We start from the raw sequence: 53,637 nt of genomic DNA, 5'->3' as shown, positions 1-53,637 counted from the left end.
CCAATACGCTGGCAATTCAACTTAAGCAAGGCACGCCAAAAAATGGCTTGGGTCTATCCGCACGCAGACAACGAATCAGGTTGACTGTCTACTAGATTGTTGCTAACGCACTGCCAACAGAAATGCCAACAGAAAATCCTCTCGCCAATTTGCTGGTTACAAAAATATTTAATTTGTAAATTAAAGTTAGCACGATGGTTTGACTCCCTGTTGAAATCTGGTCCCCTGCAAAATTAGCAATCGGTTTTATTGTCTGTTATCAGTCATTTCCTTTGACTCCAGCGCACCCTGCCAAAGAATTTCTGCGAGCCTTACAGACAGTGAAGTTGTCATTTGCACGGTAGATAAGTGACATTGGCGATGCCATAATCGCGGCTTATTGACTACGGAGACCACCTTGGAAAGCAGTCCCAGTTGGCCGCTTTCAACACCGCAGACTGACGCCAGATAAGGCCGGGAAGCGGGTTGAAAGCAAGGCCTTCATCCCTACAACCTGCACCTGTGCCCAGGCTGAATGACGCCCTGCACAGGCCTATGCCCATCTAAAAGTCGTCTGTCATGCTCAATATTTTTACGCTCGCCAATGGCCGGCTTTTTCAGGAAGAAATCGAATCCCTGGAAGAGCTCTCCAGATTCCAGCCCATCTGGGTGGACCTGGAGTCCCCCACACTTGAAGAAAAACGCTGGATCAAGCAGTATTACGGCCTGTCCATTCCCGAAGATGCAATGGACGAGGACATCGAGGAATCCGCGCGTTTTTACGAGGAAGACAACGGTGAGTTGCACATCCGTTCGGACTTCTTGATTGCCGATGAGGACGAACCGCGCACGGTACGCGTCGCTTTTATCCTGAACCTGGTGAATGACGACCTGAAGAGCAAGGGCGTCCTGTTTTCGATTCATGATGAGGATGTGCCGGTGTTCAGGCTGTTGCGGATGCGTGCACGCCGCGCACCCGGCTTGATTGAAGACGCCAAGGAAGTGCTGCTCAAACTGTTCGATGCCGACGCCGAATATTCGGCGGACACGCTGGAAGGCATTTACATCGATCTTGAAAAAGTCAGCACCAAAGTACTGTCAGGCGATGTCACCGACGTGATGGCCGGCGAAGTGCTGGGCGCGATCGCCCGGCATGAAGACCTGAGCGGTCGCATCCGGCGCAATGTGATGGACACGCGGCGCGCCGTCAGCTTCATGATGCGCAGCAAGATGCTCAATGCCGAGCAGTTCGAGGAAGCGCGCCAGATTCTGCGCGACATCGACTCGCTCGACTCACACACCGCGTTTTTGTTCGACAAGATCAACTTCCTGATGGATGCCACCGTCGGCTTCATCAACATCAACCAGAACAAGATCATCAAGATCTTCTCTGTGGCCAGCGTCGCGCTGCTGCCGCCCACGCTGATTGCCAGCGTCTACGGCATGAACTTCAAGATGATGCCAGAACTGGACTGGGCGATGGGGTATCCGTACGCGCTGGCTTTGATGATTGCCAGCGCCGTGGTGCCGATGTGGTATTTCAGGAAGCGGGGCTGGCTGCAGTGAGCCTTTTTATTGAAATTCAGTATCAAATTAGCCCTTTGCGCAATACGCACGGCTGCGGTCAGCTATGTTTTTTATAGCTTACTCAAAAATCGTTCAATGACGACCCGGGCATACCGGCTGGCAACGGCATCGACGAAAGATGGAAAATCGATATGCGCGCTGTCGTCCGCCCGGTCTGAAATGGTGCGCATCACGGCAAACGGCACGCCGTAGTCCATGCAGACTTGCGCCACTGCGGCCCCTTCCATCTCCACGGCCAGCACATCATGACCCGCTCTGGCCATCAGATCGCGCAAGCGCCTGGATTCGTCAGCCCCTGACACAAAACGGTCGCCGCTGGCAATCAAGCCTTGGTGAACGCAAGCACCGGCAAATCCGTGCGCCATCCGGCTTTCGTGCGCCAACGCATGACAACTCGCTTCGAACAGCAGCGCGCTCAAGACCGCATCACAATGAAACCTGGTTTTGCCATAGAGCGGCACTTGGTAACGGGGAAACAGCGGGGAGGCGTCCAGGTCATGCTGCACAAAATCCGTTGCCACCACCACGTCGCCCACTTTGACGCCATGGCCAAGTCCGCCTGCAACGCCGGTGAACACAATGCGGAGCACGCCAAAACGCTCTATGAGCGCTGTCGTCGTGGTGGCAGCGGCTACCTTGCCAATCTTTGACAAAGCCAGCACCACAGGCTGGCCATGCAGGTCTCCCAGCCAGAAGTCGCGACTGGCGTGAATAACTTTGCGCGGCCGCTGTAGCAACTCCATGAGGCCGCGCTGCTCCTGCGGCAAGGCGCTGAGGATGGCTATCGGGCTTGTAACAAGATCAGAGGCGAGCGGCATGCAGTCGATTTTCCCGGAAAATCGCTGCGGGAATGTTTTCGGACAAGGTCATTTGAACCCGGCAACAGGTTTCAAGGATTCGGGGTTCAGCGCTTGTCGCGCAGTTCACGGCGCAGGATCTTGCCAACCGGCGTCTTGGGCAATTCGGTGCGGAACTCGACAACCTTTGGCTGCTTGTAGCCGGTCAGGTTTATCTTGCAGAAAGCGCGCACGTCGGCTTCGGTCAATTCGGGGTTCTTCTTCACGATCACCAGTTTGACGGCTTCACCTGATTTTTCGTCAATCACACCGACGCAAGCGCATTCCAGCACACCGTCCATGGTGGAAACGATTTCCTCAATCTCGTTTGGATAGACATTGAAGCCGCTGACCAGCACCATGTCCTTCTTGCGGTCGATGATCTTGAAAAAACCGTTTTCGTCAATGATGCCGATGTCGCCGGACTTGAAATAGCCATCAGGCGTCATGACCTTGTCGGTTTCGTCAGGCCGCTGCCAGTAGCCCGCCATGACCTGCGGACCCTTGATGGCAATCTCGCCAGGCTGGCCGGGCGCCACTTCATGGCCGTCGTCGTCCAGCAGCTTGAACCAGGTTCCCGGAATCGGCACGCCGATCGTGCCGGTGAAGGTTTTGCTGTTGGTCGGATTGCAACTGGCCGAGGGCGAGGTTTCCGAGAGGCCATAGCCCTCGCAAATCGGGCAGCCGGTTTTTTGCAGCCACAGCTTGGCCACCGCGCTGGTCACCGCCATGCCGCCGCCCAAGGAGATTTTCAGGTGCGACCAGTCGACAGTGTTGAAGTCCGGATGGTTTGCCAGCCCGTTGAACAGGGTATTGACCGCCGGAAAACTGTTGACCTTGTGCTTGGCAAGCTCCTTGAGCACTGCCGGCAGATCACGGGGGTTGGGGATCAGGATGTTTTTGCCGCCGGTCCGCATGCCCAGCATCATGTTGACCGTGAAAGCGAAGATATGGTAGAGCGGCAGCGCGCAGACATAAATAGGCTGCTCTCCTTCACCCAGGCTTGCCATGGCCGGGCCGTTCCAGGCTTCTGACTGCAGCACGTTGGCAATCACGTTGCGGTGCAACAGCACAGCGCCTTTGGACACCCCGGTCGTGCCGCCGGTGTACTGAAGCACGGCAATGTCGTCAGGCTTGATGTCCGGGCGCTTGAGAACAGCGCGCGTTCCCTGCGCCAGGGCATCGTTAAAGCGCACGGCGCCCGGCAGGTTGAACGGCGGCACTATTTTCTTGACATTGCGCACCACGTAATTGACCAGCGCTCCCTTGAGCAGGCCCAACTGGTCCCCCATGGAACACAGCACGACATGCTTGACCGGCGTGTTGGCCAGGCACTGCTCCAGCGTGGCAGCGAAGTTTTCGACGATCACAATGGCTTTGGCGCCTGAATCCTTGAGCTGGTGCTCCAGTTCACGCGGTGTGTAAAGCGGATTCACATTGACCACAACGTAGCCTGCACGCAGGATGGCCGCCACTGCCACCGGGTACTGCGGCACGTTGGGCATCATGATGGCTACCCGGTCGCCACGGACCAGTCCCAAACCCTGCAGATAGGCGCCAAACGCAAGCGACAGGTTGTTGGTTTGACCAAAAGTGATTTCCTTGCCCATGAAACTATAGGCAACACGGTCCTTGTAGGTCTTGAAGCTTTCCTCCATCAGGACCACCAGCGACGGATATTGCGAGGCATCGATATCGGCAGGAACACCTGCCGGATAAGCCTTGAGCCACGGGCGTTCCGCTTCGCCGGTTTTCATCACTGCACTCATCTTCCTTGCCTCCAGTACTGTTATTTTTTACTTACTCGCTACTTACAGCAATTTTCAGGGAAAGCCGATCCCTTGGCTATTAGGTTTTCCCTAGCAAATTAACGTATTCAAAAGACTTGGCTCACCAATCGCGCCTTTTGGCAATAGTTCACGGCGCGTGGCGCATGTACGTTGCACAGGCGCAGGGGAAGGCTTACTCAATGGCCTTGCCCATGTCCTCGATAATTTTCTTGGCGTCGCCAAACACCATCATGGTCTTGTCCATGTAGAAGAGTTCATTGTCCAGGCCGGCATAACCCGCCGCCATGGACCGCTTGTTAACGATGACCGTCTTGGCCTTGTAGGCCTCCAGGATCGGCATGCCGTAGATGGCGCTGCCCTTGACATGTGCGGCCGGGTTCACCACGTCGTTGGCGCCCAGGATGATGGCAACGTCCGCCTGGCCGAACTCGGCGTTGATGTCCTCCATCTCGAACACCTGGTCATAAGGCACCTCGGCCTCGGCCAGCAACACGTTCATGTGGCCGGGCATGCGTCCGGCCACCGGATGAATCGCATACTTGACGGTGATGCCCTTGTCGGTCAGTTTTTGCGCCAGTTCCTTGACCGAGTGCTGCGCGCGCGCCACCGCCAGGCCATAGCCCGGCACGATGATGACAGTTTCGGCATTGCCCAGAATGAAGGCAGCGTCGTCGGCCGAGCCCGACTTGACCGGACGCTGCTCTTTGGCGCCGGTGGCGGCCGTGGCTGCCTCGCCGCCAAAGCCGCCCAGGATCACATTGAAGAACGAGCGGTTCATCGCCTTGCACATGATGTACGACAGAATCGCGCCGGACGAACCGACCAGCGAGCCGGCAATGATCAGCATGGAATTGTTCAGCGAAAAGCCAATGCCGGCCGCCGCCCAGCCTGAATAGCTGTTGAGCATCGACACCACCACTGGCATGTCGGCGCCGCCGATCGGAATGATGATCAGCACGCCCATGACAAAGGACAGCGCCAGCATGGCAAAGAAAGCCGTCCAGCTGCCGGTCAACATGAACGTGATGCCCAGCGCCACAGTGATCAATCCCAGCACCAGGTTGAGCTTGTGCTGGCCGGGAAAGGACACCGGTGCGCCCTGGAACAGGCGAAACTTGTACTTGCCGCTGAGCTTGCCGAAGGCAATCACCGAGCCGCTGAAGGTGATGGCGCCGATCGCCGCACCGAGGAACAACTCAAGCCGGTTGCCCGCCGGAATCGGCAGGCCCTTGGCGACGATGTTGAAGGCGTGAGGCTCGGCCACTGCCGCCACGGCAATGAACACGGCGGCCAGGCCGATCATGCTGTGCATGAAGGCGACCAGCTCGGGCATCTTGGTCATCTCGACACGCTTGGCCATCACGGTACCGGCAGCGCCGCCCACGACCAGCGCGCCCAGCACATACACCATGCCTTGGGCCTTGCCGCCCGAGATTTCTACAATCAGCGCACCCGTCGTCAAAATGGCAATCCCCATGCCGACCATGCCGAACAGGTTGCCGCGCAACGAAGTGGTAGGGTGCGACAGGCCCTTGAGCGCCTGGATGAAGAAAACCGAAGCCACCAGGTACAGCAGCGTGACAAGGTTCATGCTCATTTGGAAGCTCCCGAATCAACAACGGCTGCGACAGCCTTTTTTTCCTTCTTGCGGAACATCTCCAGCATCCGGCGCGTGACCAGGAAACCGCCAAAGACATTGACCGCTGCCAGCGCCACGGCCAATACGCCCATGGTGCGGCCCAACGTGGTTTCGGTGAGCGCGGCAGCCAGCATCGCGCCGACGATGACGATGGCTGAAATTGCATTGGTCACCGCCATCAGCGGCGTGTGCAGCGCAGGCGTGACGGTCCAGACGACGTGGTAGCCGACGTAGATGGCCAGTACAAAAATAATCAGGTTGATGATGGTGGGGGACACGGCATCCATGGTCTTCTCCTTGGGCTTGAACGGGGTTGCGAAGCGCGTGTAAGCGCGACCTTGACTTGGCGCAGGGGACGATGGCCCCCTGCCCGGCTTATTTGCGCTTGACTTCTCCGCCCTGGGTCATCAGGCAGGCGGCCACGATGTCGTCTTCCAGGTCAATGTTGAGCGCACCTTCCTTGGTGATGATGAGCTTGAGAAAGTCGAGCAGGTTGCGCGCGTACAGCGCGCTGGCATCAGCCGCCACCAGCGAAGCGACGTTGGTTTCGCCAATCAGCGTCACGCCGTGCTTGACGACGGTGCGGCCGGGCTCGGTCAGCGGGCAGTTGCCACCTTGCGGCGCGGCCAGATCAACGATCACGCTGCCGGGTTTCATGGCCATGACCATTTCCTCGGTCACCAGCACCGGGGCGGGGCGGCCCGGAATCAGCGCCGTGGTGATGACCACGTCGGCCTGCGCCACACGTTTGGCGACTTCCAGTTTTTGGCGCGCCAGCCAGCTCGGCGGCATGGGTTTGGCATAGCCGCCGACGCCCACAGCGGCTTCGCGCTCTTCGTCGGTTTCATAAGGCACGTCAATGAATTTTCCGCCCAGGGACTCAACCTGTTCCTTGACGCTGGGGCGCACGTCGCTGGCTTCAATCACGGCGCCCAGCCGCTTGGCCGTGGCAATGGCCTGCAGGCCAGCTACGCCGACACCCAGAATCACCACACGGGCGGCCTTGACGGTGCCGGCAGCGGTCATGAGCATGGGAAAGAATCGCTGGTACTTTTCAGTTGCCATGATCACGGCCTTGTAGCCGGCGATGTTGGCTTGTGATGACAGCACGTCCATGCTTTGCGCCCGGCTGGTGCGCGGCGCGGCTTCAAGGGCGAACGATGTCAACTGCGCTGTGGCCAGGCGCTGCAGGCCGGCGGCGTCAAATGGGTTGAGCATGCCGACCATCACGCTGCCCGGTTGGGTCTGCGCCATCTCACTGTCCAGCGGACAGCGCACCTTGAGCACAATGTCGGCGGCATAAGCACCGGCTGCATCAGTGATCTCGGCGCCTACGGCTGCATAGGCGGCATCAGGAACACTGGCCGCCACGCCTGCACCCGACTGGACGCGGATGGTGTGGCCCTGGGCCTTGAGCTTTTTCGCCGTTTCCGGCGTGATGGCGACGCGTGTCTCTCCGGCCATGATTTCAGCGGGTATCCCAATCAGCATGGGGGTCTCCTCAGTGCTTGGTTTTTTTGGAGGCTCCACAAAGAGCCAGGCGGAATTTTCAGCTGTCGTAAAGCTTACATGAGATTTTTTGTAAATTTCCGTCAAAACATACTAATGTTTGTTGAACAGGTGACCTTGCCGAACACAGCATGCGCCCATGAACAAAGCCCCTTCAGCCGCTAAAAAGCTGAAGGGGCTTTTGAAAAATCCAGCGCGGACAGCGCGCTGTTGCCCGGTTTATTTAGCCGTCGGCATCACAAATTCGGCGCCCTTGCCAATGCTTTCCGGCCAGCGCTGCATGATGGACTTTTGCTTGGTGTAAAAGCGCACGCCCTCTTCGCCATAGGCGTGCATGTCGCCAAACAGGCTCTTTTTCCAGCCGCCAAAGCCGTGCCACGCCATGGGCACCGGAATCGGCACATTGATGCCGACCATGCCGACCTGGATGCGGCGGCTGAATTCACGCGCCACATGGCCGTCGCGGGTGAAGCAACTCACGCCATTGCCAAACTCATGCGCGTTGATCAAATCGACCGCTTCGGCCAGGTCCTTCACGCGCACGCAACCCAGCACCGGGCCAAAGATTTCTTCCTTGTAAATGCGCATGTTCGGCGTGACATGGTCAAACAGCGTGCCGCCCATCCAGAAGCCGTTTTCGCACCCTTCGCCAGCATGGGCGCCGGTGAAGGTGCGGCCATCGACCAGCAGTTCGGCGCCCTCTTCCACGCCCAGGTCGATGTAGCCGGTAATGCGTTTGTGCGCGATGCCGGTGACGATCGGCCCCATTTCCGCGTCCAGGTGTACGCCGTTCTTGATCACCAGTGTTTCGGCTCTGGCCTTGAGCATCGGAATGAGTTTGTCAGCCACATCGCCTACCAGCACGGCCACCGAAATCGCCATGCAGCGCTCGCCAGCCGAACCGTAGCCCGCGCCAACCAGCGCATCGACCGCCTGCTCCAGGTCGGCGTCGGGCATGACAACCATGTGGTTCTTCGCGCCGCCCAGGGCCTGCACGCGTTTGCCGTGGTGCGCGCCGGTTTCATAGATGTAGTTGGCAATCGGCGTTGAACCGACAAACGACACGGCCTTGACATCCGGATGCACCAGCAGCGCATCGACGGCTTCCTTGTCGCCCTGCACCACGTTGAAGACGCCGTCGGGCAAACCGGCCTGCTTGAACAGCTCGGCCATGTACAGGCTGGCGCTCGGGTCAATCGGGCTGGGTTTCAGCACAAAGCAGTTCCCGGCGGCAATAGCCACCGGAAACATCCACATCGGCACCATGACCGGAAAATTAAACGGCGTAATGCCGGCGACCACACCCAAAGGCTGGCGCAGCGTCCAGTTGTCAATGCCGGTGCTGACCTGGTCGGTGAAGTCGCCCTTGAGCAGCTGCGGCATGCCGCAGGCGAATTCGACGATGTCGATGCCGCGCGAGACTTCGCCCTGCGCGTCGGTGAAGACCTTGCCGTGCTCGGCCGTGATCAGGTGGGCCAGATGGTCCTTGTTCTTGTTCAGCAGCTCCAGGAATTTGAACATCACCCGGGCACGGCGAATCGGCGGCGTGTCGGACCAGGCCGGGAAAGCCGCCTGCGCCGACGCCACGGCGGCATCGACCTCGGCAGAACTTGCCAGCGCCACATGGCTGGATACCGCGCCGGTGGCCGGGTTGAAGACTTGCTGGCTGCGGCCGGCGGCGGGCGTGACCGTACTGCCGTTCAGGTAATGGCCAATGGTGATCGGAGAGGCAATGTCAGCGGGCGAATAGGTCATGGGGCAATCCTTGGTAAATCCGGGTGAACAGGTGAATGGCTTGAGTCTAGGCCGCGCATGCCCATTTGATAAGTCCCTGATTACTGATTACATTGTTCAATTTACTGAACAATGGAGCCGCCCCCATGCCCTCTGACCAGTTGGCCCCGCTTGTTGCCGACCTGCACCTGCTGACCGTGCTGGCCGCAACCCGCAGTTTTACTGAAACGGCGCGCCGCCTGGGCGTGTCCAAGGCCTCGGCCAGCATGCGCATCAGCGAGCTGGAACGCACGGCCGGCGTGCTGCTGGTGCGCCGCACCACGCGCTCGGTCGGGCTGACGGAAGCCGGCCAGCAACTGGTCAACGACATGCAGCCGGCGTTTAGGCGCATCAGCGAAAGCTATACCGCTGCCCGCGACCTGGCCGGCACGCCGCGCGGGCTGATCCGGCTGACAGCGCCCGTCGCGCTCGGGCGGCAGCACCTGGCGCCGTGCATCGCCGCGTTTTTGCAGCAGTTTCCCGACATTCACATCGAGCTGGAACTGACCGACCGTTTCATCAACCTGGCCAACGAAGGGTTTGACCTGGCGATCCGGCACACCAACACGCCGCCTGAAACCCATGTGGCCTGGGTGCTGTGCGAAACCCGTTCGCTGCTGGTGGCCAGTCCGCAGTATCTGGCCAGGCGCGGCCTGCCCTTGCATCCTTCCGAGCTGGCACTGCACGACTGCCTGCTTTACCTGCGCGACAGCCATGCCGGCAGCTGGACGTTTGCGCGTCCGGCGGGCATTTCAGGGAAACGCAAACCAGCGGAGGGTGCGGTGGAGCGCGTGGGCGTGCATGTCGCCGGTTCGCTCAAGGCCAACAACAGCGAAGTGCTGCGGGACGCCCTGCTGGCCGGCATGGGCATTGGCCTGCTGCCTGATTTCAGCCTGCCGCCTGCCACCGAAGGCCGCGAGCCGCCGCTGGTCCAGGTGTTGCCTGACTGGCAGGTGCAGGGCTTTTTTGGAAACCGCATTTATGCCTTGCGGCCCTGGTCGGCGCAGGTGCCCAAAGCCGTCGAATGCCTGGTGGCACATTTGCGACAGAGCTTTGCGCAGGGCTTTGCCGGCATTCGATAAAAGCGCTTAACGGCTTGGTGTGATGTCAAGAATGGCACGGATAATCTCGCGCATGAATAAACGATGGAAACCCAACGTCACGGTGGCAGCAGTCATTGAACGGGACTTCGACGGCGTTCGGAAATTCCTGCTGGTCGAGGAAGAAACCCGCGATGGCTTGAAGCTCAACAACCCCGCAGGCCACCTGGACCCCGGCGAAAGCCCGATCCATGCCTGCGCGCGCGAGACACTGGAAGAAACCGCGTTTCACTTCACGCCGACCGCGCTGGTGGGCGTTTATTTTTCGCGTTTCGAGCGAACCCAGGCCGGAGAGGCCGTACCGCAGGACATCACCTACCTGCGTTTTACCTTTAGCGGCGAACTGGGCGAGCATGTCGCCGGTCAGGCGCTGGATGAAGGCATCGTGCGCACCCTGTGGCTGACGGCGGATGAAATCAGGGCCTGCCGCGACATGCACCGCAGCCCCCTGCTGCTGACCAACCTGGAAGACTACCTGGCCGGCAGGCGTTTTCCACTCGACGTGATCAGCACCGATCCTTCTGTTCTGCTACAGAAATAGCAGCGCCTGATGCTTGACGGTATTGCACAAATAGCCTTTTTAAGGCTTGCACCTGTTGCATCTGCGATGTTCGGCACGGCACACCGCACCTCTTCGCGCTGGCACACCTAATTTTTACCTTAATTCAGCATCAAATCGACTTTTTGCGCATTACCCACCTGCATAGTCAGCTATTATTTCAGGAGTAATAAAGGCGACTTCAACCGGTTGAGCTTGTCATGTCATTCCTGCACTTACGGGGAGAGTGGCGCAAGCGCGCTTGCGACTGCAGGTTCATGGATGATGTGGTCCGGCGCTTTTCGCCACTTCCGGAAAAATGACACGATCTGCCACAAAACCAGCGAGCCGATGATGGCCAGCAAGGTTCCGCTGATGGGGCGGGTGACAAACACGTTGAAACTGCCCCGGCTCAGCAGCATGGCGCGACGGAAATTTTCCTCCAGCATGGGCCCCAGGATGAAGCCCAGCATGAGCGGCGCAGCCTCCATGTCCAGGCGCAGGAACATGTAGCCGATCAAGCCAAAAACGGCGGTGGTGTAGATGTCATCGAGACTGTTGTTGATGCTGAAAGTGCCGATGCAGCAGAAAAACATGATCGCCGGAAACAGCACGGTGTAAGGAATCTTGAACACCGACAACCAGTAACGCACCAGGGGTACGTTCAGGATCACCAGAAAGCAGTTGCCCACCCACATGCTGGCCACCAGCCCCCAGAACAAATCGGGGTGGCTGGCGATCATGTTGGGACCGGGCTGGATGCCCTTGACCACAAAAGCCGCCATCATCAGCGCCATGACGGCGTTTTCGGGGATGCCAATGGCCATGAGCGGGATGAAGCTGGTGCGTGCTGCCGCTTCGTCGGCCGCTGCCTGTCCGGCCACGCCCTCGATGCAGCCGGTGCCGATTTCGTGCTTGTATTTGCTGAACCGCTTGTCGGCTGCATAGGCGGCAAACTGGGCGATGGTGGGGCCTCCGCCCGGCAAAATGCCCAAGATCGAGCCGATGACGCTGCCGCGCAAGGCGCTGGGAATGATGCGTTTGAACTCGGTCCAGGTCGGCATCAGCTTGATCTCGCCGTTGAACGGCGTCAGCACGTTCTTGTTGTCCAGATTCTTCACCACTTCGGCAATGCCGAAGCAGCCCAGTGCGATGCTGATCAGGCCAACCCCGTCGGTGAGGAAGGGCAGGTTCATGGTGTAGCGGGCCACGCCACTGTTGACGTCGGTGCCAATCGAGCCGAGCAAAATGCCCACCATGGCCATGGCCATGCCATTGAGCAAGCTGCCACTGCTGACAACGCTGACACAGAAAAACCCCAGCAGCATGAGGGCACAGTAGTCAGCCGGTCCAAACAGGAAACCCACCTCCCCCAATGCCGGCGCCATGGTCGACAAGACAATGATGGCGACGGTGCCACCGATGAAGCTGGAAATGCCCGCAGTGAACAAGGCCAGGCCTGTTTTCCCCTTGAGGGTCATCTGATAGCCATCGATGCAAGCAACAATGCTGCTGGCGTGCGGAATCTTCATGGTGATGGCGCTGACGCTGTCGCCGTATTGCGCCCCGTAGTAGATACCGGCCAGCATGATGATTGCGCCACTGGTGGGAATGGAGTACGTCAATGGCAGCAGCAAGCTGATCGTGGACAGCGGCCCCAGTCCGGGCAGCAGCCCGATGAGCGTGCCCAGGGTGCAGCCAATGGCGCAATAAAGAAGGTTCTGCCAGGTCAGCGCGACTTCAAAACCAAGCGCGAGGTTGTGCAGGATGTCCATCAGTACAAAGGCAGGCTAAGGCCAAGCAGGTTTTTAAAGCCAAAGGCAATCGTGATCAGGCCCAGCGAGATCTTCACGTTGCGCAGCACCGAATACGAGGTGCCGGCAAATGTGGAGCAGAACACCAGAAACACAATTCCGAGGATCATGTTGAGGTGCTCGGAGAGCAACGCAAACCCGACCAGGCTCAGCAAGATGATTGCAATGTTCTTGACGTTATAGCTCAGGGGCACGGCCTCGACGAAGTGCGAACGCACCACCGAGAGCACGCCAATCAGAAACAGCATCAAGCTCACCATCAACGGAAACATGCCCGGCCCGGACCGGCTGAATACGCCGATCGAGTAATTGCCGAGCGCCACCAGGCCAAACAGCAGGGCAATCGCCATGAGGAAAAGCCCCCTGACGAAATTACGGTTGTTCATGTTCATTTGAGGCGGCTCCAGGGTTGCGCCGGTGCGGCGTGGTCATCAACGGGGGGGTGGGTCATCCGGGTCTCCTGGTGGTTTTCCCCGTGCCTTCAGGGCATGCAATGGCGCAGTCGGCAAGGCATTCGGGTTGGAGGGAATGTTAGGGAGCGAGCCTTCCAGTCCGCTTTCGTTTTGCGCGGACGACCTCAAAATACGTGTTATCACTAACAGTGAACACCCTTGCCGCAGGCGGTCGGCAGGCGGTCGGCACGCAGTCCTTGCGAACCCTGCGCGCGTGCTGTTGATGGCTTCGTTCAGCCGGGGTGGCTGGACGCCAGCGGCAGGCGCACGATGGCGCGCAAGCCGGTCGGACTGGGGGCCATGCCTGTGCCCTCATGGCCTTCGGCGAGGCGGGTTCCAGCGTCGGCAAGCTCGATATCGCCGCCGTTGCGCCTGGCGTAGGCACGGGCGATGGCCAGCCCCAGCCCGGCGCCGTGCGCGGCTTTGCCAGGGCCGGACGGATGGAACCGTTCAAAGACCTCAGCGCGCCTTGCCTTGGCAATGCCCGGACCGCTGTCGCACACTTCAGCCAGCGCCATGCTGTTGTGGGTGCTGACCATCACGGTGATGTACCCGCCCGCTGGTGTGTACACGATGGCGTTGTGCACCAGGTTGGAAAGCACCTCGTGCAGTTCGGGGCCCCTGGCCAGCACCGGAACGACAGGCACTGCAGCAGAACGGGGCCAGGTCGGTGCATCGTCGGCCGCCATGGGCACAGCCAGTCCCGCCGCCACGGCATCCAGCCAGCCCAGATCCAGATTTTTCTCATGCGCCAGCGTCAGGTACTGCAGCACCACATCCTTGGCCACGGTGTTGAGGTCGATGACCTCCGGCGCGTCAGCGGGCGGGCTGCTGTCGCTCGCGTGGGCCAGCGAAAGCAGTTGCTCGCACAGGCGCCGGCTGCGCGAAATCTGGATGACGATGGCGCGCAAGGTCTCGCGCAACTGTTCCGGGTCTTTTTCGCGCAAGGCAAAACCGGCCTGGGTCAGCATGATCGCCAGCGGCGTGCGCAACTGGTGCGAGGCGTCGGCCAGGAACTGCGATTGCTGGTCCAGCAAGCCGCGGTAACTGGCGATGTGCTGGTTGATGGCCTGCACCAGCGGTGCCACTTCATGCGGAACCTCGCGGGTGTCCAGCGGCTGGAGATTTTGGCCCTTGCTTTGCAGCACCGACTTGCGCAGGCGCTCCAGTGGCTGCAAAGACCAGCGAACGCCCAGCCAGACCAGCAGCAGCATCACCCCCACCATGCGTGCATCGCGTATCAGCTCCTGCTGCAAAAAGGCGGCCTGTGCCTGATCCCGGGCCCCGGTGCTTTCAGCCGCCTGAATCAAGAGGTCAAAGACCTGGCCCCGGCCGTCAACCACCTGGTGCTGGAGTGCCAGCACACGGACCGGACCGCCCCGGTAGTAGCTTTCATACCAGACCGGGGGGGCGCCGGCAGAGGCGGCCGCAACCGGCGGCGCAGGCAGGTCTGTCTCGCCCAGCAAGCTCACTTCGGGCCGGGAGGCCGCCGCGCCACCCGGCACAGCGCCTCGGGGTGCCAGGCTGACGTGCAGATACTTCTTTTGCAATGGATGGCTGTCGCCGGATGGGGTTGCCACCGAAAACGGCGCATTCAACTGGAACGTGCCGTCCTGCGCCAGTGACAGGCTGCTTTGCAGGGCGTTCACCGACTCGATCAGCGGCTGGTCATAGGCCTGCTCTACCTGACGGCTCAGTGCGTGGTAGTCGTTCCAGCTGTCAAGCGCCAGCAAACCCACCATGCCGGGCAGCAGCAAGGTCAGCAGGCGGGCACGAATTCCGAACAGGTCGGGGTCAGTCCGCAGGATCTTCATGGCTTTCCAGCATGTAGCCCAGGCCGCGCACGGTGACGATGCGCACGTCGCTACCCGTCAGTTTGCGGCGCAGACGGTGGAGCACCAGTTCGATGGCATCCGGGCCGGCGTTGCTGTTGGCGGGAAAGACCTTGCCCGAGAGAAGCGACTTTTCAACCGGCGAGCCGCTGCGCACCAGCAACACCGACAGCGCGGCGCTTTCGCGCGGGGTGAGCTGAAGCAACGCGCCGGCCAGCACAAAGGCGCGGCTGCCGTGGGCGCATGTCAAGGAGCCGCACTGCAAGGGCGTGTGCGCACTGCCCCGGCTGCGCCGCGTCAAGGCCGTGAGCCGCGCTTCCAGCTCCTCGATGGCGAAGGGCTTGGTCAGAAAGTCGTCTGCCCCGACGTTCAGGCCTTTGACCCGGTCTTGCAGCGAGCCCTGGGCGGTCAATACCAGGACCGGTGTGCGGTTGCCGGCCTTGCGCATCTCTGCGAGCAGGGTGAGCCCGTGCTTGTCAGGCAGCCGCAGGTCGAGCACCACGACGTCATAGTCATTGCCCGCCAGCAGCGACTCGGCGGTGTTGGCATCCGGGGCATGGTCTGGCACGAAGCCGCTTTGCCTGAATGCACGCACCAGCCACGACGCCATCTCGGCTTCATCTTCAACCAGCAGCAGACGCATGTCAGGACACGCTTGCAGTCAGGCCCGGCGCCGCATGCGCACGGGTCGCCGGTGCGTCAGTCGAAAGGCGGGCTGGGTTCATGTACATGGTGGACTTTCTATCGGTCGCTTGACAAAATCCGGCGGCTTCACAAGGCACAGTGGCCCTGGGCGTCAGCGCCCATCACGCTGCATGGGCTGGGGAGCCTGTGCGCAGGCCGGTGAACCTGAACGTTGTGGCGACGTTGACGCCATGCGGAGCGCTACAAATTGTAAGCTGCGCTGATGTTCCTTCTGCACCCCGAGGCGCCACCCGGGCCAGGCCGGCGTGCAGGCACGGGCTCGGTGCCGCACGGTTCATACCGGCAAGTTCGACGCCACCCACCGAATACCGGTATTGCCGAAGTTCCATGACAAGCGGTCAACGGAGCCAACAGGTCATCGCGGGATAATCGCTTTCCTATGGACAAGCAACACAGCAAGCAACGGATCGTGGTGGGGTTGAGCGGCGGCGTCGATTCGGCCGTCACGGCCTGGCTGCTCAAGCAGCAGGGCCACGAGGTCATCGGCATCTTCATGAAGAACTGGGAAGACGACGACGACAGCGAATTCTGCTCGTCGAACATCGACTTTGTCGATGCCGCCGCGGTGGCCGACGTGATTGGCATCGAGATTGAGCACGTCAACTTTGCCGCCGACTACAAGGACCGCGTGTTCGCCGAATTCCTGCGCGAATACCAAGCCGGCCGCACGCCCAATCCGGACATTTTGTGCAATGCCGAGATCAAGTTCAAGGCGTTTTTAGACCACGCAATGCGGCTGGGCGCCGAAAAAATCGCCACCGGCCACTATGCCCGGGTGCGCCTGAACGTCGCCACCGGCCTGCACGAACTGCTCAAGGGCCTGGACCCGGCCAAGGACCAGAGCTACTTTTTGCACCGGCTGAACCAGGCGCAACTCTCCAAAACCCTGTTCCCGGTGGGCGAGTTGCACAAAACCGAGGTGCGCCGCATTGCCGACGAGATCGGCCTGCCGAACGCCCGGAAAAAGGACTCGACCGGCATCTGCTTCATTGGCGAGCGGCCATTTCGCGACTTTTTGAACCGCTACATTGCCAAGGCGCCTGGCCCCATCAAGAACGACCAGGGCCGCATGCTGGGCGAGCATGTCGGCCTGAGCTTTTACACGCTGGGCCAGCGCCAGGGCCTGGGCATTGGCGGCGTGAAGGCCCGGGGCGCGGATTTGAAGGCAGCGCAGGCGCGTGGCCAGCGCGGCGTTGGCGAGCACGCGCCGTGGTTCGTGGCGCGCAAGGACATGGAAAGCAACACGCTGTGGGTGGTGCAGGGCCACGACCATCCGTGGCTGCAATCGACGGTGCTGCAGGCGCAGGACTGCAGCTGGGTGGCAGGCCGTGCGCCGGCTTTGGGTGCCATGGCGGCCAAGACGCGCTACCGCCAGCTTGATGCCGCCTGCGAACTGGCCAGCGCCTCGGCCGGCGGCTGCGAACTGGTGTTCCCTGCGCCCCAGTGGGCGGTCACGCCGGGCCAGTCGGCGGTGCTGTACCAGGGCGAGGTCTGTCTGGGCGGCGGCGTGATTGCGTCAAGCAATGTGCAAAATGTGCCCGGCGGCAAGCCCGTCGCCGCACTTTTCAAGTCAAATAAGCCTTTTGCGCAAGCAGGACAAGCTTAAGCAGCTATTAATGCGATAGCAAACCCGCCCGATTACAGCGCCGACTCGACATAGGTGTAAATGTAATTGGAGCCACCGCTGACATTGCCCAGCAGGCGCGACGAGCCAAAGATGCCCGAACGGTGCGACACGCCAAAACCGATGAACGTGTCCTTCAAGGCACGCGAACCGACCAGGTCGCCCAGGCTCACGTCCAGCGTCGGGTCCAGGTAATTGAGCAGGCGCGAAGCCGGCTTGCCGTCCATTGCCTGGCTGCTGGCTTCAATGTACGGCGCCCGCTGGGCCAGCGAAACGCCCACGCCCATGCCCAGACGCGTCTTGACCCGTTCGCTCCATGGAAAGCCGGTGTAAAAAGCCTTCATGAACAGGTCGAGCTGCAAGCCGTTGGCCTGCAGGCCCCGGTCGTTGTGGCTGGTCAAGCCGGCATAGCCGACAAAATCAAGCGGCCAGCCGTTGACGTTCTGCAAAAAAGGCTTGCCGACCTGAAGGCCGGTGATGCTGGTGGGGTTCACGCTGGCCGTTGACAGGCATTGCGCGGTCACGATCTTGAGCAGATGGCAGCCGTCGTCGGTGGCCTTGCCGTAAAGCAGCTTGAACCAGGTCGGCGAGCCGTCCTGCACCCATTCGCGCTTGTGCCCGCCAAAGTCATAGGCCGCGCCCACGTACACGCCGGGCAGCACGCGCTTTTGCACAATGGGGCTGTCCTTGAGCTGGCGGTCCAGCACGGTGGCCGACACGCCGGCCAGCAGGCGCCAGCGCTGGGACAGATCGTAGGAGCCGTACAGGCCGAGCGTGGTGTTGAGGCCCGCTCCTGGCGAATAGGCAGCGCGGCCGGGCGTGGCTTCGCCGGGCTGCACGCCGTAGTAATAGTTGTTCAGACGCGCATCGCGCAGCGCCACGCTCAGGTTGGGGCGCAGGCTCAACCGACCGTAACGCAAGTCGTAGGTATAGCCCAGACGAAACTCGCTGCCCTTTGAAAACCCGCCGATGTCATGCAGCAGTTCGGCCTGCACTGTGCCCCAGGGCTGGCGGTAACGCCAGGAAAGGCCCATATCAATACCCGAATCACGGGTTGCCATTCCCGTCAGGCTGGCGGGCAAGCGGTCGGCCGGAAAACCTTCAAGCCGCTGCTCGATGAACCAATCAAAGCGCTGGTCACCCGCCTCTTTCAGCTTCACACCGCCCCGGTTGGCATGAAGAAAGAAGCGCTCGCCTTCGTACAGGTAAAGCGGAAGGACATCGTATCGGTTGCCAGCCCCACGGTAGGGCGAGCTTTCAAAGTGGGTAACCACGCCCAGTCCAGCGCTCCCAGGAACCGACAGAATGTTGGTCAACGGCTCAAGTTCACCCAGCGCCAGCGCTGGTGTCATGGTCAGCAAGCCGGCGGCGGCCAAACCGGCACCCATCAGCAACAAGCGGGCACTTTTCATCGGAAATTTATCAGAAGGCAATGGGAACTCTCCACTTTCGTAATGGACACGGGGTTGGGTCCACACAGGACCAAGGCCAGCCATGGGCGCAATGCCCAGCCAGCGGCCCTCGCCGGCATTTTGTCACGGCTGCACAGCGGCCATGGGGCACTGCAGCGGGCGATGGTAGTATGGCCTCGAACCATCGCTACGGGCTTGTATCGCCCATCCCTGCGACGGACCTGCCGCAATGTCGGCTTCTCTCCTATCCAGAATCCTATGAGTATCCAACGTCGAAACAACGTGCATGCCTATGGCGACGGTCCTGTCACCATGCTGCTTGCCCATGGATTTGGCTGCGACCAGTTCATGTGGAGATATCTCGTTCCTGCCTTCAGTGAACGGTTCCGGGTCGTTACGTTTGACCTGGTCGGCAGTGGCGGCTCCCTCCTGAGCGCCTACGACCGGCAAAAATACGGCTCGCTGAATGGCTATGCGGCCGACATCCTGGAAATCGTCGACGAGTTTGCCACCGGCCCGGTGATCCTGGTCGGCCACTCGGTCAGCACCATCATCGGCCTGCTGGCCACCATCGAGGCGCCAGAGCGCTTTCTGGCGCAGATCATGGTGGCGCCGTCGCCGTGCTACACCAACCACGGCGACTATGTCGGTGGTTTCACGCGCGCCGACATCGACGACTTGCTCGACACGATGGACAGCAACTACCTGGGCTGGTCCAGCAATATGGCGCCGGCCATCATGGGCATGCCGGACCAGCCGGAACTCGGCATTGAGCTGACCAACAGCTTTTGCCGCAACGACCCGGAGATTGCCAAGCATTTTGCCCGGGTCACATTCCTGTCCGACCATCGCGCCGCCCTGCCCCTTTCATCCACGCCCGCGCTGATCCTGCAATGCAGCGACGACCTGATCGCTCCTCTTACGGTGGGCCAGTACATGCATCAGCAATTGCAGCACAGCGTGCTGGAACTGATCGACAACGTCGGCCACTGCCCGCACGTCAGCACGCCGTCCGCCTGCTCTGCAGCCATCGAGCGATTTCTTGATCCACTACTCAGCTAGGCCATGAGCGAGCGCGTGCCACTGCCCGCAGACAGCGTGCTGTTCGCGCATGCTGCGTGCGGCCTGATGTTGACAGACCCCGATGGCACCATCCTGCGCGTCAACACCACGCTGTGCCGCTGGCTGGGCTACCAAACCGATGAATTGCGCGGCCGCCTTCGACTGCAAGACCTGCTCCCCATGGGAGGCAAGGTGTTCCATCAGACCAACTGCGTGCCGCTGCTGCAGATGCAGGGTTCGGTGGCCGAGGTGCAGTTCGATCTGTTGCACCGTGATGGCAGCCGCCTGCCGATGCTGCTCAACATCGTGCGGCGGCGCCACAGTGGGCAACTGCTGGACGAACTGGCGATCTTCATGGCCACCGACCGGCGCTCTTACGAACGAGAACTGCTGCTGGCACGCAAGGCTGCCGAGGCCGCCCTCGAAGCGCGCCTGGGCGCCGAGGCACAGCTGTTTGAAATCAATCAGAAGCTGCTGATGGCGGACCGTCGCAAGGATGAATTCCTGGCGACTCTGGCGCATGAGCTGCGCAACCCGCTGGCGCCCATGTCCAACGTGGTGGCAGCGCTCAAGCTGCAGGGGCAGAACGCGCCCTGGCAAGACGGGTCGATCCGGGTGCTGGAGCGCCAGTTGCAGCAACTCACCCATCTGGTGGACGACCTGATGGAGGTTTCCCGCATCACCCAGGGCCGCATGGCGCTGCGCCGCGAGCCGGTCGACCTGACGGCCATCGTGCACCTGGCGCTGGAGGATGCGCGCGGCATGCTGCAAAACGCCGGGCACACGCTCAGCGTGGAACTGCCCCCCGGGGAAGTCATCATCGACGCCGACGCGACCCGGCTGACCCAGGTGATTGCCAACCTGCTCAACAATGCGGCCAAGTACACCCCCCGGGGCGGCCACATCTGGTTGGCGCTGCAGTGCTGCGGCCATGAAGCCGTGGTGTCGGTGCGCGACACCGGCATCGGCATACCAAAGGAGTCGCTCGCCGCCATTTTCGAGATGTTCTCCCAGTTGACACCGGCACTGGAACGCTCACAGGGCGGGCTCGGCATCGGACTGGCGCTGGTGCGCGGGCTGGTTGCGTTGCATGGCGGCAGCATCAGCGCGGCCAGTGAAGGCGTCGGCCAGGGCAGCGAATTCACCGTCCGCCTTCCGCTCTCGCAAGCGCTGCGGCAGGCAGCAGCAGACACGCCCTCCGCTGCTGAAGTTGAGGGTTTGCGCATCCTGGTGGTAGATGACAACGTCGATGCTGCCGAGAGCATGAAAATGGTGCTCGAATTGCTGGGACACGAGGCGCGTACGGCCCACAACGGCACCAGCGGCCTGAAACTGGCAGAAGAATTTGTCCCCCACGTGGCGCTGCTGGACATCGGCCTGCCCGACGTGAGCGGCTACGAAATGGCGCGCCGGTTGCGTCAATTGTCCTGGGGCAAGAACATCGTCCTGATCGCCGCGACCGGCTGGGGCCAAGAGTCGGACAAGCAACTGGCACGCGAAGCCGGCTTCGACGACCACCTGACCAAGCCGATTGGTTTCGAGCAACTCGAGGCGTTGCTGCTGCAGATCGAGCGTTGAGCCGTCGACGCGCCAAGGACTTTCAAATTCAAAGCGGAAACAAAAAAGCCCTGATAAATCAGGGCTTTAGCTTAATTCTTTACCGAATTGGTCTCAGGTAGACCTCAGAACGGAATGTCGTCGTCCATGTCGTCAAAGCCGCTGGACGCCTTGGAAGGTGCAGGCGCGGGGGCCTGCCGTGGCGGCGGCGGGCGGCTGGCAGGGGCGGCTGACTGGCGCGGCGCTTCGTAACCGCCGCCCTCGTCATGGCCGCCAGCACCAGGGCCGCCCATGCCCTGGCGGCTGCCCAGCATCTGCATCTGGTCGGCGCGGATTTCGGTGGTGTACTTTTCAACGCCGCTCTGGTCGGTCCACTTGCGGGTGCGCAGGGAGCCTTCGACATACACCTGCGAGCCCTTGCGCAGGTACTGGCCGACGATCTCGGCCAGACGGCCGTTGAACACGATGCGGTGCCATTCGGTGGCTTCCTTCATTTCGCCGGACTGCTTGTCCTTCCACTTGTCGGTGGTGGCGATGGTGACGTTGGCGACCTGGTCGCCGCTGGGAAAACTGCGCATTTCGGGATCTTTGCCCAAATTGCCGACGATGATGACTTTATTGACTGATGCCATGGTGTGCCGCCTCTTGCTCTGGAATGGTATGGGTCAGGGGAAGTGTCTTGACGGGCGGGTGGCGCCCAAAGCGCAATTGTGCCGCATCCGGCAGGCCCTGGCTGGCCGGATTGGCCCGTCACGCAATAATCACCCCATGCATCAACCGCCCCATGAGCCCAATTTCCTGCACAACCTGCGCAGCGAACTGTCCAATGGCCGGCTCTGGTTCGACCGCGCCGTGGTGCTGGTCTATGCAATTGCCGCCGGATTGAGCGTGGTGGCCTTCACCCTGCTGGGCGAATGGGGCTTCGGGCTGTTTGAGCGGCTTCACGGCGCCAACCGCTGGGCCATTTTGCTGTGGACGCCGGCCCTGACAGCGGCCATCGTCTGGGCGACCCGGCGTCATTTTCCCGGCGCTGCGGGCTCGGGCATTCCGCAGGTCATGGCGGCGCTGGATCCCGCATTGCCGCCCGGTGCGCAAAGCCGTTTTGTGTCGCTGCGCCTGACGCTGGCCAAGATCGGGCTGTCCACCGCCGGGCTGATGGCGGGCTTGTCCATTGGCCGCGAAGGCCCGTCAGTTCAGGTGGCGGCGGGCGTGATGCAGCATGCGCGCCGCTGGCTGCGTCCTGAATCCGGCATGAGCAACCATGCCTTGCTGGTGGCGGGCGGCGCAGCCGGCATTGCGGCGGCCTTCAACGCGCCACTGGCGGGGGTGGTGTTTGCCATCGAGGAGCTTTCAAGCAAGCTGGAGTCGCGCAACAGCGGCCTGATCATCACGGCCATCGTGCTGGCCGGCCTGATGGGGGTTTCGACCTTTGGCAACATCACCTATTTCGGCGTCATCAAGGTGCCGATCCTGGGCTGGAATGCGCTCTTTCCCGGTCTGATGGTGGCGCTGGCCTGCGGCCTGCTCGGCGGCGTTTTTGCACGCCTGATGGCGATTTCGCTGACCGGCTCGTCACCCGACCGCTTCAGCCGGTGGCGCAGCCTGCACCCGGTGCGCTTTGCCGCCGCCGGCGGCCTGGCGATTGCGGTGATCGGACTGGTCAGCGACGGCTCGACCTTTGGCGCGGGCTCGCACGCTGTCACGCAGATGCTGGCAGGCCAGGCCGATATACCGTCGCTGTATGTATTGCTCAAGTTCATTGCCACCTGGCTGGCCGCCTGGTGCGGCGTACCCGGCGGCATTTTTGCGCCCGCCTTGTCGATAGGCGCCGGCGTGGGCAGCAACATTGCCCTGCTCACGGCGCCCGACATCAGCGCCGCGTTGATCGCCATCGGCATGGCCGCCTTCTTGGCGGCTGTCACGCAGGCGCCGCTGACGGCGTTCATCATCGTGATGGAAATGGTCGATGGCCGCGCCATGGTGCTCAGCCTGATGATGGCGGCCATGCTGGCCAGCCTGCTGTCGCGCATGATCAGCCGGCCGCTGTACGCCACGCTGGCCGAACACATGATTGCCGGCCTGCAGCCGCCGCCGCCGGCTGCCGTTCCAGCCGAAGCGCCGCAGGCGCGCTGAAACTCAGGCCGGAATGGGTCGGGCCCTGGCGGGCTGGACCGGCATCATCCGCCAGGCCACCGCCAGCCAGAGCAACGACAGCGCGGTGGTCGAGACAAACAGGCCTGGCGCCCCACCCCACTTGAGCATCGCCCCACCCAGTGCGCCACCGGCAAACAGCCCCAGCGACTGCGAGGTGTTGTACAACCCCAGCGCTGCGCCCCGGCTGGAGGCATGGGCCAGGCGTGACACCAGACTCGGCTGGCTGGCCTCCAGCACATTGAAACTGCAAAAAAACAGCAGCAGCAAGCCGCCCAGCATCCACAGCGATGGCGCCGCGCCGCCGGCCGCCATGGCCATGCAAAGAAAACCCAGTTGCACCAGCGCCAGCAGGGCAATCGCGGCCAGCAGCACGGCACGCAGGTGGCCGCGCCGCTCCAGCGGAAACAGCGTGCCGCCCATCACCACGAACGACGCCAGCACCGCCGGCAGATACACCTGCCAGTGCAGCGCCTTGAGCAGCCCGGCCTGCACCAGCAGCGCCGGCACCGCCACCCACATGGACAGCTGCACCGCATGCAGCACGAACACGCCAAAGTTCAGGCCCAGCATGTCGCCGCGCCGCAGCACATCGGCAACGCCGCCGCGCGCCATGTCCTGGTGCAGCAACGGCTCGGGCGGCACCAGCCACAGCACCATGACGATGCCGGCCAGCGCCAGCACGCCTGTCAGCACGAACAGGCCACTCAACCCGATGCGGGCATTGAGCGCCGGCGCCAGCACCAGCGACACGGCAAACATCAGTCCGATGCTGCCGCCGACCAGCGCCATGGCCTTGGTGCGGACCTCGTCGCGCGTCTGGTCGGCCAGCAGCGCGGTGACGGCGGCAGAGATCGCGCCCGCGCCCTGCAATGCCCGGCCCGCCAGCAGCCAGTTCAGGTCGGGTGCGGCAGCTGCGACAAAGCTGCCCAGCGCAAACACCATCAGCCCGGCCACGATCACCCGTTTGCGGCCCAGCCGGTCCGACGCCAGGCCAAAAGGAATCTGCAGTAGCGCCTGCGTCAGCCCGTAAATGCCCATCGCCAAGCCAACTTTGGCCGGGTCGTCACCGCCCGGATAGCGTGCCGCTTCCAGCGCAAACACCGGCAACACCAAAAACAGGCCCAGCATGCGCAGCGCAAAAATCGACGCCAGCGAGAAGCTGGCGCGCCGCTCCAGGGCGGTCATGGGAAAAGAAGGGGCTGCAGAAGACACGGTGAAGGAGTCTCAAAAGTGGAAAATTACCGCAAACAGCCGTGGCCTTAACGCATGGCAGCCGTGCCTGAAAAGCGTCTTCACACAAGCACAGAAAGCTCGATGAATGGCCTGGACAAGGCCCCGTATTGTGCTTGATACCCGGCGGCGGCACTGCCCGCAAGCCGGCTCAGGTCTATGATCGAAAGTTTTTCTGGCGCTGCAACCCTGTGAACTTTCCCAACGACAGCAAACCCCTGACTTCCCTGCCCGCGCTTGACCCCGCCATCATGCCTTCAGACGCACATGCAGCCGCCGAAGACCAGGCAATCCAGGCTTTTGAGCGGGCAGCCCGGCCCACAGGCCATGGCGCGCAGGCCATCAGCATTCGGGGGGCGCGCACGCACAACCTGAAAAACATCGACCTCGACATTCCGCGCAACCAGCTGGTCGTCATCACCGGCCTTTCCGGCTCAGGCAAGTCGAGCCTGGCGTTTGACACGCTGTATGCCGAGGGCCAGCGCCGCTATGTCGAAAGCCTGTCGACCTATGCGCGGCAGTTTTTGCAGCTGATGGACAAGCCCGACGTGGACATGATCGAAGGCCTGTCGCCGGCGATTTCCATCGAGCAAAAAGCCACCAGCCACAACCCGCGCTCCACCGTCGGCACCGTGACCGAGATCCATGACTACCTGCGCTTGCTGTATGCCCGCGCCGGCACGCCGTTTTGCCCGGTGCATGACCTGCCGCTGCAGGCGCAAAGCGTCAGCGAAATGGTCGACACCGTGCTGGCCCTGCCCGAGGACACGCGGCTGATGATCCTGGCGCCCGTGGCACGCGAGCGCAAGGGCGAGTTTGTCGACCTGTTCGAGGCCATGCAGGCGCAGGGCTATGTGCGTTTCCGGGTCGATGGCGCAACCTACGAATTCGACGCGCTGCCCAAGCTCAAGAAAACCGAAAAACACACGATTGACGTGGTGATCGACCGCGTCAAGGTGCGCCTGGACAAAGAAACCGCGCCTGACGTCCCAACCGAAGCCGGCGCGGTGCCGCCACCCGCACTACGGCAGCGACTGGCCGAGAGCTTTGAAGCGGCGTTAAGGCTGGCCGATGGCCGGGCGCTGGCGCTGGAAATGGATTCGGGCCAGGAACACCTGTTCAGCGCCAAGTTTTCCTGCCCGGTCTGCAGCTATTCGCTCAGCGAGATGGAGCCGCGCCTGTTTTCCTTCAACTCGCCGGTCGGCGCCTGCCCGTGCTGCGACGGCCTGGGACACAGCGACTTTTTCGATCCGGCGCGGATCGTGGCCTTTCCATCGCTGAGCCTGGCCAGCGGCGCGGTCAAGGGCTGGGACCGGCGCAATGCCTATTATTTTTCGATGCTGGAGAGCCTGGCGGCGCATTACCGGTTCGACATCGACACGGCGTTTGAAGACCTGCCCGAGAACGTGCAACAGGTGGTGCTGCACGGCTCGGGCGAAGAAGAGATCAAGTTCAGCTACCTGATGGATACGGGCGAAAAAGCCGGAAAAAAGGTCAGCAAGAAGCATCCGTTCGAAGGCATCATCACCAACTTCGAGCGCCGCTACAGCGAAACCGACTCCGCCGTGGTGCGCGACGACCTGGCCCGCTACCGCAGCGTGCAGCCCTGCCCCGACTGCGGCGGCACGCGGCTGCGGCGCGAAGCGCGCCATGTCTACCTGGTCGGCACATCAAAAGGTGACGCGCAACCCAGCCGCAAGGCGATTTACGAAGTCAGCCACAGCACCCTGCGCGAAAGCTTCCACTACTTCAGCACCTTGACGATGCAGGGCGCGAAGGCCGAGATTGCCGCCAAGGTGGTGCGCGAAATCGGCCTGCGGCTGAAGTTCCTCAACGACGTGGGTTTGAACTACCTGAGCCTGGACCGCAGCGCCGAGACGCTGTCGGGCGGCGAGTCGCAGCGCATCCGGCTGGCGTCGCAGATCGGCTCGGGCCTGACCGGCGTGATGTATGTGCTCGACGAGCCCAGCATCGGCCTGCACCAGCGCGACAACGACCGGCTGATCGGCACGCTCAAGCATTTGCGCGACATTGGCAACAGCGTGCTGGTGGTCGAGCACGACGAGGACATGATCCGCGCCGCCGACCACGTCATCGACATGGGGCCGGGTGCTGGCATTCATGGCGGTCGCGTCATGGCGCAGGGAACGTTTGCGCAGGTGCAGGCGAATCCCGACTCGCTGACCGGAAAATACCTGGCGGGCACGCTGAAGATCGCCGTGCCCAAGCACCGAACGCCGTGGCTGCCGACGGTCAAGAACGCCCGCGCGTTCGATCAGAGCAAGTCGCGCTTTGCGCCCAGTCCGGCGGCCGAACGCCGCGCAGCGCGTGAAGCTGCACACCAAGCGACGCTGGGCGACATGCAGGCGCTGCGCGTGGTCAATGCCACCGGCCACAACCTGCAGGGCGTGAGCGTCGAGTTTCCGGTCGGCCTGCTGACCTGCGTGACCGGCGTGTCGGGCTCGGGCAAATCCACGCTGGTCAACGACACGCTGTACGCCGCCGTTGCCCGCACGCTTTACCGCGCGCATGAAGAGCCGGCGCCACACGAAGCCATCGAGGGCATCGAGCATTTCGACAAGGTCATCAACGTCGACCAGTCGCCGATTGGCCGCACGCCGCGCAGCAACCCAGCCACCTACACCGGCCTGTTCACGCCGATCCGCGAGCTGATGGCCGAGATGAACACCGCGCGCGAACGCGGCTACGGCGCCGGGCGCTTCAGCTTCAACGTGGCCGGCGGGCGCTGCGAAGCCTGCCAGGGCGACGGCATGGTGAAAGTCGAAATGCACTTTTTGCCCGACGTGTACGTGCCCTGCGACGTCTGCAAGGGCATGCGCTACAACCGCGAAACGCTCGAAGTCCAGTACAAGGGCAAGAACATCGCGCAAATCCTTGACCTCACGGTGGAGCTGGCGGCCGAATTCTTCAAGGCCGTGCCGACGATTGCGCGCAAATTGCACACGCTGCTGGATGTGGGCCTGAGCTACATCAAGCTCGGCCAGTCGGCGACCACGCTGTCGGGCGGCGAAGCGCAGCGGGTGAAACTCGCGCTGGAGCTGAGCAAACGCGACACCGGCCGCACGCTCTACATCCTGGACGAGCCGACCACCGGCCTGCACTTTGCCGACATCGACCTGCTGCTCAAAGTGCTGCACCAGCTGCGCGATGCCGGCAACACCATCGTCGTGATCGAACACAACCTGGACGTGATCAAGACCGCCGACTGGCTGATCGACATGGGGCCGGAAGGCGGCGCCGGCGGCGGCATGGTGGTGGGCGTGGGCACGCCTGAAGACATTGCCGCCAACCCTGACAGCCATACCGGGCATTACCTGGCGCGCCTGCTATAGGCTTTGCCGGGCACTGTGTTTGGCTGTTTTTCAACGCTAAAACAGCAACTTACAGTAACACCACATCAAACCGTCATGAAAAGGCCAGAAACTCCTGTATTTCATACCATGGGAGATTTTGATGACCTTTTTTGCCCAGACAAATTACCTCAAGCTGTCCGTGACGGCCAGCGCGATGCTGCTGGCGCTGTCGGCTTGCGGCGGTGGCGACGACCCCCTGCCCGCAGTGCAACCCTTCAAAACCCTGGCCAATGTGCAGCCGCTGGTGATTGCGCACCGGGGTGCCTCGGGCGCACTGCCTGAAGAAACGCTTGAGGCGTATGCCCGTGCCATTGACCTGGGTGCCGACGTGGTCGAGCCAGACCTCGTTTCCACCAAAGACGGCGTTTTGATTGCCCGGCACGACCCGAACCTGGACTTCAGCACCGATGTCGCCAAACGCCCCGAATTTGCCAGCCGAAAAAAAACCACGACAGTCGATGGCGAAACCCAGACGGGCTGGTTTGCCAGCGACTTCACACTGGCCGAGATCAAGACACTGGGCGCCCTGATCACCGACAGCGAGCGCGACCAGAGCAACAACGGCAAGTTCAAGGTCATCACCTTCCAGGAATTGATCGACCTGGTCAAAACCCGCAGCACGCAACTGGGCCGCACGATTGCCGTCTACCCCGAAACCAAGAACCCAAGCTACCACCGCGCCCTGGGGCTGCCACTGGAAGACAAGCTCATCGCGGCCATCACCGCCGCCGGCTGGAACAACAAGACCTCGCCGGTCTATGTTCAAAGCTTTGAGCCTGGCAGCCTGAAAGAGATGAAAACCAAGGGCTTGCAGGCCAAGCTCATCCAGTTGATCGATGCAGACGACTACGACCTGAAAACCGGCAAACTGACCTACGCCGCACCTTATGACCGCCCCTATGACTGGACGCTGAGCGGCGACACCCGCTTGTTCAGTGCCATGGTCACGCCGGCGGGCCTGGCTGAAATCAAGACCTACGCCGACGGCATCGGTCCGTGGAAGCCCTACATCGTGCCGGTCAAGGGCGCGCTGGACGCGGCCGGCAACCTGCGCGATGTCAACGGCGATGGAAAGGTCAACTACAACGACGCCAGCAGCCAACCGCCCACCACGCTGATTGCCGACGCCCACAAGGCCGGCCTGTTCGTGCATGCCTACACCTTTCGCAACGAACAGCGCCGCCTGGCTTTTGACTACAACAAGGATCCGAAGGCCGAGTACCTGCAGTTTTACCGCCTGGGACTGGACGGCGTGTTCAGCGACTTCCCCGACACCGCCCTTGAGGCGCGCGCCAGTTACTTGCGGGAACTGGGCCGCTGAACGCCGGCTGGCTTATCTGGTGATTTTTTCATCCGCCGCGTTTTCGCTCTGAACCCTCTTGCTGAAGTACAACCGGGTCAGCATGGTGACGGCATTCAATTTCATGATTCCGGCGTTCGGCACCGTGCTGTCGGCGCTGTTCCTGGACGAGAAAATCCTGGAGTGGAAAAACGTCGCTGCGCTGGGACTGGTGTGCATGGGCATCTGGCTGGTGACCAAGGAAGAAAACCCAGCGCTGGCAGTCCCAACGAGATGTGCGGTCAAACTTTGACAAATTTTAGGGCTTTAGCGCAATACTGGCAAGCGTTTTCAGCTATATTTTAAATAGCACGCTACGGTAAATTCGAGAAGCTTGCAGGCATGATTCCTGCATCCTTTGCAGTACGATCAACATTCGTTCGACACCGGTTGACCCACGCAAAGGAATTCATCTTGGCCACTTCGTCACTTCCCTCTTTTCCGCTGTCCCGCCGCGTGCTGTGCGCCACCGCTGCGGCCGGGCTGCTGCTGTGCCACGGCGCGGCTGCGCTGGCCGCCACGCCCAAGGACACACTGGTGGTGGCCTTTGCGTTTGACGACATCATCACGATGGACCCCGCAGAAGCGTTTGAGCTGTCAGCCGGCGAAGTCATGGGCAACACCTACGACCGGCTGGTGCGGCTCGATGTGAACGACCCGTCCAAGCTGATCGGCGATGTGGCCAAGTCCTGGGCCGTGTCCCCGGATGGCAAGACCTACACCTTCGAGATCAAGCCCGGTCTGAAGTTTGCCTCCGGCAATGCGCTGACGGCGGACGAAGTGGCCTGGTCGCTGCACCGGGCGGTCAGCCTGGACAAGTCGCCGGCCTTCATCCTGACGCAGTTTGGCTTCAGCAAGGACAACGTCAAGGAGAAAATCAAGGCCACCGGCCCCCTGAGCCTGACGCTGGAGACCGACAAGGCGTATGCGCCGACCTTCGTGCTTAACTGCCTGACGGCCAACATCGGCGCCATTGTCGACAAGAAACTGCTGCTGACCAAGGAACAAGGCGGCGACTGGGGCTACGGCTGGCTGAAAACCAACTACGCTGGATCCGGCCCGATGAAGCTGCGCGAGTGGCGGGCCAACGAGATCGTGGCGCTGGAGCGCAATGACAACTACCACGGCCCCAAGCCGCCCATGGCCCGCGTGATCTACCGCCATGTCAAGGAGGCGGCCACCCAGCGCCTGCTGCTGGAAAAAGGCGACATCGACATTGCCCGCAACCTGAGTCCGCAAGACATTGCCGCCGTCAGCACCAACAAGGACATCAAGCTCACTTCGGCGCCCAAAGGCACGGTGTACTACATCAGCCTGAACCAGAAAAACCCGACGCTGGCCAAGCCCGAGGTGCGCGAAGCCCTGAAATGGCTGGTCGATTATTCGGCCATCGGCGACACGCTGATCAAGAACATCGGCGTGGTGCACCAGAACTTCCTGCCCATCGGCCTCTTGGGCGCGAGCAAGGACAACCCGTACAAGCTTGACGTGGCCAAGGCCAAGGCGCTGCTGGCCAAGGCCGGTGTGCCGAACGGCTTCAAGGTGACGATTGACATGCGCACCGTTCAGCCGGTGCAGGGCATCACAGAAGCCTTCCAGCAGAGCGCCAAGCTGGCGGGCATTGAGGTGGAAATCATTCCCGGCGACGGCAAGCAGGTGCTGACCAAGTACCGGGGCCGCACGCACGACATGTACATCGGCCAGTGGGGCTCTGACTACTGGGACCCGCACTCAAACGCCGACACCTTCACCCGTAACCCCGACAACGCCGACGACGCCAAGGCCAAGCCGCTGTCGTGGCGCAATGCCTGGGCGATTCCGGAGCTGACCAAGCAATCGGATGCCGCCGTGCTGGAGCGCGATGCCGGCAAGCGCAAGGCGATGTACGAAGAACTGCAGTCCGAATTCCGCAAGACCAGCCCGTTCATCATGCTGTACCAGCAGACCGAAGTCGCCGCCTACCGCAGCAATGTGGACGGCCTGAAGCTTGGGCCCACGTTTGACACCAACTACATGTTCAAGGTCGCCAAGCGCTAACCCGGCGACTTGCAGTTTTGGCAGTTCCTGATTCCCTCACCCTAGGCGCGGCGCCGCTGTCTGCGGCCCAGTCATCCCGCCCCTCAAACCACGTCCGCCACCTGAAGGCCCTCGGGCGCTTTCTGGTGGTGATTGGGCTCACCTACCTGGGCCTGCTGGCGGTGACGTTTTTCATCGGCCGGGTGATTCCGGTCGACCCTGTGCTGGCGATGGTCGGCGACAACGCGCCGCCGCATGTGGTGGCCCGCGTGCGCGAGGAAATGGGGCTGAACAAGCCGCTATACACGCAGTTTTACATCTACCTGCGCAAGGTGCTGAGTGGCGATTTTGGCGTCTCGGTGCTGACCGCCAACCCGGTGATGCAGGACATTCGCCGCACCTTTCCTGCAACGATGGAACTGGCCAGCCTGGGCATCTTGTTCGGCGCGGGACTGGGCGTGCCGCTGGGCGTGTGGGCGGCAGTGCGGCGCGGCAAGCTGGTTGACCAGGTGGTGCGCGTCATCGGGCTGGTGGGGTATTCGGTGCCGATCTTCTGGCTCGGTCTGATGGGGCTGGTGCTGTTTTACGCCAAGCTGGACTGGGTCGGCGGGCCGGGGCGCATCGACGTGGTTTATGAATACACGCTGGTCCCTAGCACCGGCTTTTTGCTGCTGGACACCGCGATGGCGGGCGAGTGGGACGCTTTTGGCAACGCGCTGTCGCACTTGATTTTGCCGGCGTCGCTGCTGGGCTACTTTTCGCTGGCCTACATCAGCCGCATGACGCGCTCGTTCATGCTCAACGAGTTGGCGCAGGAATACGTGGTGGCGGCGCGCGCGAAGGGCCTGTCGGAGGCGCGCATCATCTGGCGCCATGCGCTGCGCAATGCCATGGTGCCGCTGGTGACGGTGATTGCGCTGTCGTATGCCGGCCTGCTCGAAGGCTCGGTGCTGACAGAAACCGTGTTTGCCTGGCCGGGGCTGGGCCTGTACATCACCAACTCGCTGCAGAACGCCGACATGAACGCGGTGCTGGGCGGCACCATCGTGGTGGGCTCGGTCTTTATCGGCCTGAATTTGCTGTCCGACCTGCTCTACACCCTGCTGGACCCGAGGACGCGCACGCGATGAACGAGACGACGCTTTCAAAACCTGAAAGTCTGCACCAGTGGTTGATGTCGGACCGGCCCCTGTCGCGCCGCCAGGCGGCACTGGGCCGGGCTTACGGCGGCTGCCGTACCTTTGCGCGCAACCGGCTGGCAATGGTCGGGCTGGTGATCGTGCTGGCCCTGATTCTGGTGGCAATCTTTGCCGACTTGCTGGCGCCCTACTCGGCCTATATCGGTGATTTGCGCACCACGCGGCTGCTGCCGCCGTCATGGGCGCACTGGATGGGCACCGACGACCAGGGGCGCGACATTTTGTCGCGGCTGATTCACGGTTCGCGCATCACGCTGTTCGTGGTGGTGCTGGTCGCCGTGCTGGCCGCGCCGCTCGGGCTGCTGGTCGGCACCGTGGCGGGGTATGCGGGCGGGCTGGTCGATGCCTGCTTGATGCGCATCACCGACATTTTTCTGGCGTTTCCGCGCCTGATTCTGGCGCTGGCGTTTGTCGCCGCGCTCGGCCCCGGCATCGAAAACGCGGTGATCGCGATTGCCATCACGTCCTGGCCGCCCTACGCGCGCATGGCGCGGGCCGAAACGCTGACGATTCGCCAGACCGACTACATTGCCGCCGTGCAGTTGCTGGGCGCGTCGCCGTGGCGCATCGTGCTGCGGCACATCATGCCGCTGTGCGTGTCGTCGGTGATTGTTCGCGTCACGCTGGACATGGCGGGCATCATTTTGACCGCTGCCGGGCTGGGCTTTCTGGGCCTGGGCGCGCAGCCACCGATGCCCGAATGGGGCGCGATGATTGCCAACGGCCGGCTCCATGTGCTCGACCAGTGGTGGGTGGCGGCGGCACCCGGCGCGGCGATTTTTGTCGTCAGCCTGGCGTTCAACCTGCTGGGCGACGGCTTGCGCGATGCGATGGACCCGAAGGCTGCCAGATGAGCACGAATCCCCTGCTGGTCGTCGAGGATTTGCGCGTGGCGTTTCCGGGACGCGACGGCGGCATGGTCGAAGCCGTGCGCGGCGTGTCGTTCACGCTGGGCCGCGAGCGACTCGGCATCGTCGGCGAATCGGGTTCTGGCAAGTCGCAAACCGGCCGCGCCATTCTGGGCCTGACCGCACCCGAAGGCCGCATCTCGGCGAAGCGGCTTGAATTTGGCGGCGTTGATCTGCTGAATTGCCCGCCCAAGCAGCGCCGGGCCTTGCGCGGTGGGCGCATCGCGATGGTGCTGCAGGACCCGAAGTTTTCGCTCAATCCGGTCATGACCATCGGCGCGCAGATTGTCGAGACGCTGCAGGCGCATACCCGCGTGTCGAGTCGTGAAGCCAAAAAGCGCGCACTGGCTGCGCTCGAATCGGTGCGCATCGACAACGCGGAGCGCGTCTACAAGCTGTATCCGCACGAAGTCTCGGGCGGCATGGGCCAGCGGGCGATGATTGCCATGATGCTGATTGCCGAGCCCGATATTTTGATTGCCGACGAGCCGACGTCAGCGCTCGATGTCACCGTGCAGTTGCAGGTGCTGTCGATCCTTGATGCCCTGGTGGTCGAGCGCGGCATGGGCCTGATCCTGGTGTCGCACGACTTGCGGCTGGTGTCGTCGTTTTGCGACCGCATTCTGGTGATGTACGCCGGCCGCGTGGTGGAAAAACTGGCGGCGGGCGGCCTGGCCCATGCGCAGCATCCGTATACGCGCGGGTTGATGGCGTGCTTGCCGCAACTCGGCATGTCCACGCATCCGCTGGCAACGCTGGACCGCCGGCCGGAGTGGGCGCTGTGAGCACGCACACATCCCTGGGCCTGGACGTTGGCCACCTGCGCGTCAGTTTTGACGGCTTCGTCGCCGTCGCCGACACGTCGTTTCGCGTCGCGCCGGGTGAAAGCTTCGGCATCGTCGGCGAATCGGGCTCAGGCAAATCGACGGTGCTGCGCGCCATCTGCGGGCTGGCGCCTAAGGAATCGGGCACGGTGCAGCTGACCGGCGACAGCACAAGCCATGCGCCCGGCAGCAAGGCGTTTCGCCGCCGTGTGCAGATGGTGTTCCAGGACCCGTACGGCTCGCTGCACCCGCGCCAGACGGTGGACCGGCTGCTGGCCGAACCGCTGGCGATTCACGGCATTGGTGACGCTGAAACGCGCATTGAACGCGCGCTCGATGAAGTCGGACTCGGGCAGGGTTTTCGCTTTCGCTACCCGCACCAGTTGTCGGGCGGACAGCGCCAGCGCATCGCCATTGCGCGGGCGTTGATTCTGGAGCCGCAGATTTTGCTGCTGGACGAGCCCACGTCGGCACTCGATGCGTCAGTGCAGGCCGAGGTGCTGAACCTGCTCGAAGACCTGCGCCAGCGCCGCAACCTGACCTTCATCATGGTCAGCCACGACTTGGCGGTGGTGACGCATTTATGCGAACGGCTGATGGTGATGCAGCGCGGCCAGACGGTAGAAGTTGTGGCGTCCAGCGACCTGGCTGCCCACCGCGTGACCGAGCCTTATACGCTGAGCCTGATGCAGGCGTCGTCAGGCTTCCAGCGTGCGTCCGGGACGGTCTGATCCGGCAGTGCCTGCCTGCAAGAGCGGCGTCAAATGCTCCTGATTAAATAGCGGGTTATGCATACTGGGCAAGCGCCACAGGCATTATTTTCTCAAATTTTGTTACTACTCAGGTCGCTTTACAGGTTAAAGCGCAATACATCAGCCCTTGTCATCCCGGGCTTGACCCGGGAACCATGACTTCTCCCCGTTGGGGTCATGAATTGCGGATCTCCGGATCAAGCCCGGGGCAGGAAAAGTCCGCAACACGCCACAGGCCTTGACTTTTTTCCTGACGACGGCCCACAGCGCAGGGCTGGCAGGCGGCCAAGGCACTGCCGATTTTTTTTACAGACGCCGACCCAGCAGCAGGCCCAGCACCGCGCCGACACCTGCCGCCACGCCAATGGCGGTCCATGGCGACTCATGCACATAGTCGTCGGCGGCATGGGCGGCTTCGCGGGTGCGGGCGAGCAGTGCTTCTTCGGCATCGATCAGCCGGAACTTGGCTTCACGCAGGCGGTTCTCAATGCGGCTGCGCAGCTTGGCCATCTTTTCTCCGGCCTGGTCTGCCGTGGCCGACAAGGTTTCTTCGGCGTCGGATATTTCCGAGCGGATGGCGGAAACCAGTCGTTCCTGTGTCTGAACCAGGGTGGGGCTGTCGTTGGACATGAATGAACCTTTCAAAAAAAGTAGCTGAATTTTTAAAAGGTTAGCAGATTCGCCACGGCCTGCAGACATTCCGGTTCAAATTTCCATGCAGCAGACCCTGGGTTGCACGCACGTTGTAAACGAAATTCAGCGATGCTCTCCTCACTGCTCAATTCAATAACCGCAGGTGAGGAATAATCCGCAAGCCCATTGACTTGCTGCCGACCTTCCGGAACTTCCTTTGTCGACCTCTATTTTTACACCCACCATGCCCGCCTTTTCACAGCCGCTGCGCATCTTTACACCTGCACCTGCCCGCTGCGGCGGTCAGTCTTGAACGCCGCGCGCCTGAGCGGCCGTGATCTGGCGGCTGCGCTGGTCGTGGTGCTGGTGTGGGGCGTGAATTTTGTCGCGATGAAATTCGCCCTGCACGACTTCACTCCGTTCCAGCTGGGCGTCGCCCGGTTCACTTTCGCCTTGCTGCCACTGGCGCTGTTCATCAAGCCGCCGCAGGTGCCGTGGAAATGGGTGGTGCTGTACGGCTTGTTCCAGGGGGTTGGGCAATTCGGCATTCTGTTTATCGCGCTGAAAATCGGCATGACGGCGGCGCTGGCATCGGTGCTGCTGCAGACGCAGGTATTTTTTACCGCGCTGTTTGGTTTTGTGCTGCTGCAGGAGCGCGCCAGCCGGCCGCTGCAGGCGGGCATGGTGCTGGCGGCGCTGGGTCTGGCTTGCTTTGGCTACAACTATGCCAGCCCGGGCGCAGCCGTTGACACCACGGTCGCCGGTTTTGCGCTGACGCTGTGCGCCGCCGCCATGTGGGCAGCGTCGAACATCGTGGCCCGGCAGTTGCGCAAAGTCTCCAGCCACTACTCGACGATTGCCTTTGTGGTCTGGAGTGGCGGCGTGGCCATCCTGCCCTTCATGGCGCTGTCGTGGGCCTTTGACGACCCGGCGGTGCGCTGGCAGTGGCTTGAGGCAGGATGGACCAGCTGGCTGTCCATCGCCTACCTGGGCTGGGTGGCCACGGTGGTGGGCTACAGCCTGTGGACCGGCCTGCTCAGGCGCCACCCGGCCAACCGTGTCTCGCCTTTTGGCCTGGGCGTGCCAGTGGTGGGACTGGCCGCCGGCATGGGGGTGCTGGGCGAGACCGTCACGCCATGGCAGTGGGCCGGCATTGCGCTGCTGGTGGCGGCGCTGGCCTGCGTCATGCTGGGGGGACGGATCATGCAGCGTTGAGGCTTGGGTTTAGCGCCTGACGGTGGCAGACACGCTTTTGCGGCCTCGTCCGACAGGCACGAAATTTCCGCCTGCCTAAGCTGAAGGCCTTATGCAAAATGAACCAACCATCCCCACCAAAATTCCGACGCTCAAACAAGTGAAGGAATTTGACGAAAGCAGGCCCGGTTTTCCCGGCGAGCACTGGCTGGTGCTCGGCGCTGGTGTCGCTGTGCTGATGGCGTCCCGCCGCAGCCGGTCATTTTTAATGCGCACGGCGGGTTCGACGCTGGGCAGTGCCCTGCTCTACCGCGCGGCCAGTGGCCGGGACGGACTGAGCAAGGCGCTTCGTTTCCTGCCTGGCGGCTTTTTGACCGGCAGACGTTGACACCAGTAACGGCTTGCCTGCCTGCCTGGTCACGACAGGCATCCAGCGGTCAACGCATCACAAGGGACGGCGGCGGGCGAAACGAACCACGGTGACGCCGGGTTTTGCCTGGCGCACCGAAGGCATGACCAGAACGCAATCGTCGTAAGGCGTGGTCACGGGTTCTGAGCCATTCCAGCCGATCACCGTGCCTGCCTTGGCAATGCATTCAAGTCCTTGAAAAGGCTGGGTGAAACGAAAGTCTGCGCTCCGGGCCACCACCGGACCGGTCACTTCGAGCGCCCACTGGCGTTCGCAATCGCCCTGCAGCCAACCCGGCAAAAGCTGCTGCAATGCGTCCCCTGGCAGCGTTCCGGCTGCTTGCAGGAAACGCACACACATGTCTTGCGCCACGGTGCGGCTGGACATATCGCCATGAAAGCCACACTCGATGAGCACCGAGCGCGTGCCGTTGTCACTGCCATCGCTGTCCATCTCGCCAAAGCGGCCATGGTCGCGCATGCGCACGCCGTCCTGATGGCCGGGATCAATCACCATGTGCCCGGGGCTGCGCAGCACACGCGCCAGCGCCAGGTTGCGCGCCTGCATGCCCACCACCAGCAACGGCGCGGCCGGCTCATGCATGCTGTGGATGTCCAGCAGCCAGTCGGCCTGCGCAACGAAAGGCTGGAGTTCCCGGGCGCGGCGCCGCTCCTGGGTGTCACTGGATTGCAGCCGCTCGGCTGACCACTGGCGGTTCAGGTCCTCGTCCACAAAACGCGACGCGTCATGGTTGCCCGCATCAAAGCGGTCGAACGCGGCGAGGTTGCAAAATGCCAGCGTCAGTTTTCCCTGTTGCGGCCGCACACCGGCTTCGAGCATGCCTTTGAGTGCCCAAGCGCCGCACAGTTCGTTGCCATGAATCAGCGCGCTGATCAGGACATGGCGACCGGGCAGGCCGGAGTCGAAATGCCAGACGCCTTCTGTGCCGGTGTTGCCGGCGCGCCAGGCAGAGAGGTCAGGCGTGGAGAGGTCAAATTGCAGCGGGGTGGTCATTCTTTGATCTTTGCAAACTCAACAATCTTTTTGTACTTGGCCGTTTCCTCTGCCAGGAACTTGGGCATGTCCACCTTGAGCGTGGAAACGGTCGAGCCCGAGTCTTCGAGCTTCTTGCGCAGTTCAGGCGCTTGCAGCGCGTCATTCAAGGCTTTTTTGAGTTTGCTGGCCACGGCCTCGGGCAGCTGCGCCGGGCCCATCAGTGCAAACCAGAGGTTGATATCGATGCCTTTGAGCTTGGGGTTTTCGGCCAGCGCCGCGATGTCGGGGGTCGTTGCCGAGCGCTTGGACTCTGTGGTGCCCAACGCCATCACCTTGCCGCTGCGAATGTACGGCAAGGCACTGGAAAGGGCAAAAATGCCGTAATCGATGTTGTTGCCCAGCAGGTCGTTGAGCAGCGGCGCCACGCCGCGATAAGGAATATGGGTCATGAACAGGCCGCCCTGGTCCTTCACCATTTCACCGGCCAGGTGCAGCGCCGTGCCGACGCCGGAGCTGCCATAGCTGTATTTGCCGGGATTGCCTTGCACCACTTTCAGGAACTGGTCCACCGTCTTGACGCCGGATTGGGCCGAAGCGACCAGCACCATGGGCTGCGTGGCAATCAGGCCGATGGGGGTGAAATTCTTGAGTTCGTATTTGACGCTGCCCGAGACCAGCCGGCTGATGGCAATCTCGTTGCTCGCACCTGCCAGCAAGGTGTAACCGTCGGGTGCAGCGTTGGCGACTTTTTGCGCACCAATCGCACCGCCAGCGCCGCCCACGTTGTCGATGATCACCGGCACACCCAACCTGCGCGACAGCTCTATCCCCAACGTGCGCCCGGTCAAATCGGTGCTGCCGCCGGGCGGATAGCCCACCACGATGGTGATGGGCTTGTTCGGATAGTCATCGGGTTGTGCCGCTGCAGGCCATGCCGCAAGCGCCACCACGGCCCCAGCCAGCAGCGCAGGGACAGCTTTGCGCGCAAAAATAAAAGCGGTCATTTGGCTCCTGATAGTGATTGAATACTTTCATTATCAGGACGCCATTTCCCTGCGCTGTGCTGCTTTGGCACACGCTGTGGCCGTTTTGGCAGAGCCGCTCAGTGTTGCGTCATCGCTTGCCAGAGCGCTTCGGCCAGCGCATTCATGCGCCGCTTGGCGCGGTAAACCCGCACATCGAACCGCACGTCCAGATGGCCGTCGCCCAGCACCGCCAGTTGCCCCGACTGGCAAACACCGGCAACCGTCGACCAGGGCAGCCACGCCACGCCCAGCCCCCTGAGCGCATATTCAAAGACCGTGTCGGCCGAGTCGCATTCGATCACGCGCTGCAAATGCGGCGCATGCGGATTGTTGGCCAGATGGTCTTCGACCAGGCGTCCGAGGGCCAGCGCTGCGCCATAGGCCAGATAGGGTGTCGCGGCATTTCCGCCGAATTGGTATTGGCCCTGGCCCTGCGCATCGGCCCGCGTCACAGGCACCAGCTTGTCCTGCGCCAGCGTGAAGTGGGCGTATTGCCTGGCGTTGAGCCGCAATGCGAGCAGGGGGTGATGGTAGGTCAGCATGAAGTCGGCCTCGCCGCGCTCCAGCATTTGCGCTGTCTCGGTCAGCGAGCGGGTCAGGATGCGCAGATCGCCCTGCGCCAGCAGCGGTTTGACGCGCTGCAGCAGGTCGGCCAGCAGCGTGCGCGCCAGCGTGCGGCCCGTCGCCAGCGTCACCGTGCTGGCCTGGCGACCGGCGGCGTCAAGCAGCTCGCCGCGCGCGTGGTCCAGGTTGCCAACCATTTGCTGCGCGTTTTCCTGCAAGCTGGCCCCAGCCGCTGTAAGGGTGACAGGGCCGTTGCCACGCTCGATCAGCGGCGTACCGGCCCAGGCCTCCAGCGCTTTGATGCGCCGGCCAAAGGCCGGATGCGTGACACAACGCAACTCGGCCGCGCGGCTGAAACTGCGCGTTTGCGCCAGCACCACGAAATCTTGCAGCCACTTGAATTGCATGGCGGTCAAGCGGCAGCAGGTCAGGGCCGTGCGGCCTGCAACGTGTCACGTGTCTTGCACGCGGCCTCGCGTGCAGCCACGGCAAAGTCGGCGTCCTGGGACGCATAAATAATGGCCCGCGACGAGTTGACGATGATGGGCGCGTCCGGTCGCCAGCCGGCCTTGACCGTGGCCACGGCGTCGCCGCCCTGCGCGCCGACGCCGGGGATCAGCAGCGGCAGCAAAGGCGCCATGGCGCGCACCTTTTCAATTTCCGCCGGGTAAGTGGCGCCGACCACCAGCCCGAGCTGGCCATTGAGGTTCCACGGGCCTTGCGCCAGCCGGGCGATATGTTCGTACAGCAGCGGCTGGCCTTCGACCGACGCCAGGCGCTGGCTTTGCAGGTCGTCGCCGCCGGGGTTGGAGGTGCGGCAGAGCAAAAAAGCGCCCTTGCCGTGGTACTGCAAATAAGGCGCGACCGAGTCAAAGCCCATGAAGGGCGACAGCGTGACCGCATCGGCGCCGTAGCGCTCGAAGGCCTCGATGGCGTATTGCTCGGCGGTGCTGCCGATGTCGCCGCGCTTGGCATCCAGGATGATGGGCACCTGCGGCGCGCTGCGGCGCATGTGCGCCATCAGGCGCTCTAACTGGTCTTCGGCGCGGTGGGCGGCAAAGTAGGCGATCTGCGGCTTGAAGGCCATCACCAGGTCGGCGGTCGCATCGACGATGGCGGCACAAAAATCGTAGATCCGGTGGGCATCGCCCTTGAGTTTTCCGGGGAACCGCGCCGGGTCGGGGTCCAGCCCGACGCACAGCATGGACTGGTTCTGGCGTTCTGCGGCGCCGAGCATGTCAAGAAAGGTCATGCACTGATTGTAAGAAGCGCAAAGTCACCCTGCGCTTGCTGCCAGGCCCATCGCCAGGCACAGGTCGTCCCACGCCTTGGCCTTGTCCTGCGGGCAGCGCAGCAGGTAGGGCGCGTCATGCGTCACCACGGTGGTACAGCCGTTCAGCACATGCGGCTGGCCGCGCAACTTGCCGAAGGGCTCGCTGGACGCCAGCAGCGCCTGCGCGGCCAGCCGGCCCATGACCAGCACCACATCGGGCTGCGCGTGTTCAACCAGCGCGGCCAGTGCGGCCAGGAATTCGTCCATGGGGCCGGAGATGCTCTGGCGCACCAGCGGCGCAAACAGCACGGCGCCGGCATCGTTGTTCAACCGCGCAGCGCGCAGCATGTTGTCCAGCAGCCGGCCGGCATCGCCCTCAAAAGCCGGCGCCTGCAGCGCAGCCGGCGGCGCCTGCGCCAGCACCAGCCAGCGCGCGCCGCCTGACTGTGCGGTTTCGGCATACAGCTGCTGCGTCGGGCCCAGTCGCCAGCCGGGCTGGTCACTGACCTCGAAGGCGTGGCCGGAAGGCGCGAGCGCGGGTGGCGGCACGGGTGGGGCAGCGCGCGCGGGCTGGGGCGCCGTCGCCGCCTGCCGGGTTGCTGGCGGCGGCGGTGCAGCATCCAACACAGCCCTGTCCGTCTGAAAATTTTGACCAAAACCGGGCTTTGCGCTTGCCAGTTCTGCATTGACAGCTATGATTTCTATAGCTGGTGACACTTCTGCCAGAGGCTGCCAGACGCGCACGCCCATTTCCTGCAGTATGGCGCGCTGGCGCGTGTCTAGGTTCAAGCGCATGGGGGACGGCTTTTCATCAGGATTCACAATTTCAGGCTCATGACGATGGCGTCCTCGCCCCGGGGCGACGCCGGGCTGGCCGGGTAGTAATTTCGCCGCGTGCCGACATGGCGAAACCCATGGCTTTCGTACACGGCCCGAGCGCGGGCGTTGCTGACGCGCGCTTCCAGCCACAGCCACTGCGCGCCCTGCCCGCGCGACCAGACGCCCAGCGCATCGAGCATCACCCGCGCCCAGCCCTGGCCCTGGCAGGCGGGCACCACCGTGATGTTGAGCAGATGCACCTCGTCCACGCCCTTCATGGCGACAAAATAGCCCAGCAGCTCGGGCTGGTCCACCGGGCCGGCGGCCAGCAGTTGCGCCTGGTAGCCGGCCTGCAGCGAATCGAGGAAATTGCGCTCGCTCCACGGCTGCAGGTAAGCGCTGTATTCGGCCTGCAGCACCGCCGGCAGCCAGGCGGGCGTGATGGCTTCAAAGCGGGCTTCGAGCGGCTGGAAGGGTTGAAGGACGGCGTTCATGCGCAGGGCCTGTCAGCTTGGCAGCGGGAGGGTCGCGGCCTGCGCGGCCGCCTTGGCTTGGGCGCGCTCGTCGGTGGTCTGGGCGACCTTGTCGCGCACATACAGCGGCAGCGCCTGCGCGGCATCGATGCACTGGCCGGCAGCGGCCAGTGCGGGCGCCAGGCGCAGCAATGCGGTGGCGGTCGGATAGGCCTCCCTGCACTCCAGCGCGGCCAACGCTGCGGGCAGCCGGCCGGCATACACGCCGAACACATTGCCGGCCAGCAGCTGCGGCGCAGCGCCAGGCACCAGGTTTTCTGGACGGATCAGTTCGCAGCCCTTGATGGAAATGCATAAGCCGCTCCTGAATTCATAGCTCTGCACATACATCTCGTCCATGCGGGCATCGAGCAGCGCCAGGACGCTCAGGGGCGCGTCACTTTCCGCCAGGGCCCCGTCGCGCTGAAAGCGCGCCTCCTCGGCCACGGCCATCAGCGTGTCGATGGGCAGCACCGCAATGCCTGCGCCGTGGTTGGCGCCAAAGGCCAGTCCCTGCGCCACCGCACACGCCGTGCGCAGCCCGGTGAAGGAACCCGGCCCCCGGCCAAAGGCAATCGCGTCGAGCTCGCCCAGCGCCATGCCCGACCCGGCCAGCAACGCCATGATCGCCGGGATCAAGGTGGCCGAGGCTTGCGCGCCGCCCGGGCCGCTGTGCTGCCAGACGCGCGCGCCGTCGGTCACGGCCACCGACAGGCGGTCGGTGCTGGTGTCAAACGCGAGGAATTTAAGAGGTTTAGGCATCAAATAAGGCGTTTACGCAGTTGGGACATGCGCAAGTAGCTATCAAAATCGTAGTAAATAAGCAAAGGCGGTGCGCCAGCCCGCAAACGGCCGGCGCCACGCACCCCGCGATTATCCGGCCTGCCGCGCCGCCCGGCCAGCCCATAATGGCACGGTGCTTTTTTCGCTGCGCTTTCGGCGCCATCGTCCCTCAGCCAGCAGCCCTTGGCTTACCCTGTCAGGCTTGATACTCGCTGTCGCTGCGGCGAGCACACGTCAAACGCTTCTAAAGAATACCTCCATGAAAATTATTGGCTACATTGCAGTCCTGCTGGTGACATTGGCCGTTTTGCTGCTGGGTGCAGGGCAGCTTGGATTTTTGGCGGGCCAGGCGCCGGGCGATCTTGGCGTGCGCCAGCACAGGCTCAAGCCGCCGTCGCTCACGCCCAATAGCGTTTCAAGCCAGGCAGCGCTTTACCCGGACAACCCGCAGCGCGCTCATGCAGAGGTGGCGCCGCTGAGTTACACCGGCGACGGCCAGGCCGCAATGGCACGGCTTGCGGGCATCGTCAGCAACATGCCGCGCACCACCGTGGTCACCCGTGAGCCGGCCTACCTTTACGCGCAGTGCAAGACCCAGTTACTGGGGTTCACTGACGATCTGGAATTCCTGCTCGACGAGCCTGCAGGCGTGATCCAGGTGCGCTCTGCGAGCCGGTTGGGCCAGGGCGACATGGGCGCGAACCGCAAGCGCGTTGAAGCGCTGCGCCAGCAGTTCGGGCAGGGTGGCGCGTAAATCCGCATCAAGGCATGTCAAGGCGCAGCGTGTTCCTGTCGTCGTGCGTTCCAGGCGTGGCTGCTGGCGGGCTGGGTGCAAATTGGAATCCCCGCGACGGTTCACGCGCGCCCGAATGGAACACCCTTATTTTTACGCCCGAAACCTAACCAATGCGCCAGCATGGCGCGAGAATTGCGCATGCTTTTTTCTTTCCCGTCCCGCAATGCGACTCCTCACACCCGCGTCCACCCCGGCTGCAACGCCCGCCTGAGCCAAGGCCTGTTGGCCGGGCTGGTCGCGCTGATCGGCTTTAGCGCCAGCGCCCAATCCCTGCCGCCCGAGGTCGAGGCCCTGCTGGCGCGCGCCAAGGTGCCGCGCGAAGCCTTTGCCGCCGTGGTCGTCGATGCCGCGCCGGCCCTGAACGGCCAAGCTGCGCCGCTGCTTAGTTACCGCTCAGGCAGCGCCATGAATCCGGCATCCGTCATGAAGCTGGTCACGACCTATGCCGGGCTGGAACTGCTCGGCCCGGCCTACACCTGGACCACGCCGGTTTATGCCGATGGCCCGATTGCCGGCGGCGTGCTGAACGGCAACCTGATCATCCAGGGCGGGGGCGACCCCAAGCTGGTGATGGAGCGGCTCTGGCTGCTGCTGCGCCGGGTGCAGGGCCTGGGCATCAAGACCATCGGCGGCGACATCGTGCTTGACGGCAGCGCCTTTGCCGCGTCCACGCAGAACCCCGGCGACTTCGACGGCGAGGCGCTGCGCCCGTACAACGTCCAGCCCGATGCGCTGCTGGTGAACTACAAGTCGGTGGTGATGACCTTCGTGCCGAATCCGGGCAATGGCAGCGCCAGCATTCGCTACGACCCGCCATTGGCCGGCGTACAGATGCAGGCCAGCGTGCCGCTCTCGGCAGGCAGCAACGGCCGGGCCACGCTGGGCGATTGCGGCGATTACCGGGCGCAGCTTCAACCCGACCTGGCCGACCCGCTGCGCATGGCATTTGCCGGCAACTATCCGGTGGCCTGCGGCGAAAAGTCCTGGGCCATCGCCTACCCCGACCCGGCCCGCTATGCCGGTCGGGCGATTGCCGGAATGTGGCAGGAAATGGGCGGCCGGCTGGGCGGCCGGGTGCGCGAGGGCGCCGCGCCGTCCGGCCTGAAACCCGTCTTTGAAATGGAATCGCCGCCGCTGGCTGAGGTGATCCGCGACATCAACAAGTTCAGCAACAACGTGATGGCGCAGCAGCTGTTCCTGACACTCAGCCTGCAGCAACCCGGCGGTGCGAGCAACGAGGCGTCGCGCGAGGCGGTGCGCGGCTGGTGGATGGCGCGCTTCGGCGCGCCAAATGGCGCAGCGGATGTGCCGGTGCCCGACAACGGCTCAGGCCTGTCGCGGTCAGCACGCGTCACGCCCCAGGGCTTGGCGCGCATGCTGCAGACCGCGTACGTGTCGGGCGCCATGCCCGATTTGATGGCGTCGCTGCCGATCACCGGCGTCGATGGCACGCTCAGGCGCAGCCGTTCGCAGGTGTCGCAGGGCTGGGCGCACCTGAAATCGGGCACGCTGCAGGGCGTCACCGCGCTGGCCGGCTACGTGCACACGCCCAGCGGCCGACGCCTGGTCGTGGTCGGCATCATCAACCATGCCAATGCGTCAGCGGCGCGGCCGGCGCTTGAAGCACTGGTGGACTGGGCCGTCAAGGAAGGCAGCCGCTGAACCTGGCCATCCTTGGCAGTTTATTGGCGGCTTTTTTGACGGCCGTGAGTTTCCTGCCGCAAGTCTGGCGGGCGTCATACCGGGGCGCCGCATGGCGTCTGGCAACGCAGCATGCACTCAGCCCTGCACCAAAATAGTTCAAGGCAAAAACTCTCTGCAAGAGCGGTCAGCGTCCCAAGGATTTTCCCTGTCCGATATCCTCCCGTTTCTGACGCCTGCACGGGGCCAGAGACGATAAGCCTGGCCCAGGGGCTGGCACCATACTTGCTGGCAGGAAACTTGGGAAAACCGGTAAGACATCACCACGCCCAAACACTTTCTGGCGGCAAATCCTATGTACATCAAAATTGGTTTCGACATCCAGCTGGCCATCACGTCGCCCATGGCGCTTGTGTATGTGCTGCATGTGCACCCGTCGCGGCGTGACGACCTGTTGGCGCCCGAGATCGTGCTGACCGAGCCCCACTTGCTGGTTGACGAATACCTGGACGCCTTTGGCAACCGCTGCGGCCGTGTCAATGCGCCGGCCGGCGTCGGCGAGGTGCGCTTTCACAGCCAGTCCATCATTCGCGATTCCGGCTTGCCCGACGAGGTGGACTGGTCTGCCCGGCAGCATGACCCGACCGAACTGCCCCCGGCCACGCTGCAGTTCCTGCTGCCCAGCCGTTATTGCGAGGTGGACAGTGAATTGCTCCAGTTCGCCTGGAACCAGTTTGGCCAGGCGCCCGCCGGCTGGGCGCGCGTGCAGGCGATTTGCGACTATGTGCACAACCATATTCATTTCAACTACAGCGCCGCGCGCGCCACGCGCACCGCCGTTGAAGGCTGGCGCGAAGGCACTGGCGTGTGCCGCGACTTCACGCACCTGGCGGTGACGCTGTGCCGCTGCATGAATATTCCGGCGCGCTACTGTACCGGCTACCTGGGCGATATCGGCATTGCGCCAGTGCCTTACCCGATGGACTTCAGCGCCTGGTTCGAGGTCTTTTTGGGCGGCCGCTGGTACACCTTCGACGCGCGCCACAACACGCCACGCATCGGCCGCGTCGTGATGGCGCGCGGCCGCGATGCGGGCGACGTGCCGTTAACGATGGCTTTCGGGCCAAACACCCTGAAAAAGTTTGAGGTCACGACTTATGAAGTCGATGCGCATGGCAACGCCCTCAGCACAGTGTGACCCCGCTGCCTGTCACTGACACGCCGGCCGGTGATGCGCTGGTCATCACTTGCGAGCATGGCGGGCGCGAGGTGCCGTCTGCCTACGCGGCATTGTTCATCGGTCACGAGTCCTTGCTGGACACCCATCGCGGCTGGGACCCGGGTGCGCTTGAACTGGCCCGGCAGATGGCTGATGCCTTGGAAGCGCCACTGTTCGGGGCCACCACCACACGCCTGCTGATCGACCTGAACCGTTCCATCGGCCACCGGCAATTGCACTCGGAAGCCACGCGCGACTTGCCGGCAGCCGACCGGCGCGCCATTGCCACCCAGCATTACCATCCGCACCGCGACACGGTTGAAGGTGAAGTCGCCCGGCTGATTGCCAGGGGCCGGCGCGTTGTCCATATTGCTTCGCACAGTTTCACGCCCGAGCTGAATGGCGTGGTGCGCCAGGCCGATGTGGCCTGGCTCTACGACCCCGGACGCGCGGGTGAAGGTGCGCTGGCAACGTGCTGGCTGAACGCTTTGCAAAAACGCCGACCCGAACTGAGACTGCGGCGCAACTACCCCTACCAGGGCAAGGGCGACGGTCTCACTGCGCTTTTGCGCAAGCGCCATGGACAGGTTCAGTACGTGGGCATTGAACTGGAAGTGAACCAGCGCTTTGTCTTTGAAAGCGGACCGCAATGGTCCTTGCTGCGCGATGACATCACGCAAGCCTTGAAGACGGTGATGGCATTGCCAAAGCAGTGAGCGCGGCAAGTTGTGAGTGACGCATTAGCAGTACGCGCCACTCGGATCAGCCGAAGTTTCCCAATCAATTCAACGCAAGTCTTCGTAAGCTATCTCGGCTCGTCTATTCAAAGCGCGCGATTCTGCATCGAGACCTGCAACAGCGGGTTGGTAAAAACTTAAACTGACCGGTTTCAACTGTTGCTCTTGAACACCGAGCCTGATCAGCGCGTTGCGGACCTCGTTGGCACGTACAAGCCCCAGGGGCTGGTTATAGCTATTCGTGCCGAATACATCGGTATGCCCTTCCACCGAGGCAATCACCAGCGGATTGGTGCGCAAGATGCGGGCGTGATCTTCTAAAACCTGATTGAATTCGGGCTTTATATTGTGTTTGTCAAAATCAAAATAAACAATTCCCTGAACAACGGCTTCCTTTTTCGCAACAGGAACCACGACCGGTACAAACACAGACTTGGCTTTGCTCGAAAAATAAGTGACTATCGTTTTCTCTCTGGATTTTTCAGTTTTGTCGTTCTGTGAAGCACAACCCACCATAACGATGGCAACCGAGATCATGACAAAGGTACGAACAAATTTTGGTTTCATGGGCGGCCTGGTTTGTTATAAAAACATTACGCCGAACACAGGATCGACATGATAAAACTATATAAAATTTACAGAATTATCTGTATACAAATATCTATCCTCAGCCACCAAAGCTTGTTTTAAATTTACTAGAACCGTATTCTTGATATGCCATTAAATAAATTTAAATATTATTTGCTGGTAAAAGATAGATCAAATTGACCCTTGTCAAATGAATTCAATACTGCAATCCCAGTTTTACTTTTTACTATTACACCAACTTTTATATCTGAAACTGTCAAGCTGTGAGACCAGTAAAGCTTCATAAAACCAGTGTGTACATCAATAAGAACAGAGGCAATCAACTCCTGGGTCAATTCCATGAATGCCACTACTTCCGTCTTATCCAAATAATCCCTGCATAAAAATACGCAAAATTGGCGGAGGCGGGAGTCAATTTCAGAGCTTGAAAGCCAATTGCTTTTTCTTGCCATTATTCCAATGCAAGAATCAATGATATTGGCACATTTCTTTTTCTCATGGTTTGAGAACAAATTTTTAATTAATTTACTGCTGTTGTCAACCAACAAGTCCAGTTCATTATTTACAATATCCAATACGTTGCTGGTTCTAGGCCCCTTGAGAGCGAGCGCCAATACAGCAAATTTCATACAGTCTTTGAATTCATTTTGATTCACAGCCATGCCGTGGCAACCACAAATGCGAGGGTGCAATGGAGATAAATAGAAATCAATATCTTTATCTTTATCTATGGCATCAAGCAAAAATTCCTGATGTGCACCACAAGCGCAAAAAATTCTGTTCCTTATCACACTCATTAATAAATTCGATGTTTTTATTTGAGCACCATCGACGCTTGAATTAAAGTCAGACAGTGGCTGCATTGCCAGACTAAAGACACTTTCGGGAACAACTTCAGGCAAGGTACATTCAATGCCAGAATATCCAGAAAATGATTTATCATGCTCTTTTTTTATCAAATTTCTTTCAAATAAATAAAACTTTTCAAGTACGCCAAAAACAACAGCCGGCCTCCATGAATAGATTTTTTGCATCTCGTTCTGTTTTACAGACTGAAATTTTGGATATGCCGAAACTGAAAGAATTTTTGCGATTTGCGACGATTCCAGACCCGCCAATTTAAGATTAAATATCTTGCGAATTTTATCGCCATCAATGGCAATATCAAATACTTCATCTACTAAAAACAATAGCTTTGAAGTTATTTTAACTTTATGCGAAATTCTTCTTTTATGATCAAAATCATATTCCTTATTTATATTCTTAAGTGAATTTTTTTCGGAAAAACAATTGAGATATTTATTTCTTACAGGTAATAATCCCCGCACCACAAAAGTGACATGGGAAAACACCGAGATAATGCCGTTAAGCTCACTCATGCCAACAACTTGAAGTGGATTTGATTGTATAAAACACAATGGCAACCCGCAACTGTGAATTGCTTCAAGTTTCCCGACAATTGTTTCTAAATCAGGATCGTCCGACTCCTCGAAATCATCAATCAGCAGGGATGTCACACCCTGCATTTTTAACAATTCAATATTATTCAGTATCCATCTCAGGATATATAGGGTAGTGCTTTTTCCAGACTCTAAAAAACCAATTTCGCCAATGTTAAAAACTTTGAAAAAAACTTTTAGTGAAGTGTTATATCTTTGCTCTTGGTTAGCCGCTTTCGCCTGATAAACTTTCTGAACTGAATACATGTCCAGACTCAAACGCATATCTGTCAGGCTGATGTACAGCTCGACGCGAGGCTTATCGAGAGCAACTACCAAATTATCAAGACAATCGGACTTTACCAATTCTTCTACTGTGTTGAGCAAAATGTTCTGTGGATACGAATCTATAACCGCATCTATTTGCTGCTGCCTAATTTCGGCTGCGAAATCCTGATCCAACCATTCAATCTTCAAAGGTATTACACGGTCATCAGTAACAGATAATATCCATTGATTTTTTAAATTATCCAGACTGAGCAGTTCAGCAGAATTATGCTCCATTGAAGCTGGCGATTCTTGAAACACTTTTACAGAATCAAAGTTCTCAACTTTTTCAAATCGAATCATTAGTTTTGATTATTAGAATAAAATAGAAGTTTTTAAGTTACACAAAACTGGATATTCGAATTAATTCGATCCCTGTGATCTTTTGGTATTCGGCCAGTCCTGAGAAGAACTTCCCATATTCCTTTAGCCTGGTCTTTGGCATTTTGGTAATACAAGCTGAGTGCAAGTTCATCGTAACGCCTCCAAACATAGCAATCATTCTCGACAAACAATCGATCTTTTGTAAATGGGATCTTTACAGCAATCGTAAACATTGCTTTTGCATTTGACCATCTTCCTTTACCATGAAGATATACACCGAGCCACATCAATGATTCGGCTCTTTCAGGGCGTGCCTTGTGCGCCTTTAAATAGGCGCTGACCGTATCAAATTCAGGTTTTCCTGTTTTATCCATTAATCTGGCAACCTGGTAAAGGGAATACCAATCTTCTTCGGCCCATCCCTTGAAATCAGCTCTTTTTTGATATGCAAGCAATGCTTTTTCCGGCTCTTTGGCGTCTCTCCAACTTTGTGCAAGGTAAAACATATATCTAAGATTATCCGGCTCTTCAACCAATGCGGCTTCTAGTACAGCAGCATCATCATGATATTTCCTAGGATTTTTACTGCGGGCACCTTCCGTGGTATACAAAACATTGAATCCATTGATATGTTCTGCCTTGTATTCATCATCGCATTCCAGATGTTCGTGAAGCACACCTTTATAACGCCACGAATGTTTAGTGGAAATCAAGCAGGTGCGTGAATAACGAAGACTTCCATGAAGAATAGTAGCTGAATAGGCTGCTGCGTTCAAAACTGGAAGCTCAAATGCTTTTTGAATAACCAGTACTTCGTCTGCATCGATCACAAAAAGATAATCACAGTTTTTTTGTGCTAAAAAAATAGCTTCCGAACGATTATGCGCAAAGTCTTTCCAGGCTCTATGATGTAATTCGCCAGGAATATCTTTCATCGTATTACCGATGAGTTCACAGGTCCGGTCTGTAGATCCCGTGTCCACTATCGTCCATGTATCGATAACATGCATGACAGACTTGAGACATCGCTCAATGACTTGTGCCTCATTTTTGACAATCATGCACAGTCCAACTTTGGGACGACTTGCTTTAGTAAGAGACAATTTTTTATCCTTATTTAAAATAATATTTTTGGTTAATTAAATCAATAGAATAAAGATAAATATTTTTCTATCATCAAAACAAGATGCTCCGCGCTTTTTTTGTTTAGAGCTTGATATCGTCAAATCAACTACTTTCAGGTTCTGTGGCCCAAAATGCCACCCAGTGCATCATTGACGATGGAGGTGGAGTCGTTAATGCCTGTAATGGGTTGCTGAATGGATTCAAGAATACTTCCCATATCACCCACAGGCGTAGAGTTGCTTGCGACTAACTGTGCAGGTATATCGATCACATTCAATGTTTGTGGCGAAACCGAGGAAGCCTGATCGACAAGAGCCGTGACCGGATCGAGCAAGCCACCTGTCGCGCCGCCCGTGGCGTCGTCCAGCAAAGCCGTGACCGGGTCGAGCAAGCCACCTGTCGCGCCGCCCGTGGCGTCGTCCAGCAAAGCCGTGACCGGGTCAAGCAGGCCAGTCGTCGCGCCACCCGTGGCGTCGTCCAGCAAACCCGTGACCGGGTCAAGCAGGCCAGTCGTCGCGCCACCCGTGGCGTCGTCCAGCAAACCCGTGACCGGGTCAAGCAGGCCAGTCGTCGTGCCACCCGTGGCGTCGTCCAGCAAACCCGTGACCGGATCGAGCAGGCCAGTCGTCGTGCCACCCGTGGCGTCGTCCAGCAAACCCGTGACCGGATCGAGCAGGCCAGTCGTCGTGCCACCCGTGGCGTCGTCCAGCAAAGCCGTGACCGGATCGAGCAAGCCACCTGTCGCGCCGCCCGTGGCGTCGTCCAGCAAAGCCGTGACCGGATTGAGCAAGCCAGTCGTCGTGCCACCCGTGGCGTCGTCCAGCAAAGCCGTGACCGGATCGAGCAAGCCACCTGTCGCGCCGCCCGTGACGTCGTGCAGCAAACCCGTGACGGGGTCGAGAATGCCATCTGTACCAGCAGCAGTCACACTGTCAAGCAAATTTTCTACAACAGTCACTGGATTGGCTAACAGGTTCTCAAGGTCGAGACCTTGTACCAAGCTGTCCAATCCGCCTGTCACACCATCGAGCGCTCGACCGACGAATCCCTGTGCATCCAATTCGCCAACCAATGTGTCGACAAAAGACTGCTGCGACAACAAAGCATCACCTGCCGTTGTGGACTGGTTAATCAGGATGGCAATTGGATTGGTATCCACAAAACCACCCAGAAGTTGGTCCAAAGCATCTCCAGCTGCCATACCGCCGCTGTTAAGCGGCGTGTTGGAATCAGGATTGGCCTCGGGCAAATTCAAAATAAGTCCAGGCTCTCCAACCAGCCCGCCATTAAAGAGCTGATCGGTTGGACCTCCATCACCTACAAGCCCGCCAGCTCCCAAAATAGCCGTCAAAGGCAAACCCAATCCTGTCGCAATTGCGTTGACAGAATTTAACAAGCCTTGATCGATAACGGCTGCGCCTGTAGCGCCTGTAGCGCCTGTTCCGCCCGTAGCGCCCGTTCCGCCCGTAGCGCCCGTTCCGCCCGTAGCGCCGGTTCCGCCCGTAGCGCCCGTTCCGCCTGTAGCGCCGGTTCCGCCTGTAGCGCCCGTTCCGCCTGTAGCGCCCGTTCCGCCCGTAGCGCCGGTTCCGCCCGTAGCGCCCGTTCCGCCTGTAGCGCCGGTTCCGCCTGTAGCGCCCGTTCCGCCTGTAGCGCCCGTTCCGCCCGTAGCGCCCGTTCCGCCCGTAGCGCCGGTTCCGCCCGTAGCGCCCGTTCCGCCTGTAGCGCCTGTAGCGCCCGTTCCGCCCGTAGCGCCCGTTCCGCCCGTAGCGCCGGTTCCGCCCGTAGCGCCCGTTCCGCCTGTAGCGCCCGTTCCGCCTGTAGCGCCTGTAGCGCCGGTTCCGCCCGTTCCGCCTGTAGCGCCGGTTCCGCCTGTGCCACCTCCTGTAGCGCCCGTTCCACCCGTACCACCTGTTCCACCCGTACCACCTGTTCCACCCGTAGCACCTGTGCCACCTCCTGTAGCGCCCGTTCCACCCGTACCACCGGTTCCACCTCCTGTTCCGCCTGTAGCGCCAGTTCCCCCAGACACTATTGCACCGCTATCGCCTGCAGCACCACCGCCACCTCCGCTGCCAGAAGCAGCACCTACCGCCAATAATCCCGCCCCGGCAAGCAACAAGCCTTCACCCGTACTATTGATACGGCCCAATGAAGTATGAACTTTATTGAATTTTCTCTATCGAAGAAAGATGGAAAAAGAAAATGCAAGAAAGCAGACGCTGGAGCAG

Annotated in this window: 46 protein-coding genes; 21 read left to right on the top strand and 25 right to left on the bottom strand. The window is 60.9% G+C overall.

Annotated elements, in window-relative coordinates; all coding sequences use genetic code 11:
• The first annotated feature begins 558 nt into the window (after positions 1-558).
• The gene (gene corA, locus IWX87_RS17290; protein WP_196864755.1) at positions 559-1,545 is read left to right on the top strand and encodes a magnesium/cobalt transporter CorA; all 987 of its coding nucleotides are present in this window, start codon (positions 559-561) and stop codon (positions 1,543-1,545) included.
• Positions 1,546-1,616: 71 nt separating this feature from the next.
• Here the strand turns inward: corA and IWX87_RS17285 are convergent, their stop codons facing one another.
• The 6 genes from IWX87_RS17285 to IWX87_RS17260 form a co-directional block, all read right to left on the bottom strand.
• A complete protein-coding gene (locus IWX87_RS17285; RefSeq protein WP_196864754.1) occupies positions 1,617-2,384 on the bottom strand; it encodes a 5'-methylthioadenosine/adenosylhomocysteine nucleosidase in 768 nt (255 codons plus the stop codon).
• Positions 2,385-2,470: 86 nt separating this feature from the next.
• Positions 2,471-4,171: a long-chain-fatty-acid--CoA ligase gene (locus IWX87_RS17280; protein WP_196864753.1), complete on the bottom strand. Its 1,701-nt coding sequence runs from the start codon at positions 4,169-4,171 to the stop codon at positions 2,471-2,473.
• 193 nt (positions 4,172-4,364) lie between these two features.
• The gene (locus IWX87_RS17275; protein ID WP_196864752.1) at positions 4,365-5,789 is read right to left on the bottom strand and encodes an NAD(P)(+) transhydrogenase (Re/Si-specific) subunit beta; all 1,425 of its coding nucleotides are present in this window, start codon (positions 5,787-5,789) and stop codon (positions 4,365-4,367) included.
• Positions 5,786-6,118, bottom strand: a complete 333-nt coding sequence (locus IWX87_RS17270) for an NAD(P) transhydrogenase subunit alpha (protein ID WP_196864751.1) — start codon at positions 6,116-6,118, stop codon at positions 5,786-5,788. The genes IWX87_RS17275 and IWX87_RS17270 overlap by 4 nt, the downstream gene beginning before the upstream one ends.
• A gap of 88 nt (positions 6,119-6,206) precedes the next feature.
• Positions 6,207-7,322: a Re/Si-specific NAD(P)(+) transhydrogenase subunit alpha gene (locus IWX87_RS17265; RefSeq protein ID WP_196864750.1), complete on the bottom strand. Its 1,116-nt coding sequence runs from the start codon at positions 7,320-7,322 to the stop codon at positions 6,207-6,209.
• Between the two features lie 237 nt (positions 7,323-7,559).
• Positions 7,560-9,095, bottom strand: a complete 1,536-nt coding sequence (locus IWX87_RS17260) for a CoA-acylating methylmalonate-semialdehyde dehydrogenase (RefSeq protein WP_196864749.1) — start codon at positions 9,093-9,095, stop codon at positions 7,560-7,562.
• A gap of 125 nt (positions 9,096-9,220) precedes the next feature.
• Between IWX87_RS17260 and IWX87_RS17255 the strand changes: the two genes are divergently transcribed.
• Together IWX87_RS17255 and IWX87_RS17250 are read left to right on the top strand one after the other, a co-directional pair.
• The gene (locus IWX87_RS17255) at positions 9,221-10,195 is read left to right on the top strand and encodes a LysR family transcriptional regulator (RefSeq protein ID WP_196864748.1); all 975 of its coding nucleotides are present in this window, start codon (positions 9,221-9,223) and stop codon (positions 10,193-10,195) included.
• 52 nt (positions 10,196-10,247) lie between these two features.
• A complete protein-coding gene (locus tag IWX87_RS17250) occupies positions 10,248-10,754 on the top strand; it encodes an NUDIX hydrolase (protein WP_196864747.1) in 507 nt (168 codons plus the stop codon).
• A gap of 233 nt (positions 10,755-10,987) precedes the next feature.
• On the opposite strand, the gene IWX87_RS17245 is transcribed toward IWX87_RS17250, so the two are convergent.
• The 4 genes from IWX87_RS17245 to IWX87_RS17230 all read right to left on the bottom strand — a co-directional run bounded on the left by IWX87_RS17245 (position 10,988) and on the right by IWX87_RS17230 (position 15,492).
• Positions 10,988-12,526 (bottom strand): tripartite tricarboxylate transporter permease, encoded by a 1,539-nt coding sequence (locus IWX87_RS17245; protein ID WP_196864746.1) that lies wholly within the window; start codon positions 12,524-12,526, stop codon positions 10,988-10,990.
• Entirely contained in the window at positions 12,526-12,951 is a 426-nt protein-coding gene (locus IWX87_RS17240; RefSeq protein ID WP_196864762.1) for a tripartite tricarboxylate transporter TctB family protein, read from the bottom strand. The genes IWX87_RS17245 and IWX87_RS17240 overlap by 1 nt, the downstream gene beginning before the upstream one ends.
• Positions 12,952-13,250: 299 nt before the next feature.
• On the bottom strand, positions 13,251-14,831 hold the full coding sequence (locus tag IWX87_RS17235; protein WP_196864745.1) for a sensor histidine kinase: 1,581 nt from the start codon (positions 14,829-14,831) through the stop codon (positions 13,251-13,253).
• Positions 14,812-15,492, bottom strand: a complete 681-nt coding sequence (locus IWX87_RS17230) for a response regulator (protein WP_196864744.1) — start codon at positions 15,490-15,492, stop codon at positions 14,812-14,814. The genes IWX87_RS17235 and IWX87_RS17230 overlap by 20 nt, the downstream gene beginning before the upstream one ends.
• 441 nt (positions 15,493-15,933) lie before the next feature.
• Between IWX87_RS17230 and mnmA the strand changes: the two genes are divergently transcribed.
• Positions 15,934-17,160, top strand: a complete 1,227-nt coding sequence (gene mnmA, locus IWX87_RS17225; protein ID WP_196864743.1) for a tRNA 2-thiouridine(34) synthase MnmA — start codon at positions 15,934-15,936, stop codon at positions 17,158-17,160.
• A gap of 32 nt (positions 17,161-17,192) precedes the next feature.
• On the opposite strand, the gene IWX87_RS17220 is transcribed toward mnmA, so the two are convergent.
• Positions 17,193-18,590 carry a MipA/OmpV family protein gene (locus IWX87_RS17220; protein ID WP_196864742.1) on the bottom strand — a complete coding sequence of 466 codons (1,398 nt, stop codon included), beginning with the start codon at positions 18,588-18,590 and terminating at the stop codon, positions 17,193-17,195.
• Between the two features lie 258 nt (positions 18,591-18,848).
• Between IWX87_RS17220 and IWX87_RS17215 the strand changes: the two genes are divergently transcribed.
• Both IWX87_RS17215 and IWX87_RS17210 read left to right on the top strand, forming a co-directional pair.
• Positions 18,849-19,652 (top strand): alpha/beta fold hydrolase, encoded by an 804-nt coding sequence (locus IWX87_RS17215; protein ID WP_196864741.1) that lies wholly within the window; start codon positions 18,849-18,851, stop codon positions 19,650-19,652.
• 3 nt (positions 19,653-19,655) lie between these two features.
• Complete coding sequence (locus IWX87_RS17210) at positions 19,656-21,230, top strand: ATP-binding protein (RefSeq protein WP_196864740.1); 1,575 nt, start codon at positions 19,656-19,658, stop codon at positions 21,228-21,230.
• A gap of 104 nt (positions 21,231-21,334) precedes the next feature.
• Here the strand turns inward: IWX87_RS17210 and ssb are convergent, their stop codons facing one another.
• On the bottom strand, positions 21,335-21,841 hold the full coding sequence (gene ssb, locus IWX87_RS17205) for a single-stranded DNA-binding protein (RefSeq protein WP_196864739.1): 507 nt from the start codon (positions 21,839-21,841) through the stop codon (positions 21,335-21,337).
• 136 nt (positions 21,842-21,977) lie between these two features.
• Between ssb and IWX87_RS17200 the strand changes: the two genes are divergently transcribed.
• Positions 21,978-23,342 carry a chloride channel protein gene (locus IWX87_RS17200; RefSeq protein WP_196864738.1) on the top strand — a complete coding sequence of 455 codons (1,365 nt, stop codon included), beginning with the start codon at positions 21,978-21,980 and terminating at the stop codon, positions 23,340-23,342.
• Between the two features lie 3 nt (positions 23,343-23,345).
• On the opposite strand, the gene IWX87_RS17195 is transcribed toward IWX87_RS17200, so the two are convergent.
• On the bottom strand, positions 23,346-24,548 hold the full coding sequence (locus tag IWX87_RS17195; RefSeq protein WP_196864761.1) for an MFS transporter: 1,203 nt from the start codon (positions 24,546-24,548) through the stop codon (positions 23,346-23,348).
• Between the two features lie 296 nt (positions 24,549-24,844).
• On the opposite strand from IWX87_RS17195, the gene uvrA reads away from it, so the two are divergent.
• The 8 genes from uvrA (at position 24,845) to IWX87_RS17155 (ending at position 34,984) form a co-directional block, all read left to right on the top strand.
• The gene (gene uvrA / locus IWX87_RS17190; protein ID WP_196864760.1) at positions 24,845-27,946 is read left to right on the top strand and encodes an excinuclease ABC subunit UvrA; all 3,102 of its coding nucleotides are present in this window, start codon (positions 24,845-24,847) and stop codon (positions 27,944-27,946) included.
• 121 nt (positions 27,947-28,067) lie between these two features.
• Entirely contained in the window at positions 28,068-29,288 is a 1,221-nt protein-coding gene (locus tag IWX87_RS17185) for a glycerophosphodiester phosphodiesterase (protein WP_196864737.1), read from the top strand.
• Positions 29,289-29,346: 58 nt separating this feature from the next.
• Positions 29,347-29,559: an EamA family transporter gene (locus IWX87_RS17180; RefSeq protein ID WP_370583948.1), complete on the top strand. Its 213-nt coding sequence runs from the start codon at positions 29,347-29,349 to the stop codon at positions 29,557-29,559.
• An 89-nt stretch (positions 29,560-29,648) separates the two neighbouring features.
• Positions 29,649-31,343 (top strand): ABC transporter substrate-binding protein, encoded by a 1,695-nt coding sequence (locus IWX87_RS17175; protein WP_370583947.1) that lies wholly within the window; start codon positions 29,649-29,651, stop codon positions 31,341-31,343.
• 17 nt (positions 31,344-31,360) lie between these two features.
• The gene (locus tag IWX87_RS17170) at positions 31,361-32,452 is read left to right on the top strand and encodes an ABC transporter permease (RefSeq protein ID WP_370583946.1); all 1,092 of its coding nucleotides are present in this window, start codon (positions 31,361-31,363) and stop codon (positions 32,450-32,452) included.
• Entirely contained in the window at positions 32,449-33,375 is a 927-nt protein-coding gene (locus IWX87_RS17165) for an ABC transporter permease (protein WP_196864735.1), read from the top strand. Before IWX87_RS17170 ends, IWX87_RS17165 begins: the two co-directional genes overlap by 4 nt.
• The gene (locus tag IWX87_RS17160; protein ID WP_196864734.1) at positions 33,372-34,214 is read left to right on the top strand and encodes an ABC transporter ATP-binding protein; all 843 of its coding nucleotides are present in this window, start codon (positions 33,372-33,374) and stop codon (positions 34,212-34,214) included. Before IWX87_RS17165 ends, IWX87_RS17160 begins: the two co-directional genes overlap by 4 nt.
• On the top strand, positions 34,211-34,984 hold the full coding sequence (locus IWX87_RS17155; RefSeq protein WP_196864733.1) for an ABC transporter ATP-binding protein: 774 nt from the start codon (positions 34,211-34,213) through the stop codon (positions 34,982-34,984). The genes IWX87_RS17160 and IWX87_RS17155 overlap by 4 nt, the downstream gene beginning before the upstream one ends.
• Before the next feature lie 327 nt (positions 34,985-35,311).
• Here the strand turns inward: IWX87_RS17155 and IWX87_RS17150 are convergent, their stop codons facing one another.
• Positions 35,312-35,635, bottom strand: coding sequence for a YqjD family protein (locus tag IWX87_RS17150; RefSeq protein ID WP_196864732.1), 324 nt, complete (start codon positions 35,633-35,635; stop codon positions 35,312-35,314).
• Positions 35,636-35,947: 312 nt separating this feature from the next.
• On the opposite strand from IWX87_RS17150, the gene IWX87_RS17145 reads away from it, so the two are divergent.
• Positions 35,948-36,853, top strand: coding sequence for an EamA family transporter (locus IWX87_RS17145; protein WP_231374896.1), 906 nt, complete (start codon positions 35,948-35,950; stop codon positions 36,851-36,853).
• A 91-nt stretch (positions 36,854-36,944) separates the two neighbouring features.
• A complete protein-coding gene (locus IWX87_RS17140; protein ID WP_231374895.1) occupies positions 36,945-37,220 on the top strand; it encodes a hypothetical protein in 276 nt (91 codons plus the stop codon).
• A 57-nt stretch (positions 37,221-37,277) separates the two neighbouring features.
• On the opposite strand, the gene IWX87_RS17135 is transcribed toward IWX87_RS17140, so the two are convergent.
• The 7 genes from IWX87_RS17135 to tsaB form a co-directional block, all read right to left on the bottom strand.
• Entirely contained in the window at positions 37,278-38,255 is a 978-nt protein-coding gene (locus tag IWX87_RS17135) for a succinylglutamate desuccinylase/aspartoacylase family protein (protein WP_196864731.1), read from the bottom strand.
• Complete coding sequence (locus IWX87_RS17130; RefSeq protein WP_196864730.1) at positions 38,252-39,241, bottom strand: tripartite tricarboxylate transporter substrate binding protein; 990 nt, start codon at positions 39,239-39,241, stop codon at positions 38,252-38,254. The genes IWX87_RS17135 and IWX87_RS17130 overlap by 4 nt, the downstream gene beginning before the upstream one ends.
• A gap of 98 nt (positions 39,242-39,339) precedes the next feature.
• Positions 39,340-40,233, bottom strand: coding sequence for a LysR family transcriptional regulator (locus IWX87_RS17125; RefSeq protein WP_196864729.1), 894 nt, complete (start codon positions 40,231-40,233; stop codon positions 39,340-39,342).
• A 20-nt stretch (positions 40,234-40,253) separates the two neighbouring features.
• Positions 40,254-41,078, bottom strand: coding sequence for an orotidine-5'-phosphate decarboxylase (gene pyrF / locus IWX87_RS17120; RefSeq protein ID WP_196864728.1), 825 nt, complete (start codon positions 41,076-41,078; stop codon positions 40,254-40,256).
• Between the two features lie 24 nt (positions 41,079-41,102).
• Positions 41,103-41,894, bottom strand: coding sequence for a uracil-DNA glycosylase family protein (locus tag IWX87_RS17115; RefSeq protein ID WP_196864727.1), 792 nt, complete (start codon positions 41,892-41,894; stop codon positions 41,103-41,105).
• Between the two features lie 23 nt (positions 41,895-41,917).
• On the bottom strand, positions 41,918-42,412 hold the full coding sequence (rimI, locus tag IWX87_RS17110) for a ribosomal protein S18-alanine N-acetyltransferase (protein ID WP_196864726.1): 495 nt from the start codon (positions 42,410-42,412) through the stop codon (positions 41,918-41,920).
• Positions 42,413-42,424: 12 nt separating this feature from the next.
• Positions 42,425-43,192: a tRNA (adenosine(37)-N6)-threonylcarbamoyltransferase complex dimerization subunit type 1 TsaB gene (gene tsaB, locus IWX87_RS17105; RefSeq protein WP_196864725.1), complete on the bottom strand. Its 768-nt coding sequence runs from the start codon at positions 43,190-43,192 to the stop codon at positions 42,425-42,427.
• 280 nt (positions 43,193-43,472) lie between these two features.
• Between tsaB and IWX87_RS17100 the strand changes: the two genes are divergently transcribed.
• The 4 genes from IWX87_RS17100 (at position 43,473) to IWX87_RS17085 (ending at position 47,585) form a co-directional block, all read left to right on the top strand.
• Positions 43,473-43,967, top strand: a complete 495-nt coding sequence (locus IWX87_RS17100; RefSeq protein ID WP_196864724.1) for a DUF1499 domain-containing protein — start codon at positions 43,473-43,475, stop codon at positions 43,965-43,967.
• Between the two features lie 180 nt (positions 43,968-44,147).
• A complete protein-coding gene (dacB, locus tag IWX87_RS17095; RefSeq protein WP_196864723.1) occupies positions 44,148-45,671 on the top strand; it encodes a D-alanyl-D-alanine carboxypeptidase/D-alanyl-D-alanine-endopeptidase in 1,524 nt (507 codons plus the stop codon).
• 334 nt (positions 45,672-46,005) lie between these two features.
• Positions 46,006-46,848, top strand: a complete 843-nt coding sequence (locus tag IWX87_RS17090) for a transglutaminase family protein (RefSeq protein ID WP_196864722.1) — start codon at positions 46,006-46,008, stop codon at positions 46,846-46,848.
• Entirely contained in the window at positions 46,845-47,585 is a 741-nt protein-coding gene (locus IWX87_RS17085; RefSeq protein WP_280757289.1) for an N-formylglutamate amidohydrolase, read from the top strand. Before IWX87_RS17090 ends, IWX87_RS17085 begins: the two co-directional genes overlap by 4 nt.
• 69 nt (positions 47,586-47,654) lie before the next feature.
• Here the strand turns inward: IWX87_RS17085 and IWX87_RS17080 are convergent, their stop codons facing one another.
• The 4 genes from IWX87_RS17080 to IWX87_RS17065 all read right to left on the bottom strand — a co-directional run bounded on the left by IWX87_RS17080 (position 47,655) and on the right by IWX87_RS17065 (position 52,592).
• Positions 47,655-48,173: an OmpA family protein gene (locus tag IWX87_RS17080; protein ID WP_196864721.1), complete on the bottom strand. Its 519-nt coding sequence runs from the start codon at positions 48,171-48,173 to the stop codon at positions 47,655-47,657.
• Positions 48,174-48,343: 170 nt separating this feature from the next.
• Entirely contained in the window at positions 48,344-50,263 is a 1,920-nt protein-coding gene (locus tag IWX87_RS17075) for a hypothetical protein (protein WP_196864720.1), read from the bottom strand.
• Positions 50,264-50,295: 32 nt separating this feature from the next.
• On the bottom strand, positions 50,296-51,345 hold the full coding sequence (locus IWX87_RS17070) for a glycosyltransferase (RefSeq protein ID WP_231376564.1): 1,050 nt from the start codon (positions 51,343-51,345) through the stop codon (positions 50,296-50,298).
• A 176-nt stretch (positions 51,346-51,521) separates the two neighbouring features.
• Positions 51,522-52,592 (bottom strand): hypothetical protein, encoded by a 1,071-nt coding sequence (locus IWX87_RS17065; protein WP_196864718.1) that lies wholly within the window; start codon positions 52,590-52,592, stop codon positions 51,522-51,524.
• Positions 52,593-53,637: the final 1,045 nt, after the last annotated feature.

This window comes from Polaromonas sp. CG_9.7 (genome assembly GCF_015752205.1).
GTDB lineage: Bacteria > Pseudomonadota > Gammaproteobacteria > Burkholderiales > Burkholderiaceae_C > Polaromonas.
The sequence above is the reverse complement of the archived record's forward strand: the minus strand, read 5'-3'. Positions and strand labels throughout refer to the sequence as shown.

Coding starts and splice junctions, on each gene's coding strand:
- IWX87_RS17125 (WP_196864729.1), bottom strand. CDS start 40,233: ATGCAATTCAAGTGGCTGCAAGATTTCGTGGTGCTGGCGCAAACGCGC.
- IWX87_RS17220 (WP_196864742.1), bottom strand. CDS start 18,590: ATGAAAAGTGCCCGCTTGTTGCTGATGGGTGCCGGTTTGGCCGCCGCC.
- IWX87_RS17070 (WP_231376564.1), bottom strand. CDS start 51,345: ATGATTGTCAAAAATGAGGCACAAGTCATTGAGCGATGTCTCAAGTCT.
- IWX87_RS17265 (WP_196864750.1), bottom strand. CDS start 7,322: ATGCTGATTGGGATACCCGCTGAAATCATGGCCGGAGAGACACGCGTC.
- IWX87_RS17230 (WP_196864744.1), bottom strand. CDS start 15,492: ATGCGTCTGCTGCTGGTTGAAGATGAAGCCGAGATGGCGTCGTGGCTG.
- IWX87_RS17250 (WP_196864747.1), top strand. CDS start 10,248: ATGAATAAACGATGGAAACCCAACGTCACGGTGGCAGCAGTCATTGAA.
- IWX87_RS17275 (WP_196864752.1), bottom strand. CDS start 5,789: ATGAGCATGAACCTTGTCACGCTGCTGTACCTGGTGGCTTCGGTTTTC.
- IWX87_RS17140 (WP_231374895.1), top strand. CDS start 36,945: ATGCAAAATGAACCAACCATCCCCACCAAAATTCCGACGCTCAAACAA.
- IWX87_RS17100 (WP_196864724.1), top strand. CDS start 43,473: ATGAAAATTATTGGCTACATTGCAGTCCTGCTGGTGACATTGGCCGTT.
- IWX87_RS17195 (WP_196864761.1), bottom strand. CDS start 24,548: ATGACCGCCCTGGAGCGGCGCGCCAGCTTCTCGCTGGCGTCGATTTTT.
- IWX87_RS17270 (WP_196864751.1), bottom strand. CDS start 6,118: ATGGATGCCGTGTCCCCCACCATCATCAACCTGATTATTTTTGTACTG.
- IWX87_RS17175 (WP_370583947.1), top strand. CDS start 29,649: ATGATTCCTGCATCCTTTGCAGTACGATCAACATTCGTTCGACACCGG.
- IWX87_RS17255 (WP_196864748.1), top strand. CDS start 9,221: ATGCCCTCTGACCAGTTGGCCCCGCTTGTTGCCGACCTGCACCTGCTG.
- IWX87_RS17285 (WP_196864754.1), bottom strand. CDS start 2,384: ATGCCGCTCGCCTCTGATCTTGTTACAAGCCCGATAGCCATCCTCAGC.
- IWX87_RS17240 (WP_196864762.1), bottom strand. CDS start 12,951: ATGAACAACCGTAATTTCGTCAGGGGGCTTTTCCTCATGGCGATTGCC.
- uvrA (WP_196864760.1), top strand. CDS start 24,845: ATGCCTTCAGACGCACATGCAGCCGCCGAAGACCAGGCAATCCAGGCT.
- IWX87_RS17135 (WP_196864731.1), bottom strand. CDS start 38,255: ATGACCACCCCGCTGCAATTTGACCTCTCCACGCCTGACCTCTCTGCC.
- IWX87_RS17075 (WP_196864720.1), bottom strand. CDS start 50,263: ATGATTCGATTTGAAAAAGTTGAGAACTTTGATTCTGTAAAAGTGTTT.
- IWX87_RS17235 (WP_196864745.1), bottom strand. CDS start 14,831: ATGAAGATCCTGCGGACTGACCCCGACCTGTTCGGAATTCGTGCCCGC.
- IWX87_RS17280 (WP_196864753.1), bottom strand. CDS start 4,171: ATGAGTGCAGTGATGAAAACCGGCGAAGCGGAACGCCCGTGGCTCAAG.
- IWX87_RS17185 (WP_196864737.1), top strand. CDS start 28,068: ATGACCTTTTTTGCCCAGACAAATTACCTCAAGCTGTCCGTGACGGCC.
- IWX87_RS17260 (WP_196864749.1), bottom strand. CDS start 9,095: ATGACCTATTCGCCCGCTGACATTGCCTCTCCGATCACCATTGGCCAT.
- tsaB (WP_196864725.1), bottom strand. CDS start 43,192: ATGCCTAAACCTCTTAAATTCCTCGCGTTTGACACCAGCACCGACCGC.
- ssb (WP_196864739.1), bottom strand. CDS start 21,841: ATGGCATCAGTCAATAAAGTCATCATCGTCGGCAATTTGGGCAAAGAT.
- pyrF (WP_196864728.1), bottom strand. CDS start 41,078: ATGACCTTTCTTGACATGCTCGGCGCCGCAGAACGCCAGAACCAGTCC.
- IWX87_RS17200 (WP_196864738.1), top strand. CDS start 21,978: ATGCATCAACCGCCCCATGAGCCCAATTTCCTGCACAACCTGCGCAGC.
- rimI (WP_196864726.1), bottom strand. CDS start 42,412: ATGAACGCCGTCCTTCAACCCTTCCAGCCGCTCGAAGCCCGCTTTGAA.
- IWX87_RS17215 (WP_196864741.1), top strand. CDS start 18,849: ATGAGTATCCAACGTCGAAACAACGTGCATGCCTATGGCGACGGTCCT.
- IWX87_RS17160 (WP_196864734.1), top strand. CDS start 33,372: ATGAGCACGAATCCCCTGCTGGTCGTCGAGGATTTGCGCGTGGCGTTT.
- IWX87_RS17080 (WP_196864721.1), bottom strand. CDS start 48,173: ATGAAACCAAAATTTGTTCGTACCTTTGTCATGATCTCGGTTGCCATC.
- IWX87_RS17165 (WP_196864735.1), top strand. CDS start 32,449: ATGAACGAGACGACGCTTTCAAAACCTGAAAGTCTGCACCAGTGGTTG.
- dacB (WP_196864723.1), top strand. CDS start 44,148: ATGCTTTTTTCTTTCCCGTCCCGCAATGCGACTCCTCACACCCGCGTC.
- IWX87_RS17245 (WP_196864746.1), bottom strand. CDS start 12,526: ATGGACATCCTGCACAACCTCGCGCTTGGTTTTGAAGTCGCGCTGACC.
- mnmA (WP_196864743.1), top strand. CDS start 15,934: ATGGACAAGCAACACAGCAAGCAACGGATCGTGGTGGGGTTGAGCGGC.
- IWX87_RS17090 (WP_196864722.1), top strand. CDS start 46,006: ATGTACATCAAAATTGGTTTCGACATCCAGCTGGCCATCACGTCGCCC.
- corA (WP_196864755.1), top strand. CDS start 559: ATGCTCAATATTTTTACGCTCGCCAATGGCCGGCTTTTTCAGGAAGAA.
- IWX87_RS17210 (WP_196864740.1), top strand. CDS start 19,656: ATGAGCGAGCGCGTGCCACTGCCCGCAGACAGCGTGCTGTTCGCGCAT.
- IWX87_RS17115 (WP_196864727.1), bottom strand. CDS start 41,894: ATGCGCTTGAACCTAGACACGCGCCAGCGCGCCATACTGCAGGAAATG.
- IWX87_RS17130 (WP_196864730.1), bottom strand. CDS start 39,241: ATGACCGCTTTTATTTTTGCGCGCAAAGCTGTCCCTGCGCTGCTGGCT.
- IWX87_RS17150 (WP_196864732.1), bottom strand. CDS start 35,635: ATGTCCAACGACAGCCCCACCCTGGTTCAGACACAGGAACGACTGGTT.